40 protein-coding genes, 1 tRNA gene and 2 pseudogenes (1 of these 43 only partly in view) are annotated in these 44,414 nt (G+C 61.4%); 21 read left to right on the forward strand and 22 right to left on the reverse strand.

Features of this window, described 5'->3' with window-relative positions; genetic code table 11:
* The 4 genes and pseudogenes from HX830_RS27475 to HX830_RS32660 all read left to right on the forward strand — a co-directional run.
* Nucleotides 1-2,322: the 3' portion of a bifunctional diguanylate cyclase/phosphodiesterase gene (locus HX830_RS27475; protein WP_177103811.1), read on the forward strand. Its footprint begins 1,419 nt before the window's first position; only the last 2,322 of its 3,741 coding nucleotides appear in the window; its start codon lies beyond the left edge, outside the window; it ends in the stop codon at nucleotides 2,320-2,322.
* Nucleotides 2,323-2,337: 15 nt separating this feature from the next.
* Nucleotides 2,338-2,414 (forward strand) — tRNA-Ile (locus HX830_RS27480).
* A 452-nt stretch (nucleotides 2,415-2,866) separates the two neighbouring features.
* Nucleotides 2,867-3,775, forward strand: a pseudogene (locus tag HX830_RS32655) (methyl-accepting chemotaxis protein); the annotation flags it as partial.
* Between the two features lie 201 nt (nucleotides 3,776-3,976).
* The gene (locus HX830_RS32660; RefSeq protein ID WP_442757374.1) at nucleotides 3,977-4,681 is read left to right on the forward strand and encodes a methyl-accepting chemotaxis protein; all 705 of its coding nucleotides are present in this window, start codon (nucleotides 3,977-3,979) and stop codon (nucleotides 4,679-4,681) included.
* Between the two features lie 142 nt (nucleotides 4,682-4,823).
* Here HX830_RS32660 and HX830_RS27490 read toward each other — a convergent pair whose 3' ends face one another.
* The 3 genes from HX830_RS27490 to HX830_RS27500 all read right to left on the reverse strand — a co-directional run bounded on the left by HX830_RS27490 (nucleotide 4,824) and on the right by HX830_RS27500 (nucleotide 6,183).
* Entirely contained in the window at nucleotides 4,824-5,063 is a 240-nt protein-coding gene (locus HX830_RS27490) for a type II toxin-antitoxin system RelB/DinJ family antitoxin (protein WP_152741057.1), read from the reverse strand.
* Nucleotides 5,064-5,184: 121 nt separating this feature from the next.
* Nucleotides 5,185-5,625 carry a hypothetical protein gene (locus HX830_RS27495; RefSeq protein ID WP_177103823.1) on the reverse strand — a complete coding sequence of 147 codons (441 nt, stop codon included), beginning with the start codon at nucleotides 5,623-5,625 and terminating at the stop codon, nucleotides 5,185-5,187.
* Nucleotides 5,626-5,931: 306 nt separating this feature from the next.
* Complete coding sequence (locus tag HX830_RS27500; protein ID WP_152741058.1) at nucleotides 5,932-6,183, reverse strand: helix-turn-helix transcriptional regulator; 252 nt, start codon at nucleotides 6,181-6,183, stop codon at nucleotides 5,932-5,934.
* A gap of 197 nt (nucleotides 6,184-6,380) precedes the next feature.
* Here HX830_RS27500 and HX830_RS27505 point away from each other — a divergent pair, with 197 nt between their 5' ends.
* Entirely contained in the window at nucleotides 6,381-7,523 is a 1,143-nt protein-coding gene (locus HX830_RS27505) for a Fic family protein (protein ID WP_177103825.1), read from the forward strand.
* A gap of 1 nt (nucleotide 7,524) precedes the next feature.
* On the opposite strand, the gene HX830_RS27510 is transcribed toward HX830_RS27505, so the two are convergent.
* Together HX830_RS27510 and HX830_RS27515 are read right to left on the reverse strand one after the other, a co-directional pair.
* Nucleotides 7,525-7,830: an XRE family transcriptional regulator gene (locus HX830_RS27510; protein WP_177103827.1), complete on the reverse strand. Its 306-nt coding sequence runs from the start codon at nucleotides 7,828-7,830 to the stop codon at nucleotides 7,525-7,527.
* Nucleotides 7,823-8,236, reverse strand: a complete 414-nt coding sequence (locus HX830_RS27515; RefSeq protein WP_177103829.1) for a type II toxin-antitoxin system RelE/ParE family toxin — start codon at nucleotides 8,234-8,236, stop codon at nucleotides 7,823-7,825. The genes HX830_RS27510 and HX830_RS27515 overlap by 8 nt, the downstream gene beginning before the upstream one ends.
* Nucleotides 8,237-8,461: 225 nt before the next feature.
* Here HX830_RS27515 and HX830_RS27520 point away from each other — a divergent pair, with 225 nt between their 5' ends.
* The 4 genes from HX830_RS27520 (at nucleotide 8,462) to HX830_RS27535 (ending at nucleotide 11,922) form a co-directional block, all read left to right on the forward strand.
* Nucleotides 8,462-8,923, forward strand: coding sequence for an Lrp/AsnC family transcriptional regulator (locus HX830_RS27520; protein ID WP_100938519.1), 462 nt, complete (start codon nucleotides 8,462-8,464; stop codon nucleotides 8,921-8,923).
* 265 nt (nucleotides 8,924-9,188) lie between these two features.
* Entirely contained in the window at nucleotides 9,189-10,871 is a 1,683-nt protein-coding gene (locus tag HX830_RS27525) for a flavin monoamine oxidase family protein (RefSeq protein ID WP_103497062.1), read from the forward strand.
* Between the two features lie 13 nt (nucleotides 10,872-10,884).
* Nucleotides 10,885-11,679, forward strand: a complete 795-nt coding sequence (locus tag HX830_RS27530) for a carbon-nitrogen hydrolase family protein (RefSeq protein WP_177103831.1) — start codon at nucleotides 10,885-10,887, stop codon at nucleotides 11,677-11,679.
* Nucleotides 11,680-11,727: 48 nt separating this feature from the next.
* Nucleotides 11,728-11,922, forward strand: a complete 195-nt coding sequence (locus tag HX830_RS27535; protein ID WP_152741064.1) for a hypothetical protein — start codon at nucleotides 11,728-11,730, stop codon at nucleotides 11,920-11,922.
* Here HX830_RS27535 and HX830_RS27540 read toward each other — a convergent pair.
* The 4 genes from HX830_RS27540 to HX830_RS27555 all read right to left on the reverse strand — a co-directional run bounded on the left by HX830_RS27540 (nucleotide 11,919) and on the right by HX830_RS27555 (nucleotide 14,781).
* Entirely contained in the window at nucleotides 11,919-12,239 is a 321-nt protein-coding gene (locus tag HX830_RS27540) for a helix-turn-helix domain-containing protein (RefSeq protein ID WP_103497065.1), read from the reverse strand. The genes HX830_RS27535 and HX830_RS27540 overlap by 4 nt on opposite strands.
* Nucleotides 12,223-12,588 carry a type II toxin-antitoxin system RelE/ParE family toxin gene (locus tag HX830_RS27545; RefSeq protein ID WP_152741066.1) on the reverse strand — a complete coding sequence of 122 codons (366 nt, stop codon included), beginning with the start codon at nucleotides 12,586-12,588 and terminating at the stop codon, nucleotides 12,223-12,225. The genes HX830_RS27540 and HX830_RS27545 overlap by 17 nt, the downstream gene beginning before the upstream one ends.
* 220 nt (nucleotides 12,589-12,808) lie before the next feature.
* Nucleotides 12,809-14,086 carry an aspartate aminotransferase family protein gene (locus tag HX830_RS27550; RefSeq protein ID WP_177103833.1) on the reverse strand — a complete coding sequence of 426 codons (1,278 nt, stop codon included), beginning with the start codon at nucleotides 14,084-14,086 and terminating at the stop codon, nucleotides 12,809-12,811.
* Nucleotides 14,083-14,781, reverse strand: a complete 699-nt coding sequence (locus HX830_RS27555; protein WP_177103835.1) for an MOSC domain-containing protein — start codon at nucleotides 14,779-14,781, stop codon at nucleotides 14,083-14,085. Before HX830_RS27555 ends, HX830_RS27550 begins: the two co-directional genes overlap by 4 nt.
* A gap of 101 nt (nucleotides 14,782-14,882) precedes the next feature.
* On the opposite strand from HX830_RS27555, the gene HX830_RS27560 reads away from it, so the two are divergent.
* Nucleotides 14,883-15,812 carry a LysR family transcriptional regulator gene (locus HX830_RS27560; RefSeq protein WP_103497069.1) on the forward strand — a complete coding sequence of 310 codons (930 nt, stop codon included), beginning with the start codon at nucleotides 14,883-14,885 and terminating at the stop codon, nucleotides 15,810-15,812.
* A 232-nt stretch (nucleotides 15,813-16,044) separates the two neighbouring features.
* On the opposite strand, the gene HX830_RS27565 is transcribed toward HX830_RS27560, so the two are convergent.
* From HX830_RS27565 to bioB, 10 genes are all read right to left on the reverse strand, one after another.
* Entirely contained in the window at nucleotides 16,045-17,823 is a 1,779-nt protein-coding gene (locus tag HX830_RS27565; protein ID WP_177103837.1) for an acyl-CoA dehydrogenase C-terminal domain-containing protein, read from the reverse strand.
* A 299-nt stretch (nucleotides 17,824-18,122) separates the two neighbouring features.
* Nucleotides 18,123-19,919 (reverse strand): acyl-CoA dehydrogenase C-terminal domain-containing protein, encoded by a 1,797-nt coding sequence (locus HX830_RS27570; RefSeq protein WP_177103839.1) that lies wholly within the window; start codon nucleotides 19,917-19,919, stop codon nucleotides 18,123-18,125.
* 89 nt (nucleotides 19,920-20,008) lie between these two features.
* A complete protein-coding gene (locus HX830_RS27575; RefSeq protein ID WP_103497072.1) occupies nucleotides 20,009-21,301 on the reverse strand; it encodes a GGDEF domain-containing protein in 1,293 nt (430 codons plus the stop codon).
* Between the two features lie 228 nt (nucleotides 21,302-21,529).
* On the reverse strand, nucleotides 21,530-23,335 hold the full coding sequence (locus HX830_RS27580; protein ID WP_103497073.1) for a phenylacyl-CoA dehydrogenase: 1,806 nt from the start codon (nucleotides 23,333-23,335) through the stop codon (nucleotides 21,530-21,532).
* 393 nt (nucleotides 23,336-23,728) lie between these two features.
* Nucleotides 23,729-24,022: a pyrroloquinoline quinone biosynthesis protein PqqE gene (locus HX830_RS27585; RefSeq protein ID WP_152741071.1), complete on the reverse strand. Its 294-nt coding sequence runs from the start codon at nucleotides 24,020-24,022 to the stop codon at nucleotides 23,729-23,731.
* A 151-nt stretch (nucleotides 24,023-24,173) separates the two neighbouring features.
* The gene (gene bioD / locus HX830_RS27590; RefSeq protein WP_177103841.1) at nucleotides 24,174-24,854 is read right to left on the reverse strand and encodes a dethiobiotin synthase; all 681 of its coding nucleotides are present in this window, start codon (nucleotides 24,852-24,854) and stop codon (nucleotides 24,174-24,176) included.
* Complete coding sequence (gene bioC / locus HX830_RS27595; RefSeq protein ID WP_152741073.1) at nucleotides 24,851-25,663, reverse strand: malonyl-ACP O-methyltransferase BioC; 813 nt, start codon at nucleotides 25,661-25,663, stop codon at nucleotides 24,851-24,853. The genes bioD and bioC overlap by 4 nt, the downstream gene beginning before the upstream one ends.
* Nucleotides 25,656-26,387: an alpha/beta fold hydrolase gene (locus tag HX830_RS27600; RefSeq protein WP_152741074.1), complete on the reverse strand. Its 732-nt coding sequence runs from the start codon at nucleotides 26,385-26,387 to the stop codon at nucleotides 25,656-25,658. Before HX830_RS27600 ends, bioC begins: the two co-directional genes overlap by 8 nt.
* Entirely contained in the window at nucleotides 26,380-27,570 is a 1,191-nt protein-coding gene (gene bioF, locus HX830_RS27605) for an 8-amino-7-oxononanoate synthase (protein WP_177103843.1), read from the reverse strand. Before bioF ends, HX830_RS27600 begins: the two co-directional genes overlap by 8 nt.
* Before the next feature lie 155 nt (nucleotides 27,571-27,725).
* The gene (gene bioB / locus HX830_RS27610; protein WP_100938536.1) at nucleotides 27,726-28,781 is read right to left on the reverse strand and encodes a biotin synthase BioB; all 1,056 of its coding nucleotides are present in this window, start codon (nucleotides 28,779-28,781) and stop codon (nucleotides 27,726-27,728) included.
* 94 nt (nucleotides 28,782-28,875) lie between these two features.
* On the opposite strand from bioB, the gene HX830_RS27615 reads away from it, so the two are divergent.
* From HX830_RS27615 to rarD, 5 genes are all read left to right on the forward strand, one after another.
* Complete coding sequence (locus tag HX830_RS27615; protein WP_177103845.1) at nucleotides 28,876-29,613, forward strand: ComF family protein; 738 nt, start codon at nucleotides 28,876-28,878, stop codon at nucleotides 29,611-29,613.
* A 195-nt stretch (nucleotides 29,614-29,808) separates the two neighbouring features.
* Nucleotides 29,809-30,573 (forward strand): TOBE domain-containing protein, encoded by a 765-nt coding sequence (locus HX830_RS27620; RefSeq protein ID WP_177103846.1) that lies wholly within the window; start codon nucleotides 29,809-29,811, stop codon nucleotides 30,571-30,573.
* A 158-nt stretch (nucleotides 30,574-30,731) separates the two neighbouring features.
* On the forward strand, nucleotides 30,732-32,633 hold the full coding sequence (locus HX830_RS27625) for a PhoX family protein (protein ID WP_177103848.1): 1,902 nt from the start codon (nucleotides 30,732-30,734) through the stop codon (nucleotides 32,631-32,633).
* Nucleotides 32,634-32,820: 187 nt separating this feature from the next.
* Nucleotides 32,821-33,795, forward strand: coding sequence for a serine/threonine protein kinase (locus HX830_RS27630; RefSeq protein ID WP_152741079.1), 975 nt, complete (start codon nucleotides 32,821-32,823; stop codon nucleotides 33,793-33,795).
* Between the two features lie 193 nt (nucleotides 33,796-33,988).
* Nucleotides 33,989-34,876 carry an EamA family transporter RarD gene (gene rarD / locus HX830_RS27635; protein ID WP_152741080.1) on the forward strand — a complete coding sequence of 296 codons (888 nt, stop codon included), beginning with the start codon at nucleotides 33,989-33,991 and terminating at the stop codon, nucleotides 34,874-34,876.
* Nucleotides 34,877-35,092: 216 nt separating this feature from the next.
* Here rarD and HX830_RS27640 read toward each other — a convergent pair whose 3' ends face one another.
* Nucleotides 35,093-35,614, reverse strand: coding sequence for an ACT domain-containing protein (locus tag HX830_RS27640; protein ID WP_177103850.1), 522 nt, complete (start codon nucleotides 35,612-35,614; stop codon nucleotides 35,093-35,095).
* A gap of 131 nt (nucleotides 35,615-35,745) precedes the next feature.
* Here HX830_RS27640 and HX830_RS27645 point away from each other — a divergent pair.
* Nucleotides 35,746-35,927 (forward strand): annotated as a pseudogene (locus HX830_RS27645) (IS3 family transposase); the annotation flags it as partial.
* A gap of 20 nt (nucleotides 35,928-35,947) precedes the next feature.
* Here HX830_RS27645 and HX830_RS27650 read toward each other — a convergent pair.
* A complete protein-coding gene (locus HX830_RS27650; RefSeq protein WP_152741081.1) occupies nucleotides 35,948-36,457 on the reverse strand; it encodes an RICIN domain-containing protein in 510 nt (169 codons plus the stop codon).
* Nucleotides 36,458-37,062: 605 nt separating this feature from the next.
* On the opposite strand from HX830_RS27650, the gene HX830_RS27655 reads away from it, so the two are divergent.
* The gene (locus HX830_RS27655; protein WP_152741082.1) at nucleotides 37,063-39,240 is read left to right on the forward strand and encodes a malate synthase G; all 2,178 of its coding nucleotides are present in this window, start codon (nucleotides 37,063-37,065) and stop codon (nucleotides 39,238-39,240) included.
* Nucleotides 39,241-39,428: 188 nt separating this feature from the next.
* On the opposite strand, the gene HX830_RS27660 is transcribed toward HX830_RS27655, so the two are convergent.
* Nucleotides 39,429-39,872: a response regulator gene (locus HX830_RS27660; RefSeq protein WP_103497087.1), complete on the reverse strand. Its 444-nt coding sequence runs from the start codon at nucleotides 39,870-39,872 to the stop codon at nucleotides 39,429-39,431.
* Between the two features lie 251 nt (nucleotides 39,873-40,123).
* Between HX830_RS27660 and HX830_RS27665 the strand changes: the two genes are divergently transcribed.
* From HX830_RS27665 to HX830_RS27680, 4 genes are all read left to right on the forward strand, one after another.
* Nucleotides 40,124-42,058 (forward strand): putative nucleotidyltransferase substrate binding domain-containing protein, encoded by a 1,935-nt coding sequence (locus HX830_RS27665; protein WP_152741083.1) that lies wholly within the window; start codon nucleotides 40,124-40,126, stop codon nucleotides 42,056-42,058.
* Nucleotides 42,055-42,762, forward strand: a complete 708-nt coding sequence (locus HX830_RS27670) for a 3'-5' exonuclease (RefSeq protein ID WP_103497089.1) — start codon at nucleotides 42,055-42,057, stop codon at nucleotides 42,760-42,762. Before HX830_RS27665 ends, HX830_RS27670 begins: the two co-directional genes overlap by 4 nt.
* A gap of 104 nt (nucleotides 42,763-42,866) precedes the next feature.
* Entirely contained in the window at nucleotides 42,867-43,385 is a 519-nt protein-coding gene (locus HX830_RS27675) for an RNA polymerase sigma factor (RefSeq protein WP_152741084.1), read from the forward strand.
* Nucleotides 43,382-44,362, forward strand: coding sequence for a FecR family protein (locus tag HX830_RS27680; protein WP_177103852.1), 981 nt, complete (start codon nucleotides 43,382-43,384; stop codon nucleotides 44,360-44,362). The genes HX830_RS27675 and HX830_RS27680 overlap by 4 nt, the downstream gene beginning before the upstream one ends.
* Nucleotides 44,363-44,414: the final 52 nt, after the last annotated feature.

The following is a 44,414-nucleotide window of genomic DNA, read 5'->3' on the forward strand; positions in this document are numbered from 1 at the left end:
GCCCGGGAGGTGATCGGGCATACCGCTACCGAGCTCAATATCTGGGGCATCGACGGTGTCGGCTCGGGACTGCTGGAGCGGTTAAGGGGCGGCAGTATCCGTAACCTGGAGATGCCCTTCAGGCGCAGCAATGGCCAAATGTTCACCGGACTGATCTCCGCCGAGCCCTTCGAACTCGACACCACGCCGGCCCTGGTGGTGGTGGTCAGGGACATCAGCCAGCTCAAGCAAACCCAACAACAACTGCAAACCTCCGAAGAAAAGTTCGCCAAGGCCTTCCACGCCTCCCCCGACGGTTTGCTGTTGAGCCGGCAAAGCGACGGCCTGCTGCTGGAAGTCAATGAAGGTTTCAGCCACCTCACCGGCTACAACAGTGCCACCTCGCTGGATCGATCGACCCTGGAGCTGGGCATCTGGGTCAACCTGAACGAACGCAAACACATGCTCGAACTGATGAGGCGCGATGGTTTCGTCCGTGATTTCAGCTGCCATATCCGCCGCAACGATGGGCAGATCCGCCTGTGCGAAGTGTCCAGCCGGCCGCTGCCGATCGGCGGAGAGGATTGCATGCTGACCATCGCCCGGGACATCACCGAACGCCACGTCATGCAGGAAAAGCTGCAACAGGCCGCCACCGTCTTCGAAAGCACCGCTGAAGGCGTACTGATCACCGATATCCAGCAACACATCAGCGCGGTCAATCGGGCCTTCAGCGAAATCACCGGCTACAGCGAAACCGAAGCCCTGGGCCACACCCCGCGCCTGCTTGCCTCCGGCCAGCATGACAGCGCCTTCTATGCGGCCATGTGGCACCAGTTGACCGCCGAAGGTCATTGGCAGGGCGAGATCTGCAACCGGCGCAAGAACGGCGAGCTCTATCCTAGCTGGCTGACCATCAGTGCCGTGCGTAACCGCGAGAACGTCATCACCCACTTCGTCGCCGTGTTCGCCGACATCTCCAGCCTGAAACATGCCCAGGCGCGCCTGGACTACCAGGCCCACCACGACCCGCTGACCGGCCTGCCCAACCGCACCCTGTTCGAAAGCCGCCTGTTGGCCGCCCTGAACAGCCAGGCCGAAAACGGCGGCCAGGGGGCGGTGCTGTTTCTCGACCTCGACCGTTTCAAACATATCAACGACAGCCTCGGCCATCCGGTTGGCGACCTGTTGCTCAAGGGCATCGCCGTCAGGCTCAAGGAGCAACTGCGCGACGTCGACACCGTGGCCCGACTGGGCGGCGACGAGTTCATCATCCTGCTGCCGGGCCTGCACCAGGCCAGCGACGCCACGCACCTGGCCAACAAGCTGCTAGGTTGCTTCGGCGCGCCGTTCCAGGCGGGTGAACACGAGTTTTTCATCAGTGCCAGCATCGGCACCAGCCTCTATCCCAAGGACGGCAATGACGTCGCCACCCTGATCAAGAACGCCGATGCGGCGATGTACCGCTCCAAGGCCAAGGGCCGTAACCGGGTCGAAAGCTATACCCGCGACCTCACGGCCCAGGCCAGTGAACGCGTGGCCCTGGAGCACGAACTGCGCCGGGCCATCGAGCGCCAGGAACTGCAACTGCTCTACCAACCCAAGATCAGTCTCCACGGCGGTCAACTGGTGGGGGCCGAGGCCTTGATTCGCTGGCAGCATCCGACCCTGGGCGAGGTACCACCGGAGCATTTCATTCCGCTGGCCGAAGAAAACGGCATGATCCTGCAGATTGGCGACTGGGTGCTGGAGCGCGCCTGCCGGCAGATGCAGCGTTGGAACAGGACCCACGGAGACTTCGGCCCGCTCTCGGTCAACCTCGCTGGCGCGCAGTTGCGCCAACCGAACCTGCTGGCACGGATCGAGCAATTGCTCAGGGATTACCGGCTTGAGCCCGGCTGCCTGCAGTTGGAGATCACCGAAAACTTCATCATGAGCCAGGCCGAGGAGGCCCTGGAGGTTCTGCACCAGCTCAAGCACCTGGGGGTGCAATTGGCCATTGATGACTTCGGCACCGGCTACTCGTCACTGAGCTACCTCAAGCGCCTGCCGTTGGATGTGTTGAAAATTGACCAGTCGTTCGTACGTGGTTTACCGGACGATCCCCATGATGCCGCTATTGTGCGCGCCATCATCGCCTTGGGTCGCAGCATGCAATTTACGGTGATTGCCGAGGGTGTGGAGAACCAGGCACAGCAGGATTTCCTGGCCGTCGAGGGCTGCGAACAGATCCAGGGTTACATCGTCAGCCTGCCGCTACAGGCCGAAGAATTCGCCGCGGCCTTCCTTCATATGAGGCTTTCGGAGTTTTCGGATAGCCCCCGCGAGAAACCATCGCTATAATTCGCGGCCTACTGAGGGCCTATAGCTCAGTTGGTTAGAGCAGAGGACTCATAATCCTTTGGTCCACGGTTCAAGTCCGTGTGGGCCCACCACCTTTGAAAGCCCCGCAATGCGGGGCTTTTGCATTTTTGGCAAAGCGAATTTTCCAGCTCGGAAACTGCCCCCCCCCCCCTGAAAGAATACGGCACGCCGGCCCAAAACAGCCCCCTAGGAGGTCAGTTTTACATTGGCGGTGACACGCAGGACCCCAGATGCAAAATGCAAACGGAACCGGCGGTGCGAGCAAAACCGCGATCTGCCTAGCCGACTAAAGTCGCTCCCCATACACCCTGCAGTTCCCCCGGGTATGGCTTATATTGCCCCGCTTCAACCAAACACGGCCTGTGGCAGCATGTTCGCAGCACTTTAAGGAAAGACCATGTTCAGACGTTTGAGTCAGGCGCTGAGTAATATCAGTGTCAATGCCAAGCTTGCCTTGGGCTTTGGCCTGCTGCTATTGATGACCTTGCTGATCGCACTGACCGGCTGGCACAGCACCGCCAACATGATCGAACGCAGCAACAAGATCAGTGCCATCGGCACCTTGAGTTCCCTGACCAACGATTTGCGCGCCAAACGCCTACGCTACCTGGCTGATCGCAACGAACAGAACAGCGCAGCCGTGTCACTCGTACTGGACCGTATCCAGGAGCATCAGCGGTCCCTGAGTGGCGCACTGAGTATTCCGGCAGACCTGCAACTTATCGAGGAGCAAGGCCGCATCGTCGAGGACTATCGGACCCACTTCAACACGCTTGAGCAAACCTTCAAAGAGCGTGAAGCCTCGCTCGCGAAGTTGGTACAGAGCGCAACGCAAATCACCGACGCGCTCAATGAAGCCACCCAGGATCTCGTTAACGCCCCAGCGGTTGAAGGGCAAGACGAACATCTGCGTCTAAGCCAGTTTCAAGCCACTAGCTTGCTCGCCGTCCATATCCAGCAGGCGCGCATCGTGGTGTACGGTTTCATCTACAGCAATGATCCGAGCAAAGAGCAAGGCGCCCTGGCCAGTATCGACCAGATCACGAGCGAACTGCTCAAGGTTCGCGCCGCCGCCCCTCAACAACAAGGCATCCTGACGCAGGCGGAACACGTGCTGCAACAGTACCGCCAGGATGTGCAGAACTATGCCGCGCAAGTACACACCAGCCTGGAAACGCTCGATCAGATGGCGGCGTTAGGTGTCAGCCTTGAAGACCTTAGCCAGAAGCTCATAGACAACCAGAGCCAGACACGGGATAGCGAGGCAGGAAGTGCCCGTCAATTGCTGACGATCAGCACACTGCTGGCATTGGCGCTGGGCATCCTCGCGGCCTGGTTTATCACCGGGCAGATCGTCCATCCGCTGCTGGAAACCCTGAAAGTCGCGGAGCGTATCGCGGGCGGGGATCTCAGCCACGACATCAAGACCGCGCGACGTGACGAGCTGGGCCAATTGCAGCGCAGCATGCAATACATGACGGTGAGCCTGCGCAAGCTGATCGAAGGCATCAGCCTGGGCGTCACCCAGATTGCCAGCGCGGCGGAAGAGTTGTCCGCTGTTACCGAGCAGACCAGCGCGAATGTGAACAGCCAAAGAGTCGAGACGGATCAGGTCGCGACCGCCATGAACGAAATGGCCGCCACCGTACAAGAAGTGGCACGCAATACCGAAGAAGCTTCAAACGCCGCCGCCGCCGCGGATACAGAAGCGCGCGCCGGTGAAAAAGTGGTCGGTGAAGCGATCGATCAAATCGAATTACTGGCCATCGAAGTCGGCAACTCCACCGAAGCGATGAACCTTCTGGAGTTGGAAAGCGAAAAAATCGGCGGCGTGCTCGACGTGATCAAAGCAGTGGCTGAACAAACCAACCTGCTGGCACTCAATGCGGCCATTGAAGCCGCGCGAGCCGGTGAGGCCGGACGCGGCTTTGCGGTCGTAGCCGACGAAGTCCGAAGCCTGGCCCAGCGCACGCAAAAATCCACCGAAGAAATCGAAGGGCTGATCGCCGGCCTGCAAAGCGGTACCCAGAAAGTCTCGGCGGTCATGGAAAGCAGTCGTGTCCTGACGGACAACAGCGTCGCATTGACCCGTCGCGCCGTGACATCGCTGGAAAGCATCACCCGCACGGTGTCGACGATCCAATCGATGAACCAACAGATTTCCTCCTCTGCCGAGGAGCAGAGCGCCGTGGCCGAAGAGATCCATCGCAGCTTGCTCAACGTGCGCGACATCTCCGAGCAAACCGCGAGTGCCAGCGAGGAAACAGCTGCGTCCAGCGTCGAACTGGCAAGATTGGGCCACGAGTTGCAGGAAATGGTCAGCCAATTCCGCATTTGAGAACACGTGAAAAACACATTCAGACGATTGGCGTCAATGTGCGGATTGAGCACGACCGTAGCCAGCGTCTTCTTGAGTTGCTAGCGCACGGTATTCCCGCTGGTTGTGCCACTCCTTTAACGCCCGCGCATCGAATTCAGGGCTATAGCTCCTCCAGTGAAACCTTCACTTGCTGGGGAGCTGCCAATCGCTCGCGCACCGTGGCGAGCAAAGCTTCATCTTCCTCAGTCATCAGAATCGGCTTGAACGGCAGTTGGCCGCGCTCGGCCACGTACTGCAAGGCTTGACGCATCAGCTCGGAAGGCGTGACACCAAGTTTTTCCAGCTCATGGTAAGCACGTGCTTTGAGGTCGTCGTCAATGCGGACGTTGATGAATGCCATGGGATGCTCCTCACTGTAATGACACTTGCCATTGCAGTGAGGTAAAAGGGCCCTTTTTTACAAACCCGTAAGATGTCCGTTCAGCCTGCGGATCAGAAACCCAATCGCAGCATGCGTCACTTCAATCAAATGGTTGGTCATCTAATGTGGGTGATGCGCGATGAGCTGAAGACGATCCCTCAAGCAGAGCATCCACCACAGCACGCGCCATTTCTACCGAGTGGAGCATGCCCCAGAACAGAGACCGCTCTACTGGATTCGTGTGCAAACTGATTTCGTCACCGTTCAGTTCGGCGGCTTCGAGCAATTTCGAGACGTAGATCAGCGCCTCCTGAGCATTGACGCCTGGTTGGATGGCAAAAATCGAGGGTTTGAGAGGGTCCGTATGATCGATGGTTTTGGATACGGTCAAAGCGAGGGTATCAAGCAAACGGGCTGTATGAAGCGAAGCCGATTTTACTGAACCGTTGGAGCCATCGACAATGCCATGGAGAGCACTTCCGTCATCTGGTTTGGAATCTTTGGACTCCGCGGGCGGATCGGGGGTAATTTTCTTGACCACGAGTAAAACTCCTTCCGAATTACTTGGAGGAGTTCGCCAATTTTCTCTTGTCCAGTGAAAAGGTGGCGAACTGTACGCGGGTGGACAAACCGGGGGATTAGGACCCGGCACACACAAAGTGTCCCACGCACAGCCCGCCATAACGCAGGCACAACGATACCGCTCTCACGGCATTGTGCGATTAATCCTAAATAAACCACGGGTGTCCAGTCCGCATCGCTGATTTTGCAGCGATGGTCAAAATGTAGTTTCAGTACTTGGTTGGAGCAACTTGAAAAACGTGTGCAAATGTATGCTCTTCAAGGATCAGTCGAACACTCCCTCGATTTCATCCAGCGTGGGCATTACCGCCGGCACCACGGCGAACTCACAGTCCAAAGCACCCAGGGCTCGCGCATAGGCGACCATACCCACTGACAGATCACCCTTCTCGATGGCGATGACCTTCTGTCGGGTGATGCCAGCCAAGGTAGCGAGTCGGGCTTGAGTCAACCCGCGACTCAGACGACGCTGCCGGACCTGCTCGCCAAGACGCGTTGTGATAAGGGCATAATCCATGTTCTGTATACGCGACAAACTATATTAAATGTAACGTATACCGAACCTCTGAAAAATCAAAGCAGTTATGCAGCTCAACCCAAGTGCAGCCTGCAAGCGTCTCCCAGCTAGACGATGAGCCGAATAAATCGCACAATCGGCTCACAAAATGAGCCGAATAAGCCTTTTATTCGGCTCACGCTCATGCGGAGTCCTCTATGAACGATCTGCCTCACTGGATCTGGCAACAGCCCGACTGGCCTCATTTCACCTGGCAGGAAAAGGCCCTGACGCCGCTGCTGCTGGAATGCGGACACGCCCAGGGACGCTTGCTCGGCATGGCCGCTGCCATCGGCGAGGACAGCAATGCGCAGAACGAACTGGATGCCTTGCTGCAAAACATCATCACATCATCGGCCATCGAAGGAGAGCCGTTGAATGTCGGCTCTGTCAGGTCCTCACTGGCAAGACGCCTCGGACTGAGCGCCGACCAATCCGCCAGCCCACGTAGCGAGGGCCTGGCGGAACTGCTGTTGGACGCAACGCAACACCACCAATCGCCGTTGAGCCTTGAGCGCCTGCTGTATTGGCACTCGCTGCTGTTCCAGGCCGATGAAAGCCCTCTGGCGCCGAAAATCCGTATCGGTATGCTGCGCGGCAACGAGCCGATGCAGGTGGTCTCCGGACGTCTGGATCGACCTGTCGTGCATTTCGAGGCACCACCGCGGGCCGGGCTCGACGAAGAGCTGATGGCGTTTATCCACTGGTTCAACGCCAGTCAGGCAGATACGGCACTCGACCCACTATTGCGTGCCGGAGTCGCGCATTTCTGGTTCGTGACCTTGCATCCATTCGATGATGGCAATGGTCGCCTGACCCGTACCCTCACTGATCTGGCACTGGCCCAGGGCGAACAACAGGCGATTCGGTTCTATGCGATGTCCGCGAGCATTCTCGAAGACCGGAAGGGCTATTACGAAATACTCGAGTCCAGCCAGAAAGACTCGCTGGATATCACCCCCTGGCTGCAATGGTTCCTGAAAACCCTGTTGCGCAGCCTGGAACAGGCCCAGTCCAACATCGACCGGGTGCTGGTCAAAGCAAGGTATTGGCAGCAGCACCGCCATCTTCAACTCTCGCCGGAACAACTCAAAGTTATCAACAGGCTGCTCGATGGCAGTGAGGGAGGTTTCGAGGATGGTATCAATGCTGCGCAATACCAGGCAGTCACCAAAGTCAGTAAGGCGACCGCGACCCGCCATCTGGCGGATCTTCTGGAGAAAGGTTGCCTCTACCGACTTCCCGGGGGCGGACGCAGTACCCGCTATCAGATTCCCAGCTTGCGCGGCGCTCCCACCTGATTCAACCGGCGAAGTTATCGATCTTGACCTGCCCCTCGGGAAAGGTTGCGATGATCTCCAATTCACCACCCATGGCATGGATGTAATTGCGCAACGTGCTGATGTACATGTCCGTGCGCCGCTCCATCTTGGAAACGGCGGCTTGATTGATGTGCAATGCCTTGGCCAAGGCATCCTGACTTAGCTGTTGCGCCTGACGAAGCTCATGTAACGGCATTTCAGCACGCAGTTGTTGGTACATGGCATCGACACGCACGCGCGATTCAGGCGAGCGCCGTGCCACCAAATCGGCGAATTTCTTAGCCATTGTCAAAACCCTCTTTTCTCAAGGTATCCAGATGCTCGTCGTACAGCCGTTCGGCCTTGGGGATGTTTTCTTCGTACCAGCGGTCCTGACCCGTCTTGTCGCCCCCCAATAGCAAAATGGCACAACGGCGCGGGTCGAATACGTACATCACGCGATAAGGCCTTCCTCCATGCTGTATTCGCAACTCGCGCAAATGCCCATAACGTGAGCCTTTGATGTGGCTGCTGTGAGGAAAACCCAGGTGTGGACCGAGGTCGCCCAGCAACATGACCGTCACCTCGACAGAATCTTGCTCGGATTCAGTCAAGCGATCCCACCAACACTCAAATTCATCGGTGTATTCAATTTCCCAGTTCGCGCTCAAAGTATGCCACCCAAGGAATATAACCCCCAAGGAATTTTTCATGGCTTTTGACCTGAGGCAATAGAGGCAAACAATGAGAAACAATAAGGCCAGAGCCGGGCCCCATCTTGACGTTCTCTCCCGGCTCCTCGTCGTGCGAGCGATCAGTCCGGCCTATTCATAGGGCGCTCCAGCCTGCGCACCACTGGCACGAACGCTTCGAATCCCGCCCATGCATCCGAATCTGTAACATGTGAGGTCTTCAACACCCTTCACCGGAGCCCGACCTTGTCCGACACCCGCCCTCCCGCCCTCGATGAAATCGACCGCCAGTTGATTTCCGCCCTGCAGATCAATGCCCGTGAAAGCGTGGCGATGCTGGCTCGGCAGTTGGGGATCGCGCGCACCACGGTCACCTCGCGGCTGGCACGTCTGGAAAAGGCCAAGGTCATTACCGGTTATGGCGTGCGACTGGGTCAGCGGGTGGTCGATGGTGGTTTGCAGGCCTATGTCGGGATCACGGTCCAGCCGCGCTCGGGCAAGGATGTGGTGCGGCGGCTCAGTGCCATGGCGCAGATCCAGCAGCTCTGTGCTGTAAGCGGCGAGTTTGACTATGTGGCCTGGCTGCGCAGCGATTCGCCGGAACAGCTGGACCAGTTGCTCGACCAGATCGGAAGCGTTGAAGGGGTGGAGAAGACCACTACCTCGATCATTCTCAGTAGCAAGGTGGATCGGGGGCAGCCGGTTTAACACCGTCCTTGTGGGAGCTGGCTTGCCGGCGATGGGGCCAGTGAGTCTTGCACCGCCTAGTCGGACGCTATCGCCGGCAAGCCAGCTCCTACAGGATCGCGTCGATTTGAAGTAATAGTTCGTCATAAAGCATTATATAGAATCAAAACGACGACACTTTGCGTCTTATTAACGCACTCCCCGCTCCCTACAATGGCCTCAGTCTTTTCCTATCTATACTCCAGCCGGACACACCGCCCGGCCCGAGTCGCCAGCAAGGTCAGCCATGAACAAGAACAATCGCCATCCTGCCGACGGTAAAAAACCCATCACCATCTTTGGCCCGGACTTTCCTTTCGCCTTCGATGACTGGATCGAGCACCCAGCCGGACTGGGCAGCATCCCGGCGGAAAACCATGGGGCGGAAGTGGCGATTGTCGGTGCCGGGATCGCCGGGCTGGTGGCCGCTTACGAACTGATGAAACTGGGCCTCAAGCCGGTCGTCTACGAAGCCTCGAAAATGGGCGGACGCCTGCGCTCCCAGGCCTTTGAAGGCGCCGAAGGCATCATCGCCGAACTCGGCGGCATGCGTTTCCCGGTCTCGTCCACGGCGTTCTACCACTACGTCGACAAGCTCGGCCTCGAGACCAAACCCTTCCCCAACCCGCTGACCCCGGCCTCCGGCAGCACGGTGATCGACCTCGAAGGCGAAACCTACTACGCCGAGAAACTCGCCGACCTGCCCGCCCTGTTCCAGGAAGTCGCCGACGCCTGGGCCGACGCCCTGGAAGACGGCTCGCGCTTCGGCGATATCCAGCAGGCCATTCGCGACCGCGATGTGCCGCGCCTGAAAGAACTGTGGAACACCTTGGTGCCACTGTGGGACGACCGCACCTTCTACGACTTCGTCGCCACCTCCAAGGCCTTCGCCAAGCTGTCGTTCCAGCACCGCGAAGTGTTCGGCCAGGTCGGTTTCGGCACCGGCGGCTGGGACTCGGACTTCCCCAACTCGATGCTGGAAATCTTCCGCGTGGTGATGACCAACTGCGACGACCACCAGCACCTGGTAGTCGGCGGTGTGGAGCAAGTCCCCCTGGGCATCTGGCGCCATGTGCCGCAGCGGTGTGCCCATTGGCCGGCCGGCACCAGCCTGAGCAGCCTGCACCACGGCGCGCCACGTACCGGCGTCAAACGTATTACCCGCGATGCCGACGGTCAGTTCGCGGTCACCGACAACTGGGGCGATACCCGCCAGTACGCCGCCGTCCTCGTCACCTGCCAGAGCTGGCTGCTGACCACCCAGATCGAATGCGAGGAGTCGCTGTTCTCCCAGAAGATGTGGATGGCCCTGGACCGTACACGCTACATGCAGTCCTCGAAGACCTTTGTCATGGTCGACCGGCCGTTCTGGAAGGACAAGGATCCGCAAACCGGTCGTGACCTGATGAGCATGACCCTCACCGATCGCCTGACCCGTGGCACTTACCTGTTCGACAACGGTGACGACAAGCCCGGGGTGATCTGCCTGTCGTACTCATGGATGAGCGACGCCCTGAAAATGCTTCCACAACCCATCGAAAAGCGGGTGAAGCTGGCCCTGGACGCGCTGAAGAAGATCTACCCGAAAGTGGATATCGCCGCGCGCATCATCGGCGATCCGATTACCGTGTCCTGGGAAGCCGACCCGCATTTCCTCGGTGCCTTCAAAGGCGCCCTGCCCGGCCACTACCGCTACAACCAGCGGATGTACGCGCACTTCATGCAGGCCGATATGCCCGCCGAACACCGCGGCATCTTCATTGCCGGTGACGATGTATCCTGGACGCCGGCCTGGGTCGAAGGCGCGGTACAGACTTCGCTCAATGCCGTGTGGGGCATCATGAACCACTTCGGTGGACGCACCCACGCCGAGAACCCGGGACCGGGCGATGTCTTCAAGGACATCGGCCCGATTGCCCTGGCCGACTGAAAGGAACGCGCCTGTGCAGATCGCTCTCTATCAATGCCCGCCGCAACCGCTGGATGTCGCGGGCAACCTGCAACGCTTGCAGCGCCTGACTGTCGAGGCCCGTGGCGTGGATGTGCTGGTCCTCCCGGAAATGTTCCTGACCGGCTACAACATCGGCGCCGAAGCGGTGGGTGCCCTGGCCGAAGCTAGCGATGGCACCAGCGCACAGCATATTGCCGCCCTCGCCCGGGCGGCGAACATGGCCATTGTCTACGGCTACCCGGAGCGTGCCGAGGACGGCCAGATCTATAACGCGGTGCAGTTGATCGACGCCCACGGCCAGAGCCTGTGCAACTATCGCAAGACCCACCTCTACGGCGATCTGGATCATTCGATGTTCAGCGCCGGGCCTGACCACTTCCCCGTCGTGGAACTGGGAGATTGGAAGATCGGGCTGTTGATCTGCTACGACGTCGAGTTCCCGGAAAACACCCGGCGCCTGGCCTTGAGCGGCGCCGAGGTGATTCTGGTGCCCACCGCCAATATGGTGCCGTTCGACTTCGTCGCCGATGTCACCATTCGCGCCCGGGCCTTCGAGAACCAGTGTTTTGTGGCGTACGCCAACTACTGCGGGAACGAGGGCGATATCCAGTACTGCGGCCAGAGCAGCATCGCCGCACCGGACGGCAGCCGCCTGGCCCGCGCCGGCCTGGATGAAACCCTGATTGTCGCCACCCTGGACCGTTCGCTGATGCAGGCCTCACGGGCCAGCAACCGCTATCTGCTGGACCGCCGTCCGGCACTCTATACCGACCTGAGCCAGGACTGAGCGGGCGTTATCCGCTAAAATGGGCGTTCCTCTTCCAAGGAAACGCCCATGTCCCTGCCAACCGCTCCCGACTCCGAAGGTCCGGTGTCCTCGAACGAATCCGGGGAGCCAGCACAAACACCGCCGCCCGTAGCGCCCTCAGAACCTGCCGATCGCGCCGGTTTGATTCGCGGACAAACCAGCGCCCACCGTGGGCTGCGCACCTTTGCCCAGGACCGCTCACGCAATCGCCGCGAACGTTAGGCCAATATCTGCAAGCCGTATTTCTGCACGATGCTCAACAATTTGAGCGCCATGCCGCTGGGTTGCTTGTCGCCCGCCTCCCACTGCTTCACGGTCGAGGCACTGGTGTTCAGGTAACGGGCAAAAACCGGCTGACTGACATGGTTACGCTCACGCAGCTGCTTGATCTGTTCCGGCGCGATTTCATCCGGGACCTGCGCCAGGCAGGACTCATCGAACTCACGCATGGTCGCCTTGCTGATCGCCCCAATGGCCTGCAACGCGCTGGCCGATTCATGAATCGATTCCAGTGCCTCGCTTTTAAATGTCTTGGTCATGACCTATCTCCACAAACTCTTTCATTTCCACCAGCTGTTGGACCTGCTGCTCGCTGAGTCCCTCATAGGCTTTGGCCAGCGCCTTGAAGGCACTGAGCTCCTGTGCCGTGATATTGCTCTGATCGCTTTTGGCGAACAGAAACTGGAAGACCCAGTAACAACGCCCCCTCGCCAATACAATGGAGCGATGACGGTTCTCGTTGAGCCGCTTCTTCCAGACACCGCCGCCCAGATTGTCCGCCTGACCACTAATGGCTTCCCTCATAGCCGCGACTAGCGCTGCATCGGTGATCAGTGCCTTTCTCGCATCGACGCTGAAGCGCCGAGTTTTGAAAAACCTATATGGCATGGAAATCCTTCTCCAAAAAACATACCACTCAGTGGTATATAAATTCAAGTCCGTCACACACCTCGTTGGTCGGACTCCTGAAGGAGCGTCCTTGTGTAAACAGTGCGCCCTGAACGCCGCCCACAAAAAAACACCCCGTGCCAAAAGAGTCAGGCACAGGGCGACGCGTTATACCGCGAGACGGTTCTTGAATTCGTTGGGGAAAAGGCGCCAGTCAATATCAGACGGCAATGCCCTTGCGGCACTGGACCTGGGCGGTCCGCACTCGGGAAAAGGCGCGGGCCAGGCGCAACAGCATCTCGTCGATGTCGCCCTTGCTGACGTTCAGTGCCGGTGAAAAACGCAGGCAATCGGCTTTCGGCGCATCCAGCAGCAGCCCTTCCTGCAGTGCCGCCTTGAGCAGCGCATCCGCCGAATCATCCCCCAGGGTCAGGCCCCAGAGCAGGCCCGTACCGCGCAACTCTCCCTGTGCATAACGTTGGGCCAGGCGCGTCAGCCCATCACGCAGGTACTGCCCGGTTTCGCGGACCCGTGTGAGGAAATCACCCGCGAGCAGCGTCTCCAGCACCGCCAGCCCGGCACTGCACATCATCGCATTGCCATGGTGACTGCCACCGATTTCGCCGGGTGCGAAGCAGCAAGCCTTGCCCCGCGCCAACAGGGCGGCCAGCGGCACGCCGCCGCCCAGGCCTTTGCCCAGGGTGACGATGTCCGCCTTCACGCCATACTGCTGTTCGACCAGCAAGGTGCCACAGCGCCCCATGCCGGTCTGCACTTCATCCAGGATCAGCAGGATGCCCAACTCACGGCATAGCCGTTCGACCCCCTTGAGGTAGTGCCCGGTCGCCGGAATCACCCCGGCGGCACTCTGGATCGGTTCCAGCATGATCGCGACGGTCTTGGCATCCACGGCGGCATGCAAGGCCGGCAAGTCATTGAATGGCACCTGGCTGAAGCCCGGCAGTTGCGGCTCGAATCGATTGTCAAAAGCCTCCGACGCGGCCATGGCGCCGAAACCACTACCGTGACAGGCGTTGCTCACCGAGATGATCCGAGACGCACCACCGCGATTTAGTTGCCCCCACTTGCGTGCCAGCTTGATCGCGCCGTCGCAGGCTTCGGAGCCGCTATTGAAAAAATGTACCTGGTCGCAGCTGGTGCTCTCGCACAGTCGCTGGGCCAGATTCAGTTGCCCTTGGTTATGAAACCCCGCCCCGACGTTGATCAACCCGTAGGCCTGGTCGGACAAGGCCCGGGCCAGAACACCGGGGCTGTGACCGAGACTGTTGCTCCCACCACCCTGGCTGAAATCCAGATAAGCCTGGCCCTGCGTATCCCATACCGAGGATCCCTGGCCACGAACGAACACCGGGGCGAGACGCGCGACAGTCGGCATCAGGCATTCATGGCTGACACTGTCTTGCCGGGAAACTTGCCGGTACTCGGCCGTCAGGTCATCGAGACTCGGCGGCGTACGACGTAAGCTGAACAGGTTCATGCGCGCAGACCTTCCAGCGGCAGGCCGAGCAACCGCGCCGACCAGTCTTCCACTCGCCCGCTGCGCAGGCGCTTGATGGCCGTGTCGCGCCAGCGCGAAGACAGCGCAGGACAATCCACCAGCCTCTTCAAGCCCGCCTGTTCCAGGGGCTCCTGGAAGAAGGCCTGCAGCGCCCAGGCCACGGTCAAGCCGGGATAGCTGCGCTGAATCAGTTCGAACGGTTGGTCGGCGCTGACAAAGCCCGACTTGAGCACCCGGTAGAACCAACCGCAGCGCCCTGTGTCCTGGGCCTCTTGCGGCAGGTCCGGCAAGGTTCCGAGACGACTCAGGCGATAACAGGCCGAGCGCGGCTGGCTGACCTGCAACAACGCACCGCCCCAGCGAAACAGATCGCCCAGGCAGACCTGCTCCTCGGTCAGGCCCCGCGTCGACACGTTCTCGCCAAAGGCCGGTGCCGCCCAATCGAGCTGTGGATAACGTTGCCGCCAGTAGGCGTAATGCTCGGCGGGATAGTGATGCAGCGCCCGCTCGGGCCCGGTATGGAAGCGCGGATCGCCGTGCTCGTCGCTGCCCAGGCCCTGTGGCCACAACCAGAGCCGGTTGGCAACCCGGTGTTTATCCGTATCGCCGAGCAAACCCTGTCCGAGATTTTTTGCCTTGCCTATGTAAACACCGTCCACGCAAACAGTATTCATCGCGTTCTATGGCCCTGTAAGCCTTGTGATTGGGGTTAGACTAGGCTTCCCCGGCACTCGCGGCCATTTCGTTTTTCGAGCATTTTCGATAAGTACAGCTTATGGATTTCAAGCAACTGCGTTATTTCGTCGCGGTGTATGAAGAAGGCCATGTCGGCCGGGCCGCCGAACGCCTGTCGATCTCGCAACCGGCCCTGTCGCAGCAGATCCGCCAGCTCGAACACAACCTCGATGTGGGCCTGTTCGAACGCAGCAGCAAGCGCCTGCTGCCGACCCTCGCCGCCCATACGCTCTACAACCACGCACTACCGCTGCTCGATGGTCTGCAACGGGCTCGGGACGACCTGCGCAACTTCCAGGGCCAGGCCCTGCGCACCCTGGCCATCGGCGTGCTGCAGACCGTGCACACCAGCCTGGTGCCGCAGATGCTGGAACGGGTGCGCAAGGCCCAACCGCACCTGGTGGTGCAGATCTACGAATTGACCGGCATGGAGATCGAGCGACGCCTGCTCAATGGTTCGCTGGATATCGGCATCAGCTATCTGCCGCCGCGCCAACCTGGCTTGCATGGGGTGCTGTTGTACGAAGATGAGCTGCAACTGGTGATCCCGAGCGATCATCCACTGCGCGAATTCAAGAAGGTCTCCTTGAGCCAGGCCGCCGAACTGCCGATGTTGCTGCTCGGTGAGGAATTCCAGATCCGCCAGATCTGGCAGGGGCAACTGGCCAATCTGGGGCGACGCCCTCAGGTCCAGGCCGAGCTGAACAATATGGCCGGCATCCTCGACAGCCTGCCACACACACGATTGGCAACGGTGCTGCCGGGCCGCTCACGGCATGAGCATGACGACGACCTGTTGCTGTGGAAGCCGCTGACCGAACCGCGGGTGGCCTTGAAAGTCGGGCTGGTATGTCGCGATGTGCAGCGCCAGCAGGCAACACTGGAGTTGTTGCGCAACTTGCTCGAAGACGTGATGGTGACGAACCGCCCGGGCGGGCATCCGCCGCCAGTACGAGAAGGGCTGAACTGACCGCTACTTTTTCGCGGGCAAAAGAAAACCCCGCCTAAGCGGGGTTTTGCAGACTGTTTCCCTGACATCCCTTTCACTCCGCCGTCCTGGCAGAATCCTACGTGTCCCTGTTGTTGCTTTTGAGCTTCCTGCTCGACGTCCTTGTTGCAAAGATTATCGCTGGATCCAATTTGGCGATAGGGGCAAAAAGCAGCGCGTTATGTAAGTAAATGCTTACATAGCATCCGAAGAATCAAAATTGCTCGGCATCCAGTAGGAACAACGACTCGCTCCCGGCTTTCACCGAGGCTGTCAGCGAGTGAATACGCGGCAACAGACGTGCGAAATAGAACCGCGCGGTGCCCATTTTGCTCGCGTAGAACGTCTCCTGACTCTCCTTGCCCAACGCCGCCTTGGCCATCAGTGCCCACATGTAGGCATAGGTGGTGTAACCGAAGGCTTGCAGGTATTCGACAGATGCCGCACCGATCTCGTCTGGATTGGTCTTGGCGCGCTCCAGGACCCAGGCGGTCAGGTCATCGAGGTTATCCAGCGCGGCGCCCAGCGGCTGGGTGAACTCGGCCAGCCCGGCGTCGGCGGTCTGGATGAAATGGCGAATCTCTTCGGCGAACAACTTGTAATAGGCGCCGCCGTTGCCGACGATCTTGCGCCCCACCAGGTCCAGGGCCTGGATGCCGTTGGTGCCTTCGTAGATCTGGGTGATGCGCACATCGCGCACCAACTGCTCCTGTCCCCACTCGCGGATATAGCCGTGGCCGCCGAACACCTGCTGGCCGTGCACGGTGGTTTCCAGGCCGAGGTCGGTGAGGAAGGCCTTGGCCACTGGGGTCAGCAAGGCCACCAGGCCATCCGCGCGTTCGCGGGTGGTAGCGTCTTCGCTGAACTTGGCGGTGTCCAACTGCATCGCCACATAGGTGGAAAATGCCCGGCCACCCTCGTTCGACGCTTTCATGGTCAACAGCATGCGCCGTACATCGGGGTGCACGATGATCGGGTCGGCCACCTTGTCCTTGGCCTTTGGCCCGGTCGGCGAACGGCTTTGCAGGCGATCACGGGCGTACTCGACCGCGTTCTGGTACGAGCGCTCGCCCGATGCCAGGCCCTGGATGCCCACCCCCAGGCGCTCGTAGTTCATCATGGTGAACATCGCCGCGAGGCCCTTGTTCGGCTCGCCGATCAGGTAACCCACGGCTTCGTCGAAGTTCATCACGCAGGTCGCGGACGCCTGGATACCCATCTTGTGTTCGATGGAACCACAGCTCACCGGGTTGCGGGCGCCGAGGCTGCCGTCGGCATTGACCATGAACTTCGGTACCAGGAACAGCGAGATGCCCTTGGGACCGGCCGGGGCGTCCGGCAGCTTGGCCAGCACCAGGTGAATGATGTTCTCGGTCAGGTCGTGTTCGCCGCCGGTGATAAAGATCTTGGTGCCGCTGACCTTGTAGGAGCCGTCCGCCTGGGGCTCGGCCTTGGTGCGGATAATCCCCAGGTCGGTGCCGGCGTGGGGTTCGGTCAGGCACATGGAGCCGGCCCAGACACCCGAATACATGTTCGGCAGGTAAGTGGCTTTCAGCTCTTCGCTGGCGTGGGTGTTGATCGAGACACAGGCACCGGCCGTCAGCATCGGGTACAGGCCGAAGGCGAGGCTGGAGGAGTTGATCATTTCTTCGACCTGGGCCGACACCGCCTTGGGCATGCCCATGCCGCCGAAGGCCGGATCACCGCCGACGCCGACCCAACCGCCTTCGGCGTAGGTCTGGTAGGCCTGGGGGAAACCGGCGGGCGTGAACACCGCGCCGTTGTCCCAACGGCAGCCTTCCTCATCGCCGCCACGGCTCAGGGGCGCGATGCTCTTGGCGGTGACCTTGCCGGCCTCTTCGAGAATCGCTTCGACGGTTTCGGCGTCGACGGTCTCGGCCAGGGCAGGTAGTTGAGCCCAGAGTTTCGCGACCTCGAACACTTCATTGAGGACGAAGCGCATATCGCGCAGGGGCGCTTTGTAGTCAGCCATGGCAAACCTCGCAGGATCTAAACGATAGGCCCCGGATGGGGCCGATTTTCTATGGCTCGAGTTTACCCTAACAACTTTTACGACACATAGGGTCTATGCGTGACTTTTTTGTTATTTTTAGTCACGCGCATATCCGAGACATGAGGTGTCTGTTCTGACGCCTTCGCGGGCAAGCCCTGCTCCTACAGTTTTTCGGTGGGCACGATATCTGCGCACAACACAAAACCTGTAGGAGCAGGGCTTGCCCGCGAAGAGGCCCTCAAGAGCACCCACACGCCTTCAGGCGTACTCGAAGGCGGCTACAGCGCAAACAACTCCGCCGGCAAACGCATCAAACACTCACTCCCCGCCTCCACCGCCGCCCGATGGGCAGTCGTGCGCGGCAGCAGCCGCTTGAAGTAGAACTCGCAGGTTGCCAGCTTGCCCTGGCAATACTCGGCATCGCCGCTCCCCTCATCCAACTGGGCCTGGGCCACCAGCGCCATGCGCAGCCAGAGGTAAGCAAGAATGATGTAGCCGCTGTACATCAGATAATCCAACGCCGCCGCCCCCACTTCATCCGGGTTCTTCATCGCCGCCATCCCGACCTGAGTCGTCAGCTCACCCCACTGCTGGTTCAACTCCCCCAGCTGCGCCACATACCCCTTGAGCTGCGGATGCCCGGCATTCGCCAGACAGAACCGGTGCACGATCCTGGTAAAGCCGCGCAGCAACTTACCCTGGCTGCCAAGCACCTTGCGCCCCAGCAGATCCAGCGCCTGAATCCCGTTGGTACCCTCATAGATCGGCGCAATCCGACAATCACGAACCAACTGCTCCATGCCCCACTCACGAATAAAGCCGTGGCCACCAAACACCTGCATCCCATGGTTGGTCACCTCAAGACCGGTCTCGGTCATAAAGGCCTTGCAGATCGGGGTCAGGAAGGCCAGCAGGTCCTCGGCCTCCTGGCGCTGGGTCGCATCGCTACCCAGATGGGCAACATCCAGCCACTGTGCGGTGAAGTAGGTCAGCGCCCGGTTGCCTTCGTTGAAAGCCTTCATGGTCAGCAGCATGCGCCGCACATCGGGATGGACGATGATCGGGTCGGCGGCCTTGTCCGGTGCCTTGGGACCGGTGAGCGAACGCATCTGCAGTCGATCGTTGGCGTACCGGACCGCGCCCTGGAAACTGCTCTCGCCCAGGCACAGGCCCTGCATCCCGGTGCCGAGCCGGGCATGGTTCATCATGGTGAACATGCAGTTCAGGCCCTTGTTGGCCTCGCCGATCAGATAGCCCTTGGCATCATCGAAGTTCAGCACGCAGGTCGCGGAAGCCTTGATCCCCATCTTGTGCTCGATGGAGCCGCATTGCACACCATTGCGCTCGCCCGCATCACCGGCGGCATTGACCAGGAACTTGGGCACGATAAACAGGGAAATGCCCTTGGTCCCCGCCGGCGCGTCCGGCAGCTTGGCCAGCACCAGATGCACGATGTTCTCGCTCATATCGTGCTCGCCGGCGGAGATGAAGATCTTGCTGCCGCTGATGGCATAACTGCCGTCGGCCTGGGGCACGGCGCGGGTCTTGATAAGCCCCAGGTCAGTGCCGCAATGGGCCTCGGTCAGGCACATGGTGCCGGTCCAGCGACCCTCGGTCAGTTTGCTCAGGTAGGTGTTTTTCTGTTCCTCGGTGCCGTGGGCATGGATCGCCGACATGGCGCCGTGGGTCAGGCCCGGGTACATGCCCCAGGAAGTATTGCTGGAGCCGATCATCTCGCTGATCACCAACCCCAGGGACAACGGCAGGCCTTGCCCGCCATAGGCCGGGTCCGCCGCCAGGCCATGCCAGCCGCCTTCGACATACTGGGCAAAGGCCTGCTTGAAGCCCTTGGGCGTGGTCACCACGCCGTTGTCGAAATGGCAGCCTTCTTCATCCCCGGAGCGGTTCAGCGGCGACAGCACCTGCTCGCAGAACTTCGCACCCTCTTCGAGGATCGCGCCGACCATATCGGGGCTGGCATCGTTGGCGCCGAGGGCGAGGTAGTGGGCGTGGAAATCGAAAACGTGGTCGATCAGAAAGCGCATATCCCGTAGCGGGGCTTTGTACTCAGGCATGGTCATTTCTCCGGCAGCAGATACCCCAACCTACTGCCCTGCCCGCCCCCGGACAATCACCGTCCAACCGCTGAATGCTCCACCATCACTCAGCCGACAGCTTCTCCCGTGCGAACCGCACCGCGCCGACTTTGCCCCGCCGCGACCACACAGTTACGCCCCGCCCCCTTGGCGGCATAGAGCGCCTGGTCGGCGGACTTGAGCACTTCTTCCGGGGTGCGCTGCTCCGGCTGACGCTCGGCGACCCCAATACTCACAGTCACCGAGACACTGGTCGCCCCACTGCCGGCCCGGCGTTGACGACCTTGCTGGTCGTCCTGGGGACGATTGTCCTGGTTGCGCAACTGGATATGGTAGTTGGCGATCACTTCACGAATGACCTCCAGGTGCGGCATGCACTCTTCCAGCGTCTTGCCGGCAAACACCACCGCGAACTCTTCACCGCCATAGCGATAGGCACGACCGCCACCGCTGACCTTCGCCAGCTTGCTCGCCACCAGGCGCAACACCTGGTCGCCGACGTCGTGACCGTGGGTGTCGTTGAATTTCTTGAAGTGGTCGACGTCGGTCATCGCCAGCACATAGTTGCGCCCCAGGCGCTGCATGCGTTCGTTCAACGCGCGGCGTCCCGGCAGGCCGGTGAGCTCGTCGCGGAAGGCCATCTGATAAGCCTCATGGGCCACCGCCGCGGCAATCATCAACATCACCTGGCTGCACATGATATTCAGGGTGAACGGCAGGATGAAGGTCTTGGGCAACATCCAGAACAACCCCAGCAGCCCGGTCAGTTGCGCCGCGTGCAGCGGTCGCGGGTGGCGCCAGTACTGGACCGTGAGCAACAGGAAGGACGCGAAGAACACCGGATAGGACAGCTGGATCAGGCTCATCCAGTCCCCGTGCAGCGCCGGCCAACGGATTTCCGCCAGCCAGTCGAGCAAGGTCTGCGGATAACTCTGCTCCAGGCCCAATGCCACACTGCCCACCGCCAGCAGCACGGCGAACCGCGCGACCATGTCCTGGAACAGGTGCGTGCGCTCCTCCCAGGCGGCGTAAACGCCAAACAGCAGGGGCAGCAGCAGGCAACAGAGGTGGAAGACCACCGCGGCGTCCTCGCGGACCTTGCCGTGATCGCGGTAATAATCGGTCTGGGTGGAGAGCAGGAAATAGGCGATATACACCGTCACCATCAGGAACAGTTCGCGCTGACGTCGGTACACCGCGCAGTAGGACCCGCCCAGCAACAGCACCAGAGTCGGCAGCACATTGAACAGCGAGGTGAAGAAGACGTTGAGTTCCTTGACGTAGGCAGCCGCGAGCCCCGCAAGCAACAACAGGAGGGAGGGTAAAAAATGACCAGCATGGACAGTGGAAGAACGCGGCAAGGGTAAAGCTCCGACCGGCAACGCAATAAATGGCATTGTGCCTGTATTGTAAAACCTAAGGTACGGCAATGTGACATCAGTCACAAATGCCATCTCTTTAACGGCAGCGCGGCGATTCTTCTTAGCGATTTAGTCAGGAATTTTTTCTCCGCCCGTCGCCAAGGGCCACACGCAAAAAAGCCGCTTCCCCCGAAGGCGAAGCGGCTTTTGCAGAACGCTCAGTGAGGCTTAGTAGCCCAGGCTGAAGTTCTCTTCTTTCATGTCCATCAGGTTGTTCGCGCCCGACAGCATGGTTGCCACGTGAGTGCGGGTACGCGGCAGGATGCGCTGGAAGTAGAAACGCGCGGTCTGCAGCTTGGCGGTGTAGAAGCCTTCCTCGCTGGTACCGGCAGCCAGTTTCTCGGCAGCCAGGCGCGCCATGTCGGCCCAGAAGTAAGCCAGGCAGGCATAACCGGAGTACATCAGGTAGTCCACCGAAGCGGCACCGACTTCTTCACGGTCCTTCATCGCGGCCATGCCGACTTTCATCGTCAGCTCGCCCCATTCCTTGTTGATGGCCGCCAACGGCGCGACAAACTCGCTGACCGCTTCGTTGCCTTCGTTGGCCTGGCAGAACTTGTGGACGATCTTGGTGAAGCCCTTCAGCGCTTCGCCCTGGGTCATCAGCACCTTGCGACCCAGCAGGTCGAGGGCCTGGATACCGGTGGTGCCTTCGTACAGCATGGAGATGCGGCTGTCGCGAACGTTCTGCTCCATGCCCCACTCGGCGATAAAGCCGTGGCCGCCGTAGATCTGCACGCCATGGTTGGCGGCTTCGAAGCCGACTTCGGTCATGAACGCCTTGGCGATCGGGGTCATGAAGGCCAGCAGTGCGTCGGCTTTCTTCTTCTCTTCTTCATCCTGGCCGTACTTGACGATGTCGACCTGCTTGGCAGTGAAGTAGACCATTGCCCGGTTGCCTTCGGCGAAGGCCTTCATGGTCAGCAGCATGCGACGCACGTCAGGGTGCACGATGATCGGGTCGGCGGCCTTGTCCGGCGCTTTCGGGCCCGTCAGGGAACGCATCTGCAGACGCTCGCGCGCATATTTCAGGCCACCCTGGAAACCGATCTCGGCGTGGGCCAGGCCTTGCAGCGCGGTCCCCAGGCGAGCGGTGTTCATGAAGGTGAACATGCAGTTCAGGCCCTTGTTCGGCGGGCCGATCAGGAAACCGGTGGCCGCGTCGAAGTTCATCACGCAGGTGGCGTTGCCGTGGATGCCCATCTTGTGTTCGAGGGAACCGCAGGAAACGGCATTGCGCTCACCGACGCTACCGTCGGTGTTCGGCAGGAACTTGGGCACGATGAACAGCGAAATACCCTTGGTGCCGGCCGGTGCATCCGGCAGGCGGGCCAGGACGATATGGACGATGTTGTCGGCCATGTCGTGCTCACCGGCCGAGATGAAGATCTTGGTGCCGCTGACCTTGTAGGAACCGTCGGCCTGAGGCTCGGCCTTGGTCCGCAGCATGCCCAGGTCGGTCCCGCAGTGCGGTTCGGTCAGGCACATGGTGCCGGTCCACTCGCCGGAGACCAGCTTGGTCAGGTAGGCCTCTTGCTGCTCAGGGGTACCGTGTTCGGAAATGGTGTTCATCGCGCCATGGGACAGGCCCGGGTACATGCCCCACGACCAGTTGGCTTCGCCGACCATTTCGCTGACCGCCAGGCCCAGGGACTCCGGCAGGCCCTGGCCGCCGTGTTCGACGTCGTGGGCCAGGCTTGGCCAGCCGCCTTCGACGAACTGCTTGTAGGCTTCCTTGAAACCGGTGGGCGTCTTAACGCCGGACTCGCTCCAGGTGCAACCTTCGGTATCGCCGACCCGGTTCAACGGGGCCAGTACCTGCTCACAAAACTTGGCGCCTTCCTCGAGGATGGCGTCAACCATGTCCGGGGTAGCGTCCTGGCATGCCGGCAGGCTCTGATAGTGCGCTTCGTAACCGAGCAGCTCGTCACGGACGAAGCGAATATCACGCAAGGGGGCCTTGTAGTCAGGCATAGCGATAAACCTCTGCTGATGAATCCTGGAATGAGCGACCGCGTCGATTTGCCACGCCGGTCAAACGGTTGTTTGAAACATACGTTTGCGCTCAATTCTTGTCAAGTGTCGTTCATAGTCCATTCGTCATACATGGATGAAGGAGGCGCAGGAAAAGGCCGGCAGCCTTGAGCGGCAGCCAGGGGACACGTCATTAGAGAATAGTCGAGGGGGAGAATGGGTTATGCGAGGGAGCGACTAAAACCGAACATTTAAAAACGCAGCAAAACCCTGTAGGAGCCGGCTTGCCGGCGATGAGGCCAGTAAGTCTTGCATCAACTTATCGGCCGCCATCGCTGGCAAGCCAGCTCCTACACAGGATCGCGTTTCAATTCTGATGGAGAGGTGAAGCTATCAAGCGTAGGTATCGATCAACGTACCGAGGGCCTGATCCGCGGCCTTCTCCACCTTGGCACCCGCTTCGACCTGAAGCTTGCCCTGGGTCATGTCCACCATGGTGCTCGACAGATCTTGCTGGCTGCGGTCCACCGACAGCAGCCGGTTGACCTGGGTATCGGACGATTGGCTCTTCAGCGAGCGTCCGTCTATGGTATCGGCGACTTGACTGGCCGACTGGTCAACGCGGTTCTGCCCGGACCGAATAGTACTCAGACCGGCATAAACAGCGGTATTTCCTGAGATTTCCATGGGCAGACTCGACTGAAAACGGGATCGACAGCCTGCATTTAAGCAGACCTGTCAAAGAAACACCCGTCAAAAACAATAATGGCAGATTGCCTGTTGATAGGCAGAATCTTAGGAAAGCCTCAACCAACCCGCAAACACCGCAGCCCGGGGTCTAGTCCAGCAGATCCAACTGCAGGTACTGCGCGACCGCTTCGGCGCTCGCCGCCTTGAGCCTCGGCACCCGCCCCAGGCAAGGCGCCGGCAGGCGTTCGGCCAGGGTCGCGAGGTTCTCTTCCAGGCGCGAAGTCTTCGGCTCGATGATATTGGCGACCCAGCCGGCCAGTTGCAGACCATCTCGCTCGATGGCTTCGGCGGTCAGCAGGGCATGGCTGATGCACCCCAGGCGCACTCCCACCACCAGGATCACCGGTAAGGCCAGCGCCTGGGCCAGATCCGACAGGCTCGCCTGGTCCGCCAACGGCACTCGCCAGCCGCCGGCGCCTTCTATCAAGGTGAAGTCGGCCTGCTTGGCCAATACTTGCCGCATCGGTCCCAGCAAGGACTGCACGGTCAACTTCACCCCCGCCTCGCGCGCCGCCAGATGCGGGGCAATCGCCGGCTCGAAGGCCACTGGATTAACCTCGGCATAGGCCAGCGGCAGCGAACATTCGGCCAGCAACGCCAGGGCATCGGCGTTGCGCAGCCCTTCGGGCGTCACCTCACAACCGGACGCCACCGGCTTACCCGCCGCGGTACTCAGGCCGGCCTGACGGGCCCCGTGCAACAACCCGGCGGCAATCGTGGTCTTGCCCACATCGGTGTCGGTGCCGGTAATGAAATAGGCAGCATTCATAATGGCTTCTCCAGAATGGCATAGACCACCTGATAGGTCGCCGGCAAACCCTCGGCCTGGCGAAACGCTTCATAGGCCTGCACCAACCCGAGAATCCGCGCCCGCCCGGTCAAACCGCCCGGCCGACCAGGATTGAGGTTATGCGCGCCCAGCGCCTTGAGTTCATGGGTCAGCCTGCGCACATCGGGGTAGTGCAGCACCTGCGGCCGGCTTTCCAGGCTGACCACGCGCAAACCGCTGTCCCGGCACAACTGCTGATAGTCGCTGAACAACCGGAAGCGGTTGACGTGCACCAGGCCATCCACCGCCCGCCAGCTTTCCCGCAACTCGTGCAGGGTACCAACGCACAGGCTGGCAAAGGCCATCACGCCGCCCGGTCGCAGTACCCGGTGGGCCTCGCCGAGTACCGCGGCAAAATCGGCACACCACTGCACGGCCAGACTGGAGAACAGCAGATCGCAACTGCCGGCCTGCAATGGCAGGCGCTCGGCATCCCCGGCGACAAAGTGCCGGGCACCGCCGAGCGGACGCGCGTGCTCCAGCATGCCCTGGGCAATATCCAGTGCCACGCCTTCGCTCTGCTCGAAACGAACGGCCAAGGCCCGGCTGAAGTAGCCGGTACCGCAGCCCATATCGAGCCAACGGGACGGGCTCAACTCATCCGGCAAGCGTGCGAGCAATTCATGACCGATATCGCGCTGCAATTGGGCGACGCTGTCATAGCTGGCCGCCGCGCGGGAAAACGAGGCAGCAACCTGACGCTTGTCGGGCAAGCCGCCCGACAAGACAGGGTGGGAAAGATCAGTCATCACCGGACTCATGCAAAAAGGCCTGGATCGCCCCGGCCACTCCATGGGGGTCATCCAGTAGAAAGGCGTGGCCGGCCTGTTCGATCAGGCCGATTTCGACATCCGGCAGCAGCGCCAGCAAATCACTGGCGGCCTCGGCCGGCACCAGGCCATCCTGGCCGGCGAACAGGTGCAGTTGCGGACCGCGAAAAGCCTGCAGGGCCTGGCGGGTATCCAGTTGTGCCAGCACCTCCAGCCCGTTCAACAGGGTCTCGGGGGTAGTCTGCGGCGCACCGGCCAGGAGCAGTCGCGCCTGGCCGCGCGGGTCCGCCGAACCCTGGGCACAGAGCAGGCTGAAACGCTTGAGGGTCGTTTGCGGATCGGCGCGGCAGCCGGCCAGGAACAGGTCGAAGGTGTCGTTGGCCATCGCCCCGGACCAGCCGTCACTCACCACAAAACACGGGTTGCTCGCCAGGGTCAGCAGACCACAGCAGCGCTCACCACGCCGCGCCGCCAGCGCCGAGGCGAGCATACCGCCCAGGGACCAGCCGCCCAGCCAGGCATTGTCCGGCAGGGTGGCGTCCAGTTCGTCGAGCCACTCTTCGGGATCGCCGCTGGCCAGTTCCGGCAAGGGTTCGATTTCCACCCGCAAGTGCTCATCCAGCCCGCGCAAGGCCGCCGCCAGGGGTTCCAGCGGCGAGATGCCGAGGCCCCAACCGGGCAACAGGATCAGACGATCACGCATGGTTTGGCTCCACTGGATCAAAGGGGCCCAACAGGCTGAAACACGCAGCCAGCCCCTCTAACAATAGCTGCACCTGCGCCTCGCTGTGGGCCGCGGACAAGGTCACCCGCAACCGGGCACTGCCCGCCGGAACGGTCGGCGGACGAATCGCCGTCACCATCAGCCCGCGCTCACGCAGCAACTGCGAGAAGCGCAACGCCCGACCGCTGTCGCCGATCAGGATCGGCTGAATCGGGGTAAAGCTGTCCATCAGGGTCAGGCCGATCTGTTCGGCGCCCTGGCGGAACTGGCGAATCAACGCATTCAGGTGCTCGCGCCGCCAGTGCTCGGTGCGCAACAGTTCCAGGCTTTTCAACGTCGCGCAGGCCAAGGCCGGCGGTTGGCTGGTGGTGTAGATATAGGGGCGGGCGAACTGGATCAGGCTTTCGATCAACTCTTCACTGCCGGCGACAAAGGCGCCCGCCGTGCCGAAGGCCTTGCCCAGTGTGCCGACCAGTACCGGCACATCCTCCTGGCTCAGACCGAAGTGCTCGACGATCCCGCCACCGTTGGCCCCCAGCGGGCCGAAGCCGTGGGCATCATCGACCATCAGCCAGGCGCCCTTGGCCCGGGCTTCGCGGGCCAGGGCCGGCAAGTCGGCCAGGTCGCCGTCCATGCTGAAGACCCCGTCGGTGACCACCAGGGTATTACCGGTGGCCTTTTCCAGGCGCTTGGCGAGACTGGCGGCGTCGTTGTGCAGATAACGATTGAAGCGCGCGCCCGAGAGCAAGCCGGCATCCAGCAGCGACGCATGGTTGAGACGGTCCTCCAGCACCGTATCACCCTGCCCGACCAAGGCCGTGACCGCACCGAGGTTGGCCATATAACCGGTGGTGAACAGCAGCGCCCGCGGGCGCCCGGTGAGATCGGCCAAAGCCTCTTCCAGGGCGTGATGCGGCCCGCTATGACCAATCACCAGATGCGAAGCACCGCCGCCGACACCCCAGCGCGCCGCGCCGGCCTGCCAGGCTTCGATGACCTGCGGATGATTGGCCAGGCCCAGGTAGTCGTTATTACAGAAAGCCAGCAGCGGCTGGCCATCGACCACCACCTGCGGACCTTGCGGACTCTCCAACAACGGACGCTGTCGATAGAGGTTTTCGGCGCGCCGGGCGGACAGCCGGGCGCTGAGATCGAAGGACATTGGAGCCTCGCAAATGCGATCCGAAGAACACGGCATAACCTTGTAGGAGCAGGGCTTACCCGCGAAGCTTTTAGCGATCTCAAGGACGCCTTCACGGCGTCCCGGCAAGCCCGGTTCCTGCAACCCCCCTGTTCCCGCAGGAAGGACGGTATGGATCAAACAGCGGCGTTATAGAACTGCTCGCTGCTCTTCTGCTCCACCAGCGCCTGCTCGATGGCCGCCTGGTGCACTTCGTCAGCGTGCTCTTCACGGGCTTCGGGGAGGATGCCCAGGCGCGAGAACAACTGCATGTCCTTGTCGGCCTGCGGGTTGGCGGTGGTCAGCAATTTATCGCCGTAGAAGATCGAGTTCGCGCCGGCAAAGAACGCCAGGGCCTGCATCTGATCGTTCATCGCCTCACGGCCCGCCGACAGGCGAACGTGGGATTGCGGCATGAGAATCCGCGCCACCGCGAGCATGCGGATGAAATCGAACGGATCGACATCATCGGCGTTTTCCAGCGGCGTACCGGCAACCTTCACCAGCATGTTGATCGGCACCGACTCCGGGTGTTCCGGCAGGTTCGCCAGCTGGATCAGCAGCCCGGCGCGGTCGTCGAGGGACTCACCCATGCCGAGGATACCGCCGGAGCAGATCTTCATCCCGGCATCACGAACATAGGCCAGGGTCTGCAGGCGCTCGCCGTAGGTACGGGTGGTGATGATGCTGCCGTAGAACTCCGGCGAGGTGTCGAGGTTATGGTTGTAGTAGTCCAGGCCGGCGTCGGCCAGGGCGGCGGTCTGGTCCTGGTCGAGCTTGCCCAGGGTCATGCAGGTTTCCAGGCCCATGGCCTTGACCCCTTTGACCATCTGCAGCACGTACGGCATGTCCTTGGCCGACGGGTGTTTCCACGCCGCGCCCATGCAGAAACGGGTCGAACCTATGGCCTTGGCCCGCGCGGCCTCTTCCAGCACCTTCTGCACTTCCATCAGCTTTTCTTTTTCCAGCCCGGTGTTGTAGTGGCCGGACTGTGGGCAGTACTTGCAGTCTTCCGGGCAGGCGCCGGTCTTGATCGACAGCAGGGTCGACACTTGCACGCGATTGGCGTCGAAGTGCGCGCGGTGCACGGTCTGGGCCTGGAACAGCAGGTCATTGAACGGCTGGACGAACAGAGCCTTGACCTCGGCCAAAGACCAATCGTGACGCAAAGTGGCGGTGATGCTGGCGCTCATCGGCGGAGTTCCTTGTTTTATGCTGGGCAAGCGTCTGGGGCAAAGGAATACCCACAGGCGCGACACGGATGCTCGGCATATTTAAGGAAGACTCATGCGCTGTCAACCACGATACGAAGGACCGGTTTACATCTGGTTAAAAAACAAACAGACCTGTTTGTTGTGCGATGAAACCACCGATACACCCCACCCGATCTGTACGCCCTGCGAGAGCGAACTACCCTGGCTGATGGACGCGTGCCAGATCTGCGCCCTGCCCTTGGCGGCGACGGGGCTGACCTGCGGACAGTGCCTCAAGCAGCCGCCAGCCTTCGAGCAGGTGATTGCGCCCTGGACCTATCGCTTTCCACTGGATAGCCTGATCACCCGCTTCAAGCACCAGAGCCAATGGCCGCTGGGGCGACTGCTGGGTGAATTGCTGGCCCAGGCGTTGCGCGAGCGCTTTGACGATGGCTTGCCGCGACCGGACCTGTTGCTGCCGGTGCCCATGGCGACCCGGCGCTTGCGTCAGCGGGGTTATAACCAGGCGGCGATGCTGGCGAACTGGCTGAGCCAGAGCCTGGAAATCTCCGCAGATGAACAGCGTTTACGGCGTGTTCAGGACACTATCGCGCAACAGGAACTGGACGCCAGGGCTCGCCGACGCAACCTGCTGAATGCCTTTGCCCTGGCGCCTGGCGCGGAGGTCGAAGGCCTGCACCTGGCGCTGGTGGACGATGTACTGACCACCGGTGCCACCGCCGAAAGCCTGGCCCGCTTGCTGATGAAGGCGGGAGCGCGGCGGATCGATGTCTATTGCCTGGCGCGTACACCGAGCCCGGAAAATCGCTAGCCTTCTCAAAGACACCACAAAACCTGTAGGAGCCTGGCTTGCCAGCGAAGAGGCCCTTGAGCCTTGTGGCGCCCCGACGGCCGCCATCGCCAGCAAGCCGGCTCCCACAGAAACCGCGTTTGGCTTGCGGCGGCTTGACGTCGAAAGCACCGAGAGGCACCTTGCCCAATACCCCCGCCGCCCGAAGTCCGCCCCATGTCCCTGCCCGTCCTGCTGACCCAACACATCGTCCGCCGCCCGCAGCGTATCGCCCTGCTGCAACATATCGCCGAACAGGGCTCCATCACCCGCGCCGCGAAAAGCGCAGGCTTGAGTTACAAGGCGGCCTGGGACGCCATCGACGAGTTGAACAACCTGGCGCAAAAGCCCCTGGTGGAGCGCAGTGTCGGCGGCAAGGGCGGTGGTGGCGCCAAGCTGTCGGCGGAAGGCGAACGGGTGCTGCGTCTCTATCAACGCCTGCAAACCCTCCAGGCCCAGGTCCTCGAAGCCGCCGAAGACAGCGGCGACCTCGACCTGCTCGGCCGCCTGATGCTGCGCACCAGCGCCCGCAACCAGCTTCACGGCACAGTGCAGGACATCACCCGCCACGGGCGCAACGACCTTGTGCGTCTGGCCCTGGCCGGCGGACTCACGCTGCAGGCACAGATCACCCACGACAGCACCCAACGCCTGGAACTGGAGAGCGGCACCGAAGTCGTCGCCCTGATCAAGGCCGGTTGGCTGGAATTGAGTGCGATCGGGCATCCCGCAAAATCCGGACACAATTCTCTAAGCGGTCAAATCGAGGCCATTTCCGAGGATGAAGATGGCCCTTCGGAGGTCAGAATCGCCCTGCCGAACGGACAAATCCTCTGTGCGCTGGCGCAACCGGAGCAGATAAAAAACCTCGGCCTGAGGGTGGGAAGCCCGGCGCAGACGGTGTTTGCGCCGTCCCTGGTGATTTTGGGTACACCGTTATGACGCCATCGCCAGCAAGCCGGCTCCTACAGAAGAACATATCCCACCTGTAGGAGCCGGCTTGCCGGCGATCGATCGCGCAGCGATCCCCCGCTTTTCCTGCAACAAATCCGTCACAACGCATTACTAAGGTGACCCCCTGACCCGCAGGGAGCCTGATCATGAACCTCTTAGAAGAAAACCAACCCACTGACCTGGAACAGATGGTCGGCCTCAGCCGTCGTGGCTTTATCAGTGCCGGCGCCTTGTACGGCGCGGCGATGTTCCTCGGCGGCAACCTGTTGAGCCGCAGCGTGATGGCTGCCAGCGCCAGCGCCGCCTCCGGCCAACTGCTGGGTTTCGACAGCATCGCCGCCGCCACCAGCGACACCCTGACCTTGCCACCCGGCTATACCTCCTCAGTGCTGATCAGCTGGGGCCAACCCCTGGCCAAGAACGGCCCGGCCTTCGACCCGAGCGGCAACGGCAGCGCCAAGGCCCAGGAAGTCCAGTTCGGCGACAACAACGACGGCATGAGCCTGTTCCCCTTCCCCGGCGACGACAACCGGGCGCTGATGGCGATCAACAACGAATACACCAACTACCGCTACCTCTATCCCCATGGCGGCCAGCCGCAATCCCTCGAAGACGTGCGCAAGGCCCAGGCCAGCGAAGGCGTGTCGGTGATCGAAATACAGCGCAAGGACGACCAATGGCACTTCGTCCAGGGTTCGGCCTATAACCGGCGGATCCACGGCAACACACCGATCAAATTCGGCGGCCCGGCAGCCGGTCACCCCTGGTTGCAGACCCAGGCCGACAAGCAGGGGCGCAAAGTCCTCGGCACCTTCCAGAACTGCGCCAACGGCAAGACACCCTGGGGCACCTACCTGACCTGCGAAGAGAACTTCACCGACTGCTTCGGCAGCAGCAATACCGAACAGAAATTCGATGCCGCGCAAAAGCGCTATGGCGTCGTGGCCACCAGCAAGGAGATCAACTGGCACGCTCACGATCCGCGCTTCGACATGGCCCTGAACCCCAATGAACTAAACCGTCATGGCTGGGTGGTGGAAATCGATCCGTTCGACCCGCAGTCCACCCCGGTCAAACGCACCGCCCTGGGCCGGTTCAAGCACGAGAACGCCGCCCTGGCCGAAACCCGTGACGGCCGCGCCGTGGTCTATATGGGCGACGATGAACGCGGTGAATTCATCTACAAGTTCATCAGCCGCGACAAGATCGACCACAAGCACCCCAAGGCCAACCGTGACCTGCTGGATCACGGCACCTTGTATGTCGCACGTTTCGACAACGGCGACGGCAACCCGGATCGTCCGAAAGGTTCGGGTGAGTGGGTCGAGTTGACCTTCGGCAAGAACGGCATCGACACCGGCAGCGGTTTCACCAGCCAGGCCGAAGTGCTGATCCATGCCCGACTGGCCGCCAGCGTGGTCAAGGCGACGCGCATGGACCGTCCGGAATGGATCGTCGTCAGCCCCATCGACGGCCAGGTCTATTGCACCCTGACCAACAACGCCAAGCGCGGTGAGGACGGCATGCCGGCCGGCGGACCGAATCCCCGGGAGAAGAATGTCTACGGACAGATCCTACGCTGGCAGGCCGCGGGCAATGATCACGGTGCCCACACGTTTGGCTGGGACCTGTTCGTGGTGGCGGGCAACCCGGCGGCGCATCCCGGCACGGCCAAGGCCGGTTCTTCCAACATCACCCCGCAGAATATGTTCAACAGCCCGGACGGCCTGGGTTTCGACAAGGCCGGCCGTCTGTGGATCCTTAGCGACGGCGACTACAGCAACGCCGGGGATTTTGCCGGGATGGGCAATAACCAGATGCTTTGCGCCGACCCGGCCAGCGGGGAAATCCGTCGGTTCATGGTCGGCCCGGTGGGTTGCGAAGTGACCGGTATCAGCTTCTCGCCAGATCAGAAGACCTTGTTCGTCGGCATCCAGCATCCGGGTGAGGCCGGCAACTCGACCTTCCCCGAGCATCTGCCGAACGGCAAGCCACGCTCATCGGTGATGGCGATTCGGCGGGAGGATGGCGGGATTATCGGCGCCTGATCAACCGCCTTCGCGGGCAAGCTCCGCTCCCACAGTATTTGAGTCGAGACTGGATACCGCATACGACAGAAAACCTGTGGGAGCGGAGCTTGCCCGCGAAGAAGCCGGAACAGCCGACACCTTTCTACGCCCCGGTGCGCTAACATGCTTGGCCGGACGCGGCCGCCTGCCGCTCGCAGGAGTCAGCATGTCCCACCCGTTTGAAACACTCACCCCCGACCTGGTGCTCGACGCCGTGGAAAGCATCGGCTTTCTCAGTGACGCCCGGGTCCTGGCGCTCAACAGCTACGAAAACCGTGTCTATCAGGTGGGCATCGAAGACGGCGAACCCCTGATCGCCAAGTTCTACCGCCCCCAGCGCTGGACCAACGAGGCCATCCTCGAAGAACACCGCTTCACCTTCGAACTGGCCGACTGCGACGTCCCGGTCGTCGCGCCGATGATCCACAACGGCGAAAGCCTGTTCGAACACGCCGGTTTTCGCTTCACCCTGTTCCCCCGGCGTGGCGGCCGGGCCCCGGAACCGGGCAATCTCGACCAGCTCTATCGCCTCGGACAACTGCTCGGCCGCCTGCACGCCGTGGGCGCCACCCGTCCGTTCGAACACCGCGAAGCCCTCGGGGTGAAGAACTTCGGCGAAGACTCGCTGACCACCCTGCTGGAAGGCAACTTCATTCCCCGCAGCCTGCTGCCGGCCTACGAATCCGTGGCCCGCGACCTGCTCAAGCGGGTGCAACAGGTCTACGCCGAGACCCCGCACCAGAACATCCGCATGCACGGCGACTGCCACCCCGGCAATATGATGTGCCGCGACGAGATGTTCCATATCGTCGACCTCGATGACTGCCGCATGGGCCCGGCGGTGCAGGACCTGTGGATGATGCTCGCCGGCGACCGCCAGGAATGCCTCGGCCAACTGTCGGAACTGATGGACGGCTACAGCGAGTTCCACGACTTCAATCCCCGCGAACTGGCGCTGATCGAACCCCTGCGCGCCCTGCGCCTGATGCACTACAGCGCCTGGCTCGCCCGCCGCTGGGACGACCCGGCGTTTCCCCACAGCTTCCCGTGGTTCGGCAGCGAGCGCTACTGGGGCGACCAGGTCCTGGCCTTGCGCGAACAACTTTCGGCGCTGAATGAAGAACCGCTGAAATTATTCTGACGGTTGTGGCAGGATTTAGCGGTGTCGGCGTCTGAAAAGACGCCATCGCGAGCAAGCTCGCTCCTACAGTAATGGATTGCATCCCCCCTATAGGAGCGAGCTTGCTCGCGATAGGGCCCTCAGCCCCACCGCACCAGCCAAGACCAGCGCACCAACCCCCATAATTAGTTAGCAGCCTAAGCAAGGACTCTGCATGCAAGCCGCCAACCCGCGTCGCGGGTACATCCTTGGCCTCAGCGCCTACATTATCTGGGGCCTGTTCCCCATCTACTTCAAAGCCATCGCCGCCGTACCGGCCGTCGAGATCATCATCCACCGCGTGCTCTGGTCCGCCCTGTTCGGCTCCCTGCTGCTGGTGGTCTGGAAACACCCGGGCTGGTGGAGCGAGCTGCGGGACAACCCGCGCCGCCTGGCGATCCTGGCCCTGAGCGGCACCCTGATCGCCGCCAACTGGCTGACCTACGTCTGGTCGGTCAACAACGGGCGCATGCTCGAGGCCAGCCTGGGCTACTACATCAACCCGCTGGTCAACGTGCTGCTGGGCATGCTGCTGTTGGGCGAACGCCTGCGCCGCCTGCAATGGATCGCCGTCGGACTCGCCGCCGTGGGCGTGGCGCAGCAGGTCTGGCAGGTCGGCAGCCTGCCCTGGATCTCCCTGGTGCTGGCGCTGACCTTCGGTTTCTACGGGCTGATCCGCAAACAGGCACCGGTCAAGGCCCTGCCGGGCTTGGTGGTGGAAACCTGGATGCTGGTGCCCATCGCCATCGGCTGGCTGTTGCTGAATCCGCTCGCCACCAGCGCCCAGGCCGAATTCTGGACCACCTCGCAAGCCTGGTGGCTGATCGCCGCCGGCCCGGTCACGCTGATCCCGCTGGTGAGCTTCAACGCGGCGGCGCGTCACCTGCCCTACACCACCCTGGGTTTCCTGCAATACATCGCGCCAACCCTGGTGTTGCTGCTGGCCGTGCTGCTGTACGACGAACACCTGACCGCCAGTAACCTGATGGCCTTCGTGTTTATCTGGACGGGACTGGCGGTGTACAGCGTCGATGCCTGGCTCAGCCTGCGCAAGCGCAGCTGATCAAAAAACACACAAAAGCCTGCAAGCCTTGCGCCACCTGGGCTGCAGGCTTCTACCCCAAGGTTATCCACAAGCCGGTCCACGCCGTTTGTGCACAAGCCCTTGAAACTGTTCGTTTTTTGTTCATATCAGGGAAAGCCCCGGCCGGCCTGGCCGGGCGCCGGCTCTCCCCAGGTTATCCACAGGCCCGTCCCCGTTAAAACTGGATAACCCGCTTCACTCTTCGTCACTGCGCAGCATCAACTCCACCATCAACTCATCAGCCAGGGTTTCCAGGCCCGACTGCAAGGCTTCCAGCGGCAGGTCAAACGGCACCGCCAGGATCGCCTCGGCATGGAACAGCGGGTCGCCGCTCATGGGCGCGGGGCTCACGTCGGTCACCAGTTGCTCCAGATTGATGCCTTGTTCAGTCAACAGGCGGGTGATGTCCCGCACAATTCCCGGGCGATCATTGCCCACCAGTTCCATCGCGATGGGTTTCCAGCGTCCGGGCGCTTCGCCGCCGCCGGGAATCACCTGAATCTGAATCCCCTGGCTGGCGAGGGCTTGGAGTGCCTTGATCAACGCGTCATGGGCCTCGGCCGGCGCCTCGACCCGGACAATCCCGACAAACTGCCCGGCCAGGCCCGACATGCGGCTTTCCAGCCAGTTGCCGCCGTGCTCGGCGATACACAGGGCAATCTGCTCGACCTGGCCGGCCTTGTCGGGTGCGAATACTGTCAGTACGAGATGGTCCACGGGATAGCCCTCTTGTCGTTGGTCGCTCCAGTATAGGCAAGCGGGCCACACCCGTGGGCACTTGGGGGATTGATATAACTCGATCTTTCGAGCCGGGCTCTCAGTAATGGCTGATATACATCAAAACGTAGTTCAAGATGCATCGTTCGATGTCACGCAAGGGCAACTGTTTCGACAAGGCACTGATAGAAAGCTTTTGGGGGCGCTGAAGAACGAACTCATCCATCATCGCCAACGCCGCCACTCACGACTTGCTTACCCGGCCCTGGCTGAACTTACCCGGAAATACTGGAACCCAGCCAGGGCCGTTTGAAGCGCAACTGTCTGCTCTTGTCAGGGCTGTACAGCGTTAATACCTATCATGAAATCTTCAGCGGGGATATGAGGACCACCCCTGAGAATGACCAGCGTATCATCTGTTGTACTGGAGTCATCGACCGCCAAGAGGAATCTGCTCACGCTGCTTTCAATAGTTACAAAACGGCTTCCCGAGCGCCTAATTATCCAAATTTGATTATTTTCCCCATTCTTCTCGACAACGACGACATCTGTGCCTTTTGCAGTCATGTACGCGTTAAACGGAAAGCATTGAATCTCTCCCTCCCACACACCGACAGGCGACGACTCGGTAGTATTAAACGTCCACAATGCGAATAACAAATTATCCCTAGTGGTAATCCTAAGATCAGGATTACTAGCGCTATGATGAAAGAGAAAACTTCTTTCATTTAAAGCCGTGAATATTTTTCTTGGCTCAGCTGGAAGGCTTAACGCCCCAACCGAGCCATCCTCAAGCACCTGATCTGGCGTTGCAGGTTCAGGGGTATTGGTACTCTTTTTCATAAAGGCTCTCCTTTACTTACTGGTTCTTGCTGATTGAGGTAACAGCAATGAAAACAGCAATGGCGAAGAACCGAGGAAGCTTGCCAACAACCGGCTGACACACAATACCCAAGCCCTCAGTGTAGCTTGATGAGAAAAGGTACAAGCTCGACCAGGCCCTGTACGCGCAAGATACGGACAAGCGGATGACATCGGGTCTGCCCTTCGAAAGATCAGGCACGCTTCCACACCATCCCCAGCACACACCACGGCGCCGTACGGAAAAACAAATCGTGTACGATTTTCAGATTTATCTGGAACAATCCATGCTTTTCTTGAGAACATCAGCGACTGATGCGTGACCGGACAGAACCCACTGGTCGCGAAACGACGTATTTAGTCTAATTTTCACAACCGCAATGCATCATGTAGTATGCGCCGGCACGCACTACATAACGTTGGATGGACGTCTGCCCGAGTGTCTGTGAAACCACGGAAAGCCCCACCGGCTCAGGTCGGCCGGGCGAGCCCAGCCGCCCGCGAGGGCATGTTCTGGTACTGTGTTCAGAGAAGCACGCAAGGCTTTAAATAGAAGAGCTGAATAGCTGAGCAGAGTGAGGCAAGCAATGACTGAACACGTTCAAGTCGGTGGCCTTCAGGTCGCCAAAGTCCTGTTCGACTTCGTGAATAACGAAGCCATTCCCGGTACCGGTCTGACCGCCGACCAGTTCTGGGCCGGTGCCGACAAGGTCATCCATGACCTGGCCCCGAAGAACCAGGCCCTACTCGCCAAACGCGATGATTTCCAGGCCCGGATCGATGCCTGGCACCAGTCCCGGGCCGGCCAGGCCCATGACGCCGTGGCTTACAAAGCCTTCCTGCAAGACATTGGCTACCTGCTACCAGAAGCGGCGGATTTCCAGGCCACGACCCAGAATGTCGACGACGAGATCGCCCGCATGGCCGGCCCACAGTTGGTGGTGCCGGTGATGAACGCGCGTTTCGCCCTCAACGCCTCGAACGCCCGCTGGGGTTCGCTGTATGACGCGCTCTATGGCACCGATGCCATCAGCGAAGCGGACGGCGCGGAAAAAGGCAAAGGCTACAACAAGGTCCGTGGCGACAAGGTCATCGCCTTCGCCCGCGCCTTCCTCGACGAAGCCACGCCCCTGGCCGCCGGCTCCCATGTCGACGCCGTGGGCTACAAGATCGTCGACGGCAAGCTCGTGGTCGCCCTCAAGGGCGGCAGCAACAGCGGCCTGCGCAACGACGCCCAGTTGATCGGCTTCCAGGGCGATGCCGCGGCACCCACCGCGATCCTGCTGAAAAACCACGGCCTGCACTTCGAAATCCAGATCGACGCCAGCAGCCCCGTCGGCCAGACCGATGCCGCCGGAGTGAAGGACCTGCTGATGGAAGCGGCCCTGACCACCATCATGGACTGCGAAGACTCGGTCGCCGCCGTCGATGCCGATGACAAGGTGGTGATCTACCGCAACTGGCTCGGCCTGATGAAGGGCGACCTGGCGGAACAGGTCGCCAAGGGCGGCACCACCTTCACCCGGACCATGAACGCCGACCGCCGCTACACCGCCGTCGATGGCAGTGAGTTGAGCCTGCACGGTCGCTCGCTGCTGTTCGTGCGCAACGTCGGTCACCTGATGACCATCGATGCGATCCTCGACAGCCACGGCAACGAAGTGCCCGAAGGCATCCTCGACGGCCTGATCACCAGCCTCGCGGCGATCCATAGCCTCAACGGCAACAGCGTGCGCAAGAACAGCCGCACCGGCTCGGTCTACATCGTCAAGCCGAAGATGCACGGTCCGGAAGAAGCGGCGTTCACCAACGAGCTGTTCGGCCGTATCGAAGAGCTCCTGAACCTGCCGCGCAATACCCTGAAAGTCGGGATCATGGACGAAGAGCGACGCACCACCGTCAATCTGAAAGCCTGCATCAAGGCCGCCAGCGAGCGCGTGGTGTTTATCAACACCGGCTTCCTCGACCGCACCGGCGACGAGATCCACACCTCCATGGAAGCCGGCGCGATGGTGCGCAAGGCGGCCATGAAGACGGAAAAATGGATCGGCGCCTACGAGAACTGGAACGTCGATATCGGTTTGAGCACCGGCCTGCAAGGTCGCGCCCAGATCGGTAAAGGCATGTGGGCCATGCCCGACCTGATGGCGGCGATGCTCGAACAGAAAATCGCCCACCCACTGGCCGGCGCCAACACCGCCTGGGTCCCGTCGCCGACCGCGGCGGCGTTGCATGCGCTGCATTACCACAAGGTCGACGTGTTCGCCCGCCAGGCCGAACTGGCCAAACGCGCGCGGGCTTCGCTCGACGATATCCTGACCATCCCGTTGGCGAGCAATACCGACTGGTCGGCCGAGGAGATCCGCAGCGAGCTGGACAACAACGCCCAGGGCATCCTCGGCTACGTGGTGCGCTGGATCGACCAGGGTGTCGGTTGCTCGAAGGTGCCGGACATCCATGATGTCGGCCTGATGGAAGACCGCGCCACCCTGCGCATTTCCAGCCAGCACATCGCCAACTGGCTGCGCCATGGCGTGGTCACCCAGGACCAGGTCATGGAAAGCCTCAAGCGCATGGCCCCGGTGGTCGATCGGCAGAATGCCGGTGACGCGCTGTACCGCCCGCTGGCCCCGGACTTCGACAGCAACATCGCCTTCCAGGCGGCGGTCGAACTGGTGATCGAAGGGACCAAACAGCCCAACGGCTACACCGAGCCGGTACTGCACCGTCGGCGTCGTGAGTTCAAGGCCCGTAACGGCCTGTAATCCCGCGCTGATGGCGAAAAGAAAAAGCCCTGATCGGTAACGATCAGGGCTTTTTCATTCCGCTCGCCTCAAGACACCGCTCCCTGTAGGAGCGAGCTTGCTCGCGATGGGCGTCAACGATAACGCTGGGCATCTGATACCCCACGGTGCCTGGGCCACCATCGCGAGCAAGCTCGCTCCTACAGGGGCTAAGCCACCATCCCCAGCTCACGCTTGACCAGCTTCAGCAACTGCGTGGTATCGATGGGCTTGAGCAAGAAATCCACCACGCTCAAATGCATCGCATCAATAGCATCACGCACCTGGGCATTGCCGGAGACGATGATGATCGGCAGCGCCGCCCGCTCCGAGCCGCGCACCTTGCGAATCAGGTCCAAGCCATCATCGGCCATGCGCAAATCAGTGATCAGCAGACCGATGCCGCGGTTGGACTCCAGCAACGCAAAGGCCGCCGCGCCACTGGCGGCGGTCACGCAGTGGATATCGTGGAGGGCGAGAATTTCCGACAGCAACTCCCGGGCATCCTGGTCGTCATCGACAATCAGGACCCGCTGATACGACAATTGCGGTGCCTGCATCACCTGCAGAATGGCCTCGCGCTCGGCATCGCTTAAAATATCGTGGTCAGACATACGGCTCTCTGGTATCCCTTCGGCAATCCAATCCCCTAGCACAGTGCTCAGACATCGCTAAACGGATGCTCAATGTGCACTTCGTCGGAAAGTTTTCCAAGTCGATATTTGTTAAGAATCTGCTTCTTCAACTGTAGGCCATTTCTCAAACCTAGACTTACGTCCAATGGGCACCCGGGAAGCGGGGGCCGACCATGGGTAGAACGGCGATTCTTCGCGCCCATAACAACGGACAAAAATCGGTAGCGGTCATGAGCAAAGCGGATGCCTTCACCCAGGCCGGGAAGACCGCGGTGTTGCAAAACATCCACGGCACCTTGCAGTTCCTGCAGCGATTCCCACCCTTCAATCAGATGGAGAACGCCCATCTGGCCTATCTGGTTGAACAGTGTCAACTGCGTTTCTACAGCACGGGCGAGAGCATCATCAAGCCCGCCGACGGGCCGGTGGAGCACTTTTATATCGTCAAGCAGGGACGGGTGGTCGGCGAGCGCCCGCACACGGCCAAGGGCGGCAGCGAAACCGTCTTCGAAATCACCACCGGCGAGTGCTTCCCCCTCGCCGCGCTGCTCGGCGAGCGGGCCACCCGCACCGAACACCTGGCGGGTGAAGACACCTTCTGCCTGCAACTGAACAAACCGGCGTTCATCAAGCTGTTCTCGTCCTCCGAGACCTTTCGCAACTTTGCCCTGCGTTGCGTCAGCAGCCTGCTGGACCAGGTCAACCAGCAAGTCCAGCGCAAGGCCGTGGAAACCCTCGGCACCCAGTACTCGCTCAACAGCCGCCTCGGCGAGCTGGCGATGCGTCATCCGGTGACCTGCAGCCCGAGCACCCCGCTGCGCGAAGCGGTGACCCTGATGCACGAGCAGCAGGTCGGCAGCATCGTGGTGGTCAATGAGGCCAAGGCCCCACTCGGCATCTTCACCCTGCGCGACCTGCGCCAGGTGGTGGCCGACGGCGTCCATGACTTCAACCAGCCCATCGACCAACACATGACCCAGGCCCCCTTCGCCCTGACCCCGGACCACAGCGCCTTCGACGCCGCGATGGCCATGACCGAACGGCACATCGCCCATGTCTGCCTGGTGAAGGAGCAGCGCCTGTGCGGCGTGGTCTCCGAGCGCGACCTGTTTTCCCTGCAACGGGTCGACCTGGTGCACCTGGCGCGGACCATCCGCAGCGCGGCGCGCCTGGACAACCTGATCGCCATTCGCGGCGAGATCGGCCAGTTGGTGGAACGCATGCTGGCCCACGGTGCGTCATCGACCCAGATCACCCAGATCATCACCCTGCTCAACGACCACAGCGTCTGCCGGGTCATCGAACTGACCCTGGCCGAGAAAGGCGACCCGGGCGTGCCGTTCAGTTGGCTGTGCTTCGGCAGCGAAGGCCGCCGCGAGCAGACGCTGTACACCGACCAGGACAACGGCATCCTGTTCGAGGCCCGCGACGCCGCCCATGCCGCCGAGATTCGCGGCAAGCTGCTGCCCCTGGCGCAGCAGATCAACCAGAGCCTGGCGCTGTGCGGCTTCAGCCTGTGCAAAGGCAATATCATGGCCGGCAACCCTGAGCTGTGCCTGTCGCGGGCCGAATGGGCGCGGCGCTTCTCCGCCTTTATTCGCGAAGCCACGCCGGAGAACCTGCTGGCCTCGAGCATCTATTTCGATCTGCGGGTGGTCTGGGGCGAGGAACAGGCCTGCCAGCAACTGCGCCAGGGCATCCTCGCCCAGGTCGCCGACAACCGGCTGTTCCAACGCATGATGGCCGAAAACGCCCTGCGCCAGCGCCCACCGGTGGGGCGTTTGCGTGAGTTCGTGCTGAGCCGCAACGGCAGCGACAAGGCCACGCTCGATCTGAAAGTCCAGGGCCTGACCCCGTTCGTCGACGGTGCCCGCCTGCTGGCGCTGGCCAATGGCATCGAGGCCAGCAATACCCTCGAACGCCTGCGCCAGCTGGTAGCCAAGGAAGTGATCGAAGGCCTCGATGGCGCGGCTTATGAAGAGGCCTATCACTTCATCCAACAGACCCGCTTGCAGCAACATCAACTGCAGACCCGGCAGAATCTGCCGTATTCCAATCGGGTCGATCCGGAAAGCCTCAACCAGCTGGACCGACGCATCCTGCGTGAAGCCCTGCGCCAGGCCCAACGCCTGCAAAGCAGCCTGGCCCTGCGGTATCAGCTATGAAGCTGTTTTCCTGGCTGAGGGCCAACGAGCCGACACTGGATGCCGCGACACAGGCGCGGCTCAGGCAACTGCCCGCCGCCAAGCCCCTGGACGAGTGTTCGCTGCGGGAACAGCGCTGGGTTGTCCTCGACCTGGAAACCAGCGGCCTGAACCTGAACCGCGACCAGGTGCTGTCCATCGGCGCGGTGGTCATCGAAGACGGCGCCATCGACCTGGGGCAGTGCTTTGAACGGACCTTGTTGCGCCCCGGACAGAGCGTCAACCCCAGCGTGCTGATCCATGGTCTGGGGCCAAGTGCCCTGGCCGCCGGCAGCGATCCGGCGCAGGCGTTGCTGGACTTTATGGAGTTCGTCGGCGACAGCCCGTTGCTGGCGTTCCATGCGCCCTTTGACCAGCACATGCTCACCCGTGCGCTGAAAGACAGCCTCGGGTATCGCCTGCAACATCCATTTTTTGATGTCGCCGATATCGCACCGTTGTTATGCCCGCAAGCGACCTTGCGCGAAGCCGGGCTGGACGATTGGATCGACCATTTCAAGTTGCAGGTGGAGGAGCGGCATAACGCCAGCGCCGACGCCCTGGCCACCGCCGAACTGGCGCTGATCCTGTTCAGCCGGGCGCGGCAGCAGCAGATCGATAGCCCGTTGAAGCTGCAACAACGCCTGGGGCAGTGGAAACGTCGTCAGCAGAGTCCCTCCTTCTAAAATGGCACACAACCAACCGACCAGCAGCCATTGCGCCTTTTCCTGGGCCCTGACACAATCGCGAATAATTCTCGTTATTTTAAACTTCTTGTCGGTGATGTCCGTTGTCGTCAGTCCGAAGCCCCCATCATGCCCTTGTCGGCGCGTTGTATCGCGACCATCGCAGCTGGCTGTTGGCTTGGCTGCGCCGCAACATCGCTTGCCCGCAGCGGGCCGAAGACCTCAGCCAAGACACTTTTGTCCGCCTGCTGGGCCGCGACGAACTGAACACACCGCGACAACCCCGGGCCTTCCTCGTGGCCATCGCCAAAGGCCTGCTGTTCGACCACTTCCGCCGCGCCGCGCTGGAACAGGCCTACCTCAGTGAACTGATGCTGATCCCGGAGGGCGAGCAACCGTCCCCGGAAGAACAACACTTGATCCTCGAAGACCTGCGGGCCATCGACCACCTGCTCGGCAAGCTCTCGAGCAAGGCCCGCGCCGCGTTCCTCTACAGTCGCCTAGACGGCCTCGGCCATGCCGAGATCGCCGAAAAGCTCGGCGTTTCCGTGCCCCGCGTGCGCCAGTACCTGGCCCAGGGCATTCGCCAGTGCTATGTCGCACTGTACGGCGAGCCGACATGAATCAGTTCAGCGCCAAACCGGTTTCCGCCCGCGTCCTCGATGCCGCCATTGCCTGGCAGTTGTGCCTGGACTCGGGCGGTCGCAACACCGTGGAACAGGCCGAGTTCGAGAAATGGCACGCGGCCCATGAAGAACACGCCCGCGCCTGGTCGCAGTTGGGCATGCTCGACCAACGCTTCAGCGGTACCAGCGGCCCGGCCCGGGGCGCCCTGCTGAAATCCCGCGACGGCCTCCGTCAGCGGGTACGCAAGCTCGGCAGCGGCCTGGCCAGTGTGATACTGGCCTGCGGCCTGGCACTGTTCCTCGGCAATCGCTACCTGCCCATGGATTACTGGCTGGCCGACCAGCGCACCGCCACCGGCGAGCAACGCACCCTGCACCTGGCCGACGGTACGACGATCCAGCTCAACACCCACAGTGCCCTGGATCTGCGCTTCGATGAGAAGACCCGGCGCATCGTCCTGCGCGAGGGTGAAATCCTGATCGAGACCGGGCATAACGACACCCGGCCGTTTATCGTCGAAACCGATGAAGGGCGCATGCGCGCGCTGGGGACGCGTTTCCTGGTCAAGCGTGAAGACGACGGCACGCTATTGAGCGTCCTGCAATCGGCGGTGGCTGCTCGTCCACAGGCCAGCGCCAACGAACAGATCCTCCATGAAGGCCAACAGGTGCTGATGCGCCGTGACAGCCTCGGTCCGTTGCAGGCCCTCGACCCCGGCGCCGATGCCTGGACCCGGGGCATGCTGGTGGTGGACAACGTGCGACTGGCTGACATGCTCGGGGAATTGGGCCGCTACCGACGCGGCTATCTGGGTGTCGATCCGCAAGTCGCGGATCTGCGGATCACCGGCAGCTTCCCGCTGCACGACACCAACCTGGCGCTGACCGCCCTGCTGCCGACCTTGCCGGTGCAGATCGAGCGGCATACGCAGTGGTGGGTGACGGTGCAGGCGAAGGCCGAGACCAAGCCCTGATCCCCCTTGACCCGCCTTGGAATACGCCCACCTGTAGGAGCAACTGTCTTGA

Origin of the sequence: Pseudomonas gingeri (genome assembly GCF_013385425.1) — a bacterium.
Taxonomy (GTDB): domain Bacteria; phylum Pseudomonadota; class Gammaproteobacteria; order Pseudomonadales; family Pseudomonadaceae; genus Aquipseudomonas; species Aquipseudomonas gingeri_D.

What these genes read in the sequence shown, in the direction of transcription:
- HX830_RS32660 (WP_442757374.1), top strand. Translation starts at nt 3,977, where the DNA reads ATGGCCGCCACCGTACAAGAAGTGGCACGCAATACCGAAGAAGCTTCA.
- HX830_RS27490 (WP_152741057.1), bottom strand. Translation starts at nt 5,063, where the DNA reads ATGGCATTCATCAACGTCCGCATTGACGACGACCTCAAAGCACGTGCT.
- HX830_RS27500 (WP_152741058.1), bottom strand. Translation starts at nt 6,183, where the DNA reads ATGGATTATGCCCTTATCACAACGCGTCTTGGCGAGCAGGTCCGGCAG.
- HX830_RS27505 (WP_177103825.1), top strand. Translation starts at nt 6,381, where the DNA reads ATGAACGATCTGCCTCACTGGATCTGGCAACAGCCCGACTGGCCTCAT.
- HX830_RS27510 (WP_177103827.1), bottom strand. Translation starts at nt 7,830, where the DNA reads ATGGCTAAGAAATTCGCCGATTTGGTGGCACGGCGCTCGCCTGAATCG.
- HX830_RS27515 (WP_177103829.1), bottom strand. Translation starts at nt 8,236, where the DNA reads ATGAAAAATTCCTTGGGGGTTATATTCCTTGGGTGGCATACTTTGAGC.
- HX830_RS27525 (WP_103497062.1), top strand. Translation starts at nt 9,189, where the DNA reads ATGAACAAGAACAATCGCCATCCTGCCGACGGTAAAAAACCCATCACC.
- HX830_RS27535 (WP_152741064.1), top strand. Translation starts at nt 11,728, where the DNA reads ATGTCCCTGCCAACCGCTCCCGACTCCGAAGGTCCGGTGTCCTCGAAC.
- HX830_RS27540 (WP_103497065.1), bottom strand. Translation starts at nt 12,239, where the DNA reads ATGACCAAGACATTTAAAAGCGAGGCACTGGAATCGATTCATGAATCG.
- HX830_RS27545 (WP_152741066.1), bottom strand. Translation starts at nt 12,588, where the DNA reads ATGCCATATAGGTTTTTCAAAACTCGGCGCTTCAGCGTCGATGCGAGA.
- HX830_RS27550 (WP_177103833.1), bottom strand. Translation starts at nt 14,086, where the DNA reads ATGAACCTGTTCAGCTTACGTCGTACGCCGCCGAGTCTCGATGACCTG.
- HX830_RS27555 (WP_177103835.1), bottom strand. Translation starts at nt 14,781, where the DNA reads ATGAATACTGTTTGCGTGGACGGTGTTTACATAGGCAAGGCAAAAAAT.
- HX830_RS27560 (WP_103497069.1), top strand. Translation starts at nt 14,883, where the DNA reads ATGGATTTCAAGCAACTGCGTTATTTCGTCGCGGTGTATGAAGAAGGC.
- HX830_RS27565 (WP_177103837.1), bottom strand. Translation starts at nt 17,823, where the DNA reads ATGGCTGACTACAAAGCGCCCCTGCGCGATATGCGCTTCGTCCTCAAT.
- HX830_RS27570 (WP_177103839.1), bottom strand. Translation starts at nt 19,919, where the DNA reads ATGCCTGAGTACAAAGCCCCGCTACGGGATATGCGCTTTCTGATCGAC.
- HX830_RS27580 (WP_103497073.1), bottom strand. Translation starts at nt 23,335, where the DNA reads ATGCCTGACTACAAGGCCCCCTTGCGTGATATTCGCTTCGTCCGTGAC.
- HX830_RS27585 (WP_152741071.1), bottom strand. Translation starts at nt 24,022, where the DNA reads ATGGAAATCTCAGGAAATACCGCTGTTTATGCCGGTCTGAGTACTATT.
- bioD (WP_177103841.1), bottom strand. Translation starts at nt 24,854, where the DNA reads ATGAATGCTGCCTATTTCATTACCGGCACCGACACCGATGTGGGCAAG.
- bioC (WP_152741073.1), bottom strand. Translation starts at nt 25,663, where the DNA reads ATGACTGATCTTTCCCACCCTGTCTTGTCGGGCGGCTTGCCCGACAAG.
- HX830_RS27600 (WP_152741074.1), bottom strand. Translation starts at nt 26,387, where the DNA reads ATGCGTGATCGTCTGATCCTGTTGCCCGGTTGGGGCCTCGGCATCTCG.
- bioF (WP_177103843.1), bottom strand. Translation starts at nt 27,570, where the DNA reads ATGTCCTTCGATCTCAGCGCCCGGCTGTCCGCCCGGCGCGCCGAAAAC.
- bioB (WP_100938536.1), bottom strand. Translation starts at nt 28,781, where the DNA reads ATGAGCGCCAGCATCACCGCCACTTTGCGTCACGATTGGTCTTTGGCC.
- HX830_RS27615 (WP_177103845.1), top strand. Translation starts at nt 28,876, where the DNA reads ATGCGCTGTCAACCACGATACGAAGGACCGGTTTACATCTGGTTAAAA.
- HX830_RS27620 (WP_177103846.1), top strand. Translation starts at nt 29,809, where the DNA reads ATGTCCCTGCCCGTCCTGCTGACCCAACACATCGTCCGCCGCCCGCAG.
- HX830_RS27625 (WP_177103848.1), top strand. Translation starts at nt 30,732, where the DNA reads ATGAACCTCTTAGAAGAAAACCAACCCACTGACCTGGAACAGATGGTC.
- HX830_RS27630 (WP_152741079.1), top strand. Translation starts at nt 32,821, where the DNA reads ATGTCCCACCCGTTTGAAACACTCACCCCCGACCTGGTGCTCGACGCC.
- rarD (WP_152741080.1), top strand. Translation starts at nt 33,989, where the DNA reads ATGCAAGCCGCCAACCCGCGTCGCGGGTACATCCTTGGCCTCAGCGCC.
- HX830_RS27650 (WP_152741081.1), bottom strand. Translation starts at nt 36,457, where the DNA reads ATGAAAAAGAGTACCAATACCCCTGAACCTGCAACGCCAGATCAGGTG.
- HX830_RS27655 (WP_152741082.1), top strand. Translation starts at nt 37,063, where the DNA reads ATGACTGAACACGTTCAAGTCGGTGGCCTTCAGGTCGCCAAAGTCCTG.
- HX830_RS27660 (WP_103497087.1), bottom strand. Translation starts at nt 39,872, where the DNA reads ATGTCTGACCACGATATTTTAAGCGATGCCGAGCGCGAGGCCATTCTG.
- HX830_RS27665 (WP_152741083.1), top strand. Translation starts at nt 40,124, where the DNA reads ATGAGCAAAGCGGATGCCTTCACCCAGGCCGGGAAGACCGCGGTGTTG.
- HX830_RS27670 (WP_103497089.1), top strand. Translation starts at nt 42,055, where the DNA reads ATGAAGCTGTTTTCCTGGCTGAGGGCCAACGAGCCGACACTGGATGCC.
- HX830_RS27680 (WP_177103852.1), top strand. Translation starts at nt 43,382, where the DNA reads ATGAATCAGTTCAGCGCCAAACCGGTTTCCGCCCGCGTCCTCGATGCC.